The sequence below is a fragment of the Acidovorax sp. sif0632 genome (assembly GCF_019218805.1).
Classification (GTDB): Bacteria; Pseudomonadota; Gammaproteobacteria; order Burkholderiales; family Burkholderiaceae_C; genus Acidovorax; species Acidovorax facilis.
Genome location: NZ_JAHUWW010000008.1, coordinates 55,969 through 111,362, shown reverse-complemented (window position 1 = coordinate 111,362; position 55,394 = coordinate 55,969). Strand labels below are relative to the sequence as shown.

Annotated in this window: 55 protein-coding genes (2 of these 55 only partly in view); 17 read left to right on the top strand and 38 right to left on the bottom strand. The window is 66.7% G+C overall.

Annotation, left to right across the window (positions count from 1 at the left end; translation table 11 throughout):
- Nucleotides 1-865: the 3' portion of an AEC family transporter gene (locus tag KW832_RS21965; protein WP_121508398.1), read on the top strand. 89 nt of this gene lie to the left of the window's left edge; the window shows 865 of its 954 coding nt (coding positions 90-954); the start codon falls outside the window, past its left edge; its stop codon occupies nt 863-865.
- An 80-nt stretch (nt 866-945) separates the two neighbouring features.
- Here KW832_RS21965 and KW832_RS21960 read toward each other — a convergent pair whose 3' ends face one another.
- The 4 genes from KW832_RS21960 to KW832_RS21945 form a co-directional block, all read right to left on the bottom strand.
- Nucleotides 946-1,674, bottom strand: coding sequence for a hypothetical protein (locus KW832_RS21960; protein WP_218301530.1), 729 nt, complete (start codon nt 1,672-1,674; stop codon nt 946-948).
- Nucleotides 1,675-1,990: 316 nt separating this feature from the next.
- Nucleotides 1,991-2,797, bottom strand: a complete 807-nt coding sequence (locus KW832_RS21955; protein WP_218301531.1) for a hypothetical protein — start codon at nt 2,795-2,797, stop codon at nt 1,991-1,993.
- Entirely contained in the window at nt 2,798-3,208 is a 411-nt protein-coding gene (locus tag KW832_RS21950; RefSeq protein ID WP_255577900.1) for a hypothetical protein, read from the bottom strand. It abuts the gene before it with no gap.
- Nucleotides 3,209-3,362: 154 nt separating this feature from the next.
- Nucleotides 3,363-3,638 carry a cupin domain-containing protein gene (locus KW832_RS21945; protein ID WP_218301532.1) on the bottom strand — a complete coding sequence of 92 codons (276 nt, stop codon included), beginning with the start codon at nt 3,636-3,638 and terminating at the stop codon, nt 3,363-3,365.
- Nucleotides 3,639-3,761: 123 nt separating this feature from the next.
- Between KW832_RS21945 and KW832_RS21940 the strand changes: the two genes are divergently transcribed.
- Nucleotides 3,762-4,325, top strand: a complete 564-nt coding sequence (locus KW832_RS21940; protein ID WP_218301533.1) for a midcut-by-XrtH protein — start codon at nt 3,762-3,764, stop codon at nt 4,323-4,325.
- A 6-nt stretch (nt 4,326-4,331) separates the two neighbouring features.
- Here KW832_RS21940 and priA read toward each other — a convergent pair whose 3' ends face one another.
- A complete protein-coding gene (gene priA, locus KW832_RS21935) occupies nt 4,332-6,470 on the bottom strand; it encodes a primosomal protein N' (RefSeq protein ID WP_218301534.1) in 2,139 nt (712 codons plus the stop codon).
- 846 nt (nt 6,471-7,316) lie between these two features.
- Between priA and KW832_RS21930 the strand changes: the two genes are divergently transcribed.
- Entirely contained in the window at nt 7,317-7,778 is a 462-nt protein-coding gene (locus KW832_RS21930) for an NADH-quinone oxidoreductase subunit B family protein (RefSeq protein ID WP_369801366.1), read from the top strand.
- A gap of 26 nt (nt 7,779-7,804) precedes the next feature.
- On the opposite strand, the gene KW832_RS21925 is transcribed toward KW832_RS21930, so the two are convergent.
- The 3 genes from KW832_RS21925 to KW832_RS21915 all read right to left on the bottom strand — a co-directional run bounded on the left by KW832_RS21925 (nt 7,805) and on the right by KW832_RS21915 (nt 11,592).
- The gene (locus tag KW832_RS21925; RefSeq protein ID WP_255577899.1) at nt 7,805-8,683 is read right to left on the bottom strand and encodes a helix-turn-helix transcriptional regulator; all 879 of its coding nucleotides are present in this window, start codon (nt 8,681-8,683) and stop codon (nt 7,805-7,807) included.
- A gap of 58 nt (nt 8,684-8,741) precedes the next feature.
- Nucleotides 8,742-9,854, bottom strand: coding sequence for a uroporphyrinogen decarboxylase (gene hemE, locus KW832_RS21920; RefSeq protein ID WP_218301536.1), 1,113 nt, complete (start codon nt 9,852-9,854; stop codon nt 8,742-8,744).
- 154 nt (nt 9,855-10,008) lie between these two features.
- A complete protein-coding gene (locus KW832_RS21915) occupies nt 10,009-11,592 on the bottom strand; it encodes an MFS transporter (protein WP_055398942.1) in 1,584 nt (527 codons plus the stop codon).
- A gap of 227 nt (nt 11,593-11,819) precedes the next feature.
- Here KW832_RS21915 and KW832_RS21910 point away from each other — a divergent pair, with 227 nt between their 5' ends.
- Nucleotides 11,820-12,407, top strand: coding sequence for a hypothetical protein (locus KW832_RS21910; protein WP_218301537.1), 588 nt, complete (start codon nt 11,820-11,822; stop codon nt 12,405-12,407).
- 49 nt (nt 12,408-12,456) lie between these two features.
- On the opposite strand, the gene KW832_RS21905 is transcribed toward KW832_RS21910, so the two are convergent.
- The gene (locus tag KW832_RS21905; protein WP_218301538.1) at nt 12,457-13,026 is read right to left on the bottom strand and encodes a MarR family winged helix-turn-helix transcriptional regulator; all 570 of its coding nucleotides are present in this window, start codon (nt 13,024-13,026) and stop codon (nt 12,457-12,459) included.
- Nucleotides 13,027-13,143: 117 nt separating this feature from the next.
- Here KW832_RS21905 and KW832_RS21900 point away from each other — a divergent pair, with 117 nt between their 5' ends.
- The 4 genes from KW832_RS21900 (at nt 13,144) to KW832_RS21885 (ending at nt 17,469) form a co-directional block, all read left to right on the top strand.
- Nucleotides 13,144-14,097 (top strand): Bug family tripartite tricarboxylate transporter substrate binding protein, encoded by a 954-nt coding sequence (locus KW832_RS21900; RefSeq protein ID WP_218301539.1) that lies wholly within the window; start codon nt 13,144-13,146, stop codon nt 14,095-14,097.
- Nucleotides 14,094-15,422 (top strand): sulfatase, encoded by a 1,329-nt coding sequence (locus tag KW832_RS21895; RefSeq protein WP_218301540.1) that lies wholly within the window; start codon nt 14,094-14,096, stop codon nt 15,420-15,422. Before KW832_RS21900 ends, KW832_RS21895 begins: the two co-directional genes overlap by 4 nt.
- Nucleotides 15,423-15,506: 84 nt before the next feature.
- Nucleotides 15,507-16,478 carry a helix-turn-helix domain-containing protein gene (locus KW832_RS21890; RefSeq protein ID WP_218301541.1) on the top strand — a complete coding sequence of 324 codons (972 nt, stop codon included), beginning with the start codon at nt 15,507-15,509 and terminating at the stop codon, nt 16,476-16,478.
- A gap of 262 nt (nt 16,479-16,740) precedes the next feature.
- On the top strand, nt 16,741-17,469 hold the full coding sequence (locus KW832_RS21885; RefSeq protein ID WP_218301542.1) for an alpha/beta hydrolase: 729 nt from the start codon (nt 16,741-16,743) through the stop codon (nt 17,467-17,469).
- Between the two features lie 75 nt (nt 17,470-17,544).
- On the opposite strand, the gene KW832_RS21880 is transcribed toward KW832_RS21885, so the two are convergent.
- Nucleotides 17,545-18,447, bottom strand: a complete 903-nt coding sequence (locus KW832_RS21880; protein ID WP_218301543.1) for a LysR family transcriptional regulator — start codon at nt 18,445-18,447, stop codon at nt 17,545-17,547.
- A 151-nt stretch (nt 18,448-18,598) separates the two neighbouring features.
- Here KW832_RS21880 and KW832_RS21875 point away from each other — a divergent pair, with 151 nt between their 5' ends.
- Both KW832_RS21875 and KW832_RS21870 read left to right on the top strand, forming a co-directional pair.
- Nucleotides 18,599-19,579 (top strand): TerC family protein, encoded by a 981-nt coding sequence (locus tag KW832_RS21875; protein ID WP_218301544.1) that lies wholly within the window; start codon nt 18,599-18,601, stop codon nt 19,577-19,579.
- 17 nt (nt 19,580-19,596) lie between these two features.
- Nucleotides 19,597-20,139: a DUF2062 domain-containing protein gene (locus tag KW832_RS21870; RefSeq protein ID WP_218301545.1), complete on the top strand. Its 543-nt coding sequence runs from the start codon at nt 19,597-19,599 to the stop codon at nt 20,137-20,139.
- A gap of 108 nt (nt 20,140-20,247) precedes the next feature.
- On the opposite strand, the gene KW832_RS21865 is transcribed toward KW832_RS21870, so the two are convergent.
- From KW832_RS21865 to KW832_RS21850, 4 genes are all read right to left on the bottom strand, one after another.
- Nucleotides 20,248-21,216 (bottom strand): tripartite tricarboxylate transporter substrate binding protein, encoded by a 969-nt coding sequence (locus KW832_RS21865; protein WP_218301546.1) that lies wholly within the window; start codon nt 21,214-21,216, stop codon nt 20,248-20,250.
- Nucleotides 21,217-21,310: 94 nt separating this feature from the next.
- On the bottom strand, nt 21,311-21,568 hold the full coding sequence (locus KW832_RS21860) for a DUF2783 domain-containing protein (RefSeq protein WP_218301547.1): 258 nt from the start codon (nt 21,566-21,568) through the stop codon (nt 21,311-21,313).
- A gap of 26 nt (nt 21,569-21,594) precedes the next feature.
- Nucleotides 21,595-23,247, bottom strand: a complete 1,653-nt coding sequence (locus KW832_RS21855) for an FAD-dependent oxidoreductase (protein ID WP_218301548.1) — start codon at nt 23,245-23,247, stop codon at nt 21,595-21,597.
- A gap of 27 nt (nt 23,248-23,274) precedes the next feature.
- Entirely contained in the window at nt 23,275-24,234 is a 960-nt protein-coding gene (locus KW832_RS21850; protein ID WP_218301549.1) for an MBL fold metallo-hydrolase, read from the bottom strand.
- A gap of 142 nt (nt 24,235-24,376) precedes the next feature.
- Here KW832_RS21850 and KW832_RS21845 point away from each other — a divergent pair, with 142 nt between their 5' ends.
- Complete coding sequence (locus tag KW832_RS21845; RefSeq protein ID WP_218301550.1) at nt 24,377-25,189, top strand: IclR family transcriptional regulator; 813 nt, start codon at nt 24,377-24,379, stop codon at nt 25,187-25,189.
- A gap of 7 nt (nt 25,190-25,196) precedes the next feature.
- Here the strand turns inward: KW832_RS21845 and KW832_RS21840 are convergent, their stop codons facing one another.
- Nucleotides 25,197-25,790 (bottom strand): Crp/Fnr family transcriptional regulator, encoded by a 594-nt coding sequence (locus KW832_RS21840; RefSeq protein WP_218301551.1) that lies wholly within the window; start codon nt 25,788-25,790, stop codon nt 25,197-25,199.
- Nucleotides 25,791-25,880: 90 nt separating this feature from the next.
- On the opposite strand from KW832_RS21840, the gene KW832_RS21835 reads away from it, so the two are divergent.
- Nucleotides 25,881-26,336, top strand: coding sequence for an isoprenylcysteine carboxylmethyltransferase family protein (locus tag KW832_RS21835; RefSeq protein WP_218301552.1), 456 nt, complete (start codon nt 25,881-25,883; stop codon nt 26,334-26,336).
- On the opposite strand, the gene KW832_RS21830 is transcribed toward KW832_RS21835, so the two are convergent.
- The gene (locus KW832_RS21830; RefSeq protein ID WP_218301553.1) at nt 26,333-27,658 is read right to left on the bottom strand and encodes an O-acetylhomoserine aminocarboxypropyltransferase/cysteine synthase family protein; all 1,326 of its coding nucleotides are present in this window, start codon (nt 27,656-27,658) and stop codon (nt 26,333-26,335) included. The two genes, KW832_RS21835 and KW832_RS21830, sit on opposite strands and share 4 nt — an antisense overlap.
- Before the next feature lie 88 nt (nt 27,659-27,746).
- Nucleotides 27,747-28,262, bottom strand: coding sequence for a CoA-binding protein (locus KW832_RS21825; protein ID WP_218301554.1), 516 nt, complete (start codon nt 28,260-28,262; stop codon nt 27,747-27,749).
- A 105-nt stretch (nt 28,263-28,367) separates the two neighbouring features.
- On the opposite strand from KW832_RS21825, the gene KW832_RS21820 reads away from it, so the two are divergent.
- On the top strand, nt 28,368-28,718 hold the full coding sequence (locus tag KW832_RS21820; protein WP_218301555.1) for an MliC family protein: 351 nt from the start codon (nt 28,368-28,370) through the stop codon (nt 28,716-28,718).
- 9 nt (nt 28,719-28,727) lie between these two features.
- On the opposite strand, the gene KW832_RS21815 is transcribed toward KW832_RS21820, so the two are convergent.
- The 4 genes from KW832_RS21815 to KW832_RS21800 all read right to left on the bottom strand — a co-directional run bounded on the left by KW832_RS21815 (nt 28,728) and on the right by KW832_RS21800 (nt 36,496).
- Entirely contained in the window at nt 28,728-29,342 is a 615-nt protein-coding gene (locus KW832_RS21815) for a thioredoxin family protein (protein WP_218301556.1), read from the bottom strand.
- Between the two features lie 46 nt (nt 29,343-29,388).
- Nucleotides 29,389-31,638, bottom strand: coding sequence for a protein-disulfide reductase DsbD (locus KW832_RS21810; protein WP_218301557.1), 2,250 nt, complete (start codon nt 31,636-31,638; stop codon nt 29,389-29,391).
- Between the two features lie 114 nt (nt 31,639-31,752).
- Entirely contained in the window at nt 31,753-35,565 is a 3,813-nt protein-coding gene (locus tag KW832_RS21805) for a DUF748 domain-containing protein (protein ID WP_218301558.1), read from the bottom strand.
- A 178-nt stretch (nt 35,566-35,743) separates the two neighbouring features.
- Nucleotides 35,744-36,496 carry an alanyl-tRNA editing protein gene (locus tag KW832_RS21800; protein ID WP_218301559.1) on the bottom strand — a complete coding sequence of 251 codons (753 nt, stop codon included), beginning with the start codon at nt 36,494-36,496 and terminating at the stop codon, nt 35,744-35,746.
- A 112-nt stretch (nt 36,497-36,608) separates the two neighbouring features.
- On the opposite strand from KW832_RS21800, the gene KW832_RS21795 reads away from it, so the two are divergent.
- The 3 genes from KW832_RS21795 to KW832_RS21785 are packed head-to-tail and all read left to right on the top strand — an operon-like array spanning nt 36,609 to nt 38,359.
- Entirely contained in the window at nt 36,609-36,968 is a 360-nt protein-coding gene (locus KW832_RS21795) for a hypothetical protein (RefSeq protein ID WP_055398333.1), read from the top strand.
- 31 nt (nt 36,969-36,999) lie between these two features.
- Nucleotides 37,000-37,860, top strand: a complete 861-nt coding sequence (locus KW832_RS21790) for a creatininase family protein (RefSeq protein WP_218301560.1) — start codon at nt 37,000-37,002, stop codon at nt 37,858-37,860.
- A gap of 34 nt (nt 37,861-37,894) precedes the next feature.
- The gene (locus KW832_RS21785; protein ID WP_218301561.1) at nt 37,895-38,359 is read left to right on the top strand and encodes a GNAT family N-acetyltransferase; all 465 of its coding nucleotides are present in this window, start codon (nt 37,895-37,897) and stop codon (nt 38,357-38,359) included.
- Nucleotides 38,360-38,533: 174 nt separating this feature from the next.
- Here the strand turns inward: KW832_RS21785 and KW832_RS21780 are convergent, their stop codons facing one another.
- The 13 genes from KW832_RS21780 to KW832_RS21720 all read right to left on the bottom strand — a co-directional run bounded on the left by KW832_RS21780 (nt 38,534) and on the right by KW832_RS21720 (nt 48,236).
- A complete protein-coding gene (locus tag KW832_RS21780; protein ID WP_055398330.1) occupies nt 38,534-39,205 on the bottom strand; it encodes a histidine phosphatase family protein in 672 nt (223 codons plus the stop codon).
- Nucleotides 39,206-39,301: 96 nt separating this feature from the next.
- On the bottom strand, nt 39,302-40,285 hold the full coding sequence (locus KW832_RS21775; protein WP_218301562.1) for a threonine dehydratase: 984 nt from the start codon (nt 40,283-40,285) through the stop codon (nt 39,302-39,304).
- Nucleotides 40,282-40,923, bottom strand: a complete 642-nt coding sequence (locus KW832_RS21770; protein ID WP_218301563.1) for a LysE family translocator — start codon at nt 40,921-40,923, stop codon at nt 40,282-40,284. The genes KW832_RS21775 and KW832_RS21770 overlap by 4 nt, the downstream gene beginning before the upstream one ends.
- Before the next feature lie 5 nt (nt 40,924-40,928).
- On the bottom strand, nt 40,929-41,615 hold the full coding sequence (locus KW832_RS21765) for a VOC family protein (protein WP_370633169.1): 687 nt from the start codon (nt 41,613-41,615) through the stop codon (nt 40,929-40,931).
- A gap of 29 nt (nt 41,616-41,644) precedes the next feature.
- The gene (locus KW832_RS21760; RefSeq protein WP_218301564.1) at nt 41,645-42,520 is read right to left on the bottom strand and encodes a PhzF family phenazine biosynthesis protein; all 876 of its coding nucleotides are present in this window, start codon (nt 42,518-42,520) and stop codon (nt 41,645-41,647) included.
- A gap of 172 nt (nt 42,521-42,692) precedes the next feature.
- The gene (locus KW832_RS21755) at nt 42,693-43,556 is read right to left on the bottom strand and encodes a PhzF family phenazine biosynthesis protein (RefSeq protein WP_218301565.1); all 864 of its coding nucleotides are present in this window, start codon (nt 43,554-43,556) and stop codon (nt 42,693-42,695) included.
- A 14-nt stretch (nt 43,557-43,570) separates the two neighbouring features.
- Entirely contained in the window at nt 43,571-44,197 is a 627-nt protein-coding gene (locus KW832_RS21750; protein ID WP_055398324.1) for a glutathione S-transferase, read from the bottom strand.
- A gap of 168 nt (nt 44,198-44,365) precedes the next feature.
- Nucleotides 44,366-45,568 (bottom strand): PLP-dependent aminotransferase family protein, encoded by a 1,203-nt coding sequence (locus KW832_RS21745; RefSeq protein ID WP_218301566.1) that lies wholly within the window; start codon nt 45,566-45,568, stop codon nt 44,366-44,368.
- Nucleotides 45,565-45,876: a cupin domain-containing protein gene (locus KW832_RS21740; protein ID WP_370633168.1), complete on the bottom strand. Its 312-nt coding sequence runs from the start codon at nt 45,874-45,876 to the stop codon at nt 45,565-45,567. Before KW832_RS21740 ends, KW832_RS21745 begins: the two co-directional genes overlap by 4 nt.
- Before the next feature lie 32 nt (nt 45,877-45,908).
- On the bottom strand, nt 45,909-46,238 hold the full coding sequence (locus tag KW832_RS21735; RefSeq protein WP_121421313.1) for a DHCW motif cupin fold protein: 330 nt from the start codon (nt 46,236-46,238) through the stop codon (nt 45,909-45,911).
- Between the two features lie 5 nt (nt 46,239-46,243).
- On the bottom strand, nt 46,244-46,714 hold the full coding sequence (locus KW832_RS21730; protein ID WP_218301568.1) for a RidA family protein: 471 nt from the start codon (nt 46,712-46,714) through the stop codon (nt 46,244-46,246).
- Nucleotides 46,711-47,625 carry a DMT family transporter gene (locus tag KW832_RS21725; RefSeq protein ID WP_218301569.1) on the bottom strand — a complete coding sequence of 305 codons (915 nt, stop codon included), beginning with the start codon at nt 47,623-47,625 and terminating at the stop codon, nt 46,711-46,713. The genes KW832_RS21730 and KW832_RS21725 overlap by 4 nt, the downstream gene beginning before the upstream one ends.
- The gene (locus KW832_RS21720) at nt 47,622-48,236 is read right to left on the bottom strand and encodes a LysE family translocator (RefSeq protein ID WP_121421310.1); all 615 of its coding nucleotides are present in this window, start codon (nt 48,234-48,236) and stop codon (nt 47,622-47,624) included. Before KW832_RS21720 ends, KW832_RS21725 begins: the two co-directional genes overlap by 4 nt.
- A gap of 147 nt (nt 48,237-48,383) precedes the next feature.
- Here KW832_RS21720 and KW832_RS21715 point away from each other — a divergent pair, with 147 nt between their 5' ends.
- Nucleotides 48,384-49,874: a PLP-dependent aminotransferase family protein gene (locus KW832_RS21715; RefSeq protein ID WP_121421309.1), complete on the top strand. Its 1,491-nt coding sequence runs from the start codon at nt 48,384-48,386 to the stop codon at nt 49,872-49,874.
- Nucleotides 49,875-50,021: 147 nt separating this feature from the next.
- Here KW832_RS21715 and KW832_RS21710 read toward each other — a convergent pair whose 3' ends face one another.
- The 4 genes from KW832_RS21710 to flgJ form a co-directional block, all read right to left on the bottom strand.
- The gene (locus tag KW832_RS21710; RefSeq protein ID WP_121508438.1) at nt 50,022-51,257 is read right to left on the bottom strand and encodes an HDOD domain-containing protein; all 1,236 of its coding nucleotides are present in this window, start codon (nt 51,255-51,257) and stop codon (nt 50,022-50,024) included.
- A gap of 72 nt (nt 51,258-51,329) precedes the next feature.
- Nucleotides 51,330-52,583, bottom strand: coding sequence for a flagellar hook-associated protein FlgL (gene flgL, locus KW832_RS21705; RefSeq protein WP_121421307.1), 1,254 nt, complete (start codon nt 52,581-52,583; stop codon nt 51,330-51,332).
- Between the two features lie 27 nt (nt 52,584-52,610).
- Nucleotides 52,611-54,587, bottom strand: a complete 1,977-nt coding sequence (flgK, locus tag KW832_RS21700) for a flagellar hook-associated protein FlgK (protein ID WP_055398315.1) — start codon at nt 54,585-54,587, stop codon at nt 52,611-52,613.
- 175 nt (nt 54,588-54,762) lie between these two features.
- On the bottom strand, nt 54,763-55,394 hold the 3' portion of the coding sequence (flgJ, locus tag KW832_RS21695; RefSeq protein ID WP_176887176.1) for a flagellar assembly peptidoglycan hydrolase FlgJ. It continues 289 nt past the right edge of the window; 632 of the gene's 921 nt are visible here — the last part of the coding sequence; its start codon lies beyond the right edge, outside the window — the gene reads right to left on this strand; it ends in the stop codon at nt 54,763-54,765.

Genomic DNA, 55,394 nt, shown 5'->3' with positions numbered 1-55,394 from the left:
GGCCATCCCGGGGCTCAACGCCTTCGTGCTGTACTTTGCACTGCCCTGCATGCTGTACCGCTTTGGCGCGAGCACACCCATCGCCCAGCTGCTGGACCCGGCCGTGGCGGGCGTGTATGTGCTCTGTGCGCTGGTGATGGTGGGCGCCACGGTGGCGCTCACGCGCAAGGCGCACATCGGCTGGAACGACGCAGCCTTTGGCGCGCTGGTGGCCGCTTTTCCCAACACCGGCTTCATGGGCGTGCCGCTGCTGGTCGCGCTGCTGGGGGCGCAAAGCGCGGGCCCTGCCATCGTCACCATCGTGGTGGACATGGTCATCACCAGCTCGCTGTGTATTGCGCTCTCGCGCCTGGATGGTGCGGGCACCCACGGCGTGGGGGTGGCGCTGAAGAACGCCTTCAAGGGCATGGCGACCAATCCCATGCCCTGGTCGATCGCGCTGGGCGCACTGGCCTCGGCCCTGCAGTTCAAGCTGCCCGGCCCGGTCGACAAGACCATCGCCATGCTGGCCGACGCGGCCTCGCCTGTGGCGCTGTTCACCATTGGCGCCGTGCTGGCGCGTTCGCAGATGAACCAGCACGAGCAGGTGCCCGCGCGCGACTATGTGCCGGTGGCGCTGGCCAAGCTCCTGGTGCACCCGCTGCTGGTGTGGGGCGTGGGCACGGCGGGCATGGCGATGGGGGTGCCGCTCACGCCTTTTGCGCTGACGGTGCTGGTGCTGCTGGCCGCGCTGCCCAGCGCCAGCAACGTCTCGCTGCTGGCCGAAAAGTTCGGCGCCAACAATGGGCGTGTGGCGCGGATCATTCTGGTGTCCACGGCGCTGGCGTTTCTGAGCTTTTCAGCAGCGGTGGCGTTGCTGACCTGATTGCTATATTTATGATAGCTATTGGCGCTTTTCCATAAAGCGCTGGCGGCCCAAAATGCTTGAATTTTTGGCGCTGCCTTCTACCCGCGCCGCGTTCCCGGGCCGCGCCGCATCCAGGCGCCGGTCGCCAGCAGCCCCAGGCAAAGCACCACCAGCGCCCAGGGCGAGTTGACGGGGATGTTGCTGGAGGCCACTTCTTCGAGCACCAGGTCGTCGTGGTAGCCCGCCGCGTCGAAGGTGAAGAAGCTGCCGGTTTTGAGTGCGATGGTCACCTGGCTGGAGGTCGCCGTAAAGGTGCCGTCAAAGGGCTCCCACTGGAACTGGAAGACGCCGTTGAGCGCGAGGTTCGACACGTCGCGCCGGGCAATCAGCGTATCCAGCGGGCCGGGCGCCGCGTCGATGGTGGCTGCGCCCACGGCGCCGTCGTAGGCCACCACTTCCCACCAGGTGGCGTTGCCGCCGGCATTGCCCGTGACGCCCCCCGACCAGGCGCCGCGCAGCCGGTACACCCGCCCGGGCGTGACCGCCACGGTCTGGAACAGGCCCCCGTGTGCATTGCCCGCGCCACTGCCTTTTTTCTGCGCGTGGGACGTTCCGGCGCCTCCGAACGGGCACTGGGTGGGCACCCAGATATCGCAGTCGTTGCTGTGTATCCAGGTGCCGTCCCAGAAGCCCGGCGGCGCCGTCCAAGTACTCCAGCCAGCCAGGCCGGCCTCGAAGTTGCCGTTGGTGAGCAGGTTCTGGGCACGCACGGCGGTTCCCCCCGCCAGGAGGAGCAGCAAGATCAGGGCACGAACAATGGCTGTCATTGGAAGGGCTTTCTGACTATGGAGGGACAAAGCGGGAGCACGGGGCATCGGGCACGCACTGACCCCAGGGCTATCGAGCCCGTGCAGCACAGTTGGCCCGAGGTGACGCCGTGCGATGCCGCAGTATCTGGGCTCAGTCCGCGGCATGCAAGTTTTATCAGGCACCGGGGCGCCGCGCGCTGGAGGGATGATGCAGGGCGGTGGAACGCTCCATGGTGTGGGGCGGCGCATGGGTGCGTGTGCATTGGTCCGCACCGTTCACCATGGCGTGTGACAGCCCTGGGACCCGATCAGTCAAAAAAGCGCTGAAGGCGGACTAGCAAGCCCGCTGCACCGATTCAATCAGAGCCTGCCGGGCGTGGTGAAGCCCATACATGGCGCCCACCCAGATCAGCCCTTCGAAACAGAGTCGAAAGAAAAAATTTGGCCTGTGAACGCGCGTGACCATGGTGTGCAGCGCCTTGAGTGCTATCAGCAGGGGTGCCGATAACGAAACGGCATAGGCCACGGCCTTCCAGCCTTGCAGATAGGTCCCGATGGAGGTCTTCGGATGGCACACGAGGATGGCACCGTGCCGTTGCCATTCGCCGTACGCCTCGACCAGCATCATGACGTTCAGAAAGCTGAATACTGCCATCGACACCAGGCAGAGCAAAACCAGGTTGACGTCGGTAGGGTTCCAGCTGGCTTCGTCTGCCCGCTCCGCTTTCTGCTGCGGGCTTTCATCGCGGCGCATGCCTTCGGTGCTGATCACCTCCTCGGCCGCGTCCACGGCCAGGTCCAGCCAGTGGGTCCAGGTGCGCACGCGGGGTTGCTGGCCCAGTGCCGCAGCGTAAACGCACGTGTCGTCCACGCACACCTGCTGCTCGGGCGTGATGCGGTGGCCTGGCAGGTACCAGTCCTGGGACTTGTGCGGTAGCCACACGACAAAGACAGTGGTGGTGGCACGCGTTTGCTGGAAGCCCGTACCGCCGTGATCGAGCTCGATGGCCATCCAGTCATAGCCCCGGTGCTGGCTCTTGACGATCCACACGGGCCGAGGGGCTGTCAGGCCCAGCCGCACCCAAAGCGGTGCCGAAAAACTGTCGAGCAGCCCGCTGGGCGGCTTCTCTTTGACGGCCATTTACAGCTTCTCCAGGTCGGCATCGTCCTGTGCCGTGCGCCAGGCCTGAAACGCAACGGGGATGGCGACGGCGGCGCAGAGAAGCAGGTTCCACGGGCCCGGCACCCCATATACAGCGAAGCCCAACCCGACCACGCCCAGCACGATGGCCATGCGCAGCAAGGTCAGGCCGCCGCAGAACTTGAGGGCATAACCCAGGATGAGGTAAGTGACGGCCAACATCAGCGGCCACCCGAAGATGCTGTAAATCATCAGCGCGGCGAGGCCCGTGCCCTTGGTTTTGATGAACCACGAACCCCAGATCCAGTTGGTCGCGAGGGTGGCCACGGTGACGGCGATGGTCTGCCACAGCGGGGGCAGCAGGTTGTAGTAGGAACGCATCAGGGTTGGGATGGCGAGTGTGTGGAGCATGAACTGTGGCCGTGCCATGGAATGTGTCCGGCAGTGCCGTCGATGGCGCAGGATTTCAGCGCTCGGCCCGCGTGTGGCTACCCGCAGTAGCGCAGTGCGATACCGCAGTGCGCACCGGACGGTGTGCGGCACTCCATTGGCGCACCCGCAGCACTCAGGGCACCGGCTTGCGCCCCACCAGGTAGCTCACACCCATCGGCCCATAAAACTCCGAATGCGGCTCGTTCGCCTGCAGGTGAAACACCTCACCTTGCCGATACACCCGCTCAGAGGTTGCGGTGACGATGCGGATATCGCCCGCCAGCACCAGTGCCTTGGCTTCGAACGGGTGGGTATGGTTGTCCCAAAGGCCATGAGGTTCACGCTCAACGCGTACTGGCTCGGCAAAGCCTTCCTGGGCAAGAACGTGGGTGAAGTGGTCGGGGGTCATGATCGTTTCCAGAGGCCGAAAGTATTGCGCAAGCGCTGATGGTCTGCGCATGGCAATAACTTGCTTGCCGATTCAGTAATCCCTTGTAACACTTTCTGTTTTACGCAAAAAAGGGATTCCAGAATGAAGCAAGTGATGTTGGGTGCGCGGGCTAGTGTCGTCGCGATGGTGGGATTGCTCGTGGCGCAGGGCGCAGCCGCGCAATCCATGGGTAGCGTGTCCTACGCGCCCCTGGCGGCCTCGAACGTGCCCACGGTGTCTGAATGGGGGCTGATCGGAATGGCGGTTTTGGTGGCCCTGGCGGCCTATCACGCGATGCGTGCCCAGGGCGGCCGTGCGCTGAAGGCCTGGACAACGGGTCTGCTGGTTTGCGGAGTGCTCTCAGCGAGCCTCTGGAATCACCCCGCCATCGCAACTCCCCCACCGGTCGAGATCGCCTTTGACCAGGCCACAGGCGGCGTGGCCAACATTCCCCACAGCACCGAACTCTTCTTCGGGGATTTCTTTCATATCTATACCGCCCAGAACCTGACGGACCGCGCGCAGCGGGTGACCGGCGTCAGCGTCATATCCGGACTGGTTGTGCTTCCTCCCACGGGCTTCACGCCAGAATGTACTGTGGGCTTGGTGCTGCAGCCCAACGAAGTCTGTTACATCAAGGTCTACAACGACAATCTGCCCGGTTGACCGGCGTCATATCGCGAGCGGGTCCACATCCACCAGCCACCGTATCAGCCCCTTGTGCTCGGGCTGACTGCGGGTGGTTTGCAGCACTGGCTGCCACGCGGCCAGAAAGCGCTGCAGGGTGGCGCGGCTGCTGCTTTCCATGAGCATCTGGGCGCGTTCCACATTGGCCACACGCTGGATGGTCAGCGGCACGGGCGGGAACAGGATGACCGTGCCATCGGGCAGTCCTGGCAGCTGCGCGGCGTGGGCGGCGGCGGTAGCTGCTGACAGAAAACCCTGCGCCACCTCCTGCGTGCGGGCATCGGCCCGCACCAGCGCCTGGTACGAGAACGGCGGCATGGCGGCCTCCTCGCGCTCCTTGAGCTGCTGGGCGGCAAAAGCCTCGTAGTCGTGCGTGCGCAGCGCCTCGAACACGGCGTGTTTGGGGTGAAAACTCTGCACCCACATCTCGGGCTGCGTGCCATGCACCGCTTGCGCCGCCATGTAGGCCGCATCGCGCCCAGCCCGGCCTGCGGCCTGCATGAGCAGCGCAAACAGCCGCTCGGCCGCGCGGAAGTCGCTGCTGAACAGCGCGCCATCGGGCTGCACCGCAGCCACCAGCGTGATGCGCCGGAAGTCGTGCCCCTTGGCGATCATCTGCGTGCCCACCAGCACATCCACCTCACCAGAATGCACCTGCGCCAGCTGCGCCTCCAGCGCACCCTTGGCCTTGGTGGTGTCGGCGTCGATGCGGGCAATGCGCGCAGGTGTGCGGTCGGGCCGCAGCACTTCGGACAGCAGGGCGCCCAGTTGTTCTTCGAGCTGCTCGGTGCCCCGGCCCATGGGGTGGATGTCGGGGCTGCCACAGGTGGGGCAGTGGTAGGGCACGCGCACGGTGTAGCCGCAGTGGTGGCAGCGCAGGGTGCGGTCGGTCTTGTGGAAGACTTGGTGCGCGCTGCAGTGCGGGCAGTCGCTTTTCCAGCCGCAGTCCACGCAGTGCAGCACGGGGGCGTAGCCCCGGCGGTTCAGCAGCACCATGCTTTGTTCGCCGCGCGCCACGCGCTCAGTGATGGCCTGCAGCAGGGGGGCACTGAACACGGTGCGGCGGGGTTGCTGGTTCATGTCCACCCGGCGCACACGCGCCAGGGCGCCGGCACCGATGCGGCTGGGCATGTGCAGCCGCACATAGCGGCCGCCTTCGGGGTCGTCGGCCGTGGGGGGGCGGCTGGCGTACCAGCTCTCCAGCGATGGTGTGGCCGAGCCCAGAATGACCTTGGCGCCCTGCTCGCGCCCACGCCAGATGGCAAGATCGCGGGCCGAGTAGCGTGCGCCCTCTTGTTGCTTGTAGCTGGGGTCGTGCTCTTCATCGACCACGATGAGTTTCAGCCCCGGCAGGCTGGCAAACACCGCCATGCGCGTGCCCAGCACAATGCGCGCGCTGCCGCTGTGAGCGGCCAGCCAGCTTTTGAGGCGCTGGGGGTTCGTCATGCCGCTGTGCAGCGACACCACGGCACCGGGGCCGAAGCGCGGGGCAAAGCGGCCCACAAAGCGCTCTTCGAGCTGGGGAGTCAGGTTGATCTCGGGCACCATCACCAGGGCTTGCGCGGTGGGGTCGGCCTCCAGCATCTCCTGCACACAGCGCAAATACACCTCGGTCTTGCCGCTGCCCGTGCTGCCAAACAGCAGGAAAGGGCCTTTTTCAGCAGAAATTCGGGCCTTAGCGCTCTCCTGTTCTGGGGTAAGTGCTATGTTTTCAATAGCATTTGAAGCGTCGCCCCCTGCCTTGGCCGGGCGGCGCAGGCGGCGGGCGAGTTGTTCGGGGCGCAGGTCGCGCAGCTGGGGCGGCAAGGCGGCCGTAGCGACTTCGCCCAGGGCGCGCTGGTAGTAGCGCGCGGCGAATGCCACCAGGCGGCGCCAAGGCAGGTCCAGCGGCGCCACACCGTCGAGCACACCGGCAATCGGCCGCAGCGTGGCGCCGTCAGGCAACTCGCCGGTGGCCTCGTCGATATCCCACACCACGCCCAGCACCTCGCGGGTGCCCAGCGGCACGCGCACCAGCGTGCCGGGCGCGAGCGGGTGTTCACTGGCGTAGCTCAGCAGATCGCCCACGCCGCTGTGTGACGGGGTGTGCAGGGCAACCTGGACGATGGTGGAGGGGGTAGGCACGGCAGAGGGCGGGTTACAGCAGCTTGTGGAGGTCGCGTGGAGGTTTGGGGGCTAAGTGCTTGATTTGATGAGGGGGCCCAAGTAATCCCGACTTTCTGTGGATAACTTTGTTGACATCCTGTCCGGACACCCTGCCAGCCCGCATGAATGCTGGCTGCGAACAGATTGCCCGGAAATGCGGCACAGCAAAAAAATCGTTATGAATCAAGCATCTGAAGAAATTTCCCACGAATTTTTGTGCTAGGCCGTTGTGACGGACGTATGTTGCGCCGCATCACGGTTGGTGTGCATAAGTCGGACACGAGAGCTTCGTCAAGAGGACAGATGGCCCCCTTTTTGTGCTAGCGGTGTGATGTCATGTTCACGCATTTCTTCGATATGGCCTGCAAGTGCTTGATTTCACAGGGTATTTGTAAGAAATCCAAAATTTCTGTGGATAACTTTGTTGATATCCCTTGGGTTTGCCCCGCAAGCCCTTGAAAATCCGTGCTTTGGCTGGATTGCCTGTCAAAAAAGCAGGGGATTTAAATCCATATAAATCAATGACTTAGCGGTTGCGCAAAGTTTTTTTACAAGTTGCCACCTCCAGTGGCTCGGGGCCGGTGGATGCTCCAATTTTGTGCATAAGTTCGCCTTGGAAGCGGGCTCGCCGGCACCTGAAGATCTTGAACAGGTTCTAAGGATTGTCGCAGGGCCTGCTGGGGCGCTGTGCGGTGGGGCTGGTGTCGTCGCAGGTCTCCGGTGATGTAGGCCGATGTCGCTTTGCTTCAAGACGGCGTGGGCCCGCGTGGCGACGATTCGGCCATGGCTAACAACTCTTCTCCTTCCCTTGCAATAGCTCCCTCCATGGAGCGCGATGGTTTTGTGCTTGCCCGGCTGGACGATGTGGTGCAGGCCGCACGCGCCAACAGCCTGTGGTTCATGACCTTTGGCCTGGCCTGCTGTGCCGTCGAGATGATGCACGCCGCCATGGCGCGCTACGACCTGGACCAGTTCGGCATCATTCCGCGCTCCAGCCCACGCCATAGCGACCTGATGATCGTGGCCGGCACGCTGACGAACAAGATGGCGCCCGCCATCCGCAAGGTCTATGACCAGATGCCCGAGCCGCGCTATGTGGTCTCGATGGGGTCTTGCGCCAACGGCGGCGGGTACTACCACTACAGCTATTCGGTGGTGCGCGGCTGCGACCGCATCGTGCCGGTGGATGTCTATGTGCCCGGTTGCCCGCCCACGGCCGAGGCGCTGCTCTACGGCATCCTGCAGTTGCAGGCCAAGATCAAGCGCCCCCGTGTGATCCAGCGGTAAAGCGGTCGCAAAGCGCGGCGGCCCCTTCAACTGCGCCGCAGCAGCCAGTCGGCATCGTCACCCGGCTGCTGGGTGTGGGCCTTGAGTGCGGCAGGAGGGCGTTCGAAAAGGCTGCGCGCCTCGCGGCTGAAGTGTGCCTGGTCGGCGTAGCCGTGGAGCAGCGCTGCATCCAGCGCACCCGCATCGCCGTCGCGCATGGCCAGCAGGGCATGTTCGGCCCGCAGCATGCGCTCGATCTCGCCAGGCCGCAGGCCCACCAGTTGCCGTGTGCGGCGCTGCAGGTGCCGGGGCGTCCAGCCGAGCGTGGTGGCCAGGACCTGGCGTGCGCCGCGCTGCCAGTCGCGTTGCAACACCTGCAGCCAGGCGGCGTGCCGGTCTGCCACGGCGCCCCAGCGCGGGGTGAGGAAGGCCACACACAGCGCCTTGCGCGCACCATGGTCGGGCGCCGCGTGGACGGCTGCCAGGAATGGGTGCCACTCCTCGGGCAACCAGGTCACCGCGTCCGTGATGCGGTCGGTCAGCGGCGCCAGGTCCTGCCCGGTCAGCAGCCCCAGCGCGCCGGGCTGGAACGCCAGGCAGAACGAATCGCCATCGCGGGAAGAGACCGAGTGGTAAGGATGGCGGTGGGCGCCCGACAGCGTGATGGCCGGCATGGCCGCTGCCGTGGCCGTACCCGTACATTCCACGAGCTGGGCCGTGCCCCGCGTGAGCCAGATGATGCCCGGGTAGGGGCTGGGCGGCACGCGCGTGTCCGCCAGGGTGTGGGGCGGCTGGCGGCCCAGGTCGCGCCAGAAAAAGGCGCGCACGCAGTCCGCGAGCGCGCCGGGTGGGGCTTGCAGGGCCGAGGCGGGCAGCGCCTGCGGGCCGGTGGGGGACTCCGCTGGCTGCGGTACGGGCTGTTCCATTGCCATCACCTGGTCCCTGCCGGGTGCGCCGCGCGGTCTGGAGCCCTCGCCCGGGGGATCAGCCCTGGCGCTGCGCGCGCGAGTGGCTGTGCACCGCCTCTACCAGCGCCGCCACATGCTCGGGCGGTGTGAACTGGCTGATGCCGTGGCCCAGGTTGAAGATGTGGGTGGGGCCGGTGGTGCTGCGGTCGGTGTGGGGTTTGCCGAAGCTGTCGAGCACTTTGTGCACCTGTTGCACGATCTGCGCGGGCGGCGCAAACAGCACGTTGGGGTCGATGTTGCCCTGCAGCGCCTTGCCCGGGCCTCCTGGCTGGCCGCCCACGATGGCGCGGGCCTTGCCCAGGTTGGCCGTCCAGTCCAGGCCCAGCACCTCGCAGTCGATGTCCTTCATGTCTTCCAGCCAGATGCCGCCGCCCTTGGTGAAGACGATGCGCGGCACGTCGGTGCCGTCCACGCCGGTGCGCTTCAATTGCGCCAGCACGCGCGTGGTGTAGGCCAGGCTGAACTCCTGGAACGCGCCGTCGGCCAGCACGCCGCCCCAGCTGTCAAAAATCATCACGGCCTGGGCTCCGGCGTCGATCTGGGCGTTCAGGTACGCGGCCACGCTGTCGGCGTTGATGGCCAGGATGCGGTGCATCAGGTCGGAGCGGCTGTACATCAGGCTCTTGACGAGGCGGTAGTCATCGCTGCCCTTGCCTTCGACCATGTAACAGGCCAGTGTCCAGGGGCTGCCCGAAAAACCGATCAACGGCACGCGGCCGTTCAGGGCCTTGCGGATGCTGGTGACCGCGTCGAACACGTAGCGCAGCTTGTCCATGTCGGGCACGGCCAGCTCGGCCACGGCGGCTTCGTCGCGCACCACTTTGGCAAAGCGCGGGCCTTCGCCCTCGGCAAACGACAGGCCCAGGCCCATGGCGTCAGGCACGGTGAGGATGTCGCTGAACAGGATGGCCGCATCGAGCGGAAAACGCTCCAGCGGCTGCAGGGTCACTTCAGTGGCGTAGTCCACATTGGTGGCCAGGCCCATGAAGCTGCCGGCCTGGGCGCGCGTGGCCTTGTACTCCGGCAGATAGCGCCCCGCCTGGCGCATGAGCCACAGGGGCGTGTAGTCGGTGGCCTGGCGGCGGCAGGCACGCAGGAAGGTGTCGTTGGCAAGGGGGGCGAAGGTCATCCTGCGATTGTCGCAGGCCGACTGCCAGCCTCGGCACCCGGCCTGGCGGCAGAAATTGATGCGCATCAAGCCAGGGCGCACGCGGAACCGGCTTCGCCGGTCCAGGGGTGGCGTCCCCCTCCCGGGGGAACCGGCGCAGCCGCTCAGGGGGGCTTCACCGTTCTGCGATGTAGTGCGACATGCGGACAGTTTCCCCGGGCGCCAAAAACGCCCGCACTTCGGTTTCCAGCGCCTGGTCGGCCATGGTGGCGCGTGCGCGCTGGTGCAGGTAGTCGGCCCAGGATTCAACGATGAAGCGCTCCACGTACCGCGAGGGTTCACCCAGGTCCTTGTACACGCGCCAGAAGGTGGCGCCGTCGCGCCTGCGTGGGGCCTTCATGCGGCTGATGGTGTCGAGGAAGGCTGCATCGGTGCCGGGCGCAATGCGGTAGCCCACCTCCACGGCCACGGGGCCGGCCTCGGGCAGGGGCTCGGCCTCGATGAAGAGCTCATCCCACGGTGTGGCCTGTGTCACTTCGTGCAGCCCACCCATGCGCAGCGGCATGGGGCGTGCCAGCAGCAGCCCCACACCCATGAGCGCTGCGGCCACGTACAGCGTGGGAGCCAGGCCCACGATGTCGGATGCGGCGCCCCAGAATGCCGAGCCCATGGCAAACGCGCCCAGCGCGGCCACCATGTGCATGGCCACGGCGCGGGATCGCACCCACTGAGGGGCACTGGCCTGCGTGGCGGTGTTGAAGGTGGACATCGCCGACATCCACGCCGCGCCCGCAAACAGCATGGCGATGTAAACCACCCACGCCACCTTGGTCAGCGCTGCCACCAGCATGGCGGCAGCAAACACCACGCCGCCCACGCCTACGATGACCTCCATGCCAAAGCGCGCGCGCAGCCGCCCCAGCACCAGGCCCACGGCCACGGCACCCGTGCCCAGACAACCCATCAGCAGCCCGAAACCCTGCGCACCGGTGCCCAGCTGGCGCTGCGCAATCACCGGCAGCAGCGCCCACAGTGCCGAGCCTGCCGCGCTGAACGCCATCACGCGCACCAGCTGCGCCAGGATGATGCGTGAGTGCCAGGCAAAACGCAGGCCACTGAGCGTGCCGCCCCATAGGCGCTCGGCGGGCAGCTTGGACGGCGGGTGTGCCTTGGGCGGCCAGCGGCGGATGGACTCCCACATCACCAGCGTTGTGGTCACCGTGACGGCAAACACCCAGCCCGCACCCAGCTGCGCAAACACCAGCCCGGCCAGCGTGGGCCCCACGGCGCGTGCGGCGTTGTAGGCGATGCTCACGGCGGTGATGGCCTGGGGCCACTCGTCGCGCGGAACCGGGTCGATGACGGATGAGTTCCACGCAGGCGTCAGCACCGCCGTGCAGCAGCCACACACAAACACCAGAAACAGCACCGACGCAGGCCCGCCCCAGCCGCCCAGCACCAGCAGCGTGAGCAGTGCACAGGCGCCCACCTGTGCCATCAGCGCGCCCGATATCAGCCTGCGCCGGTCGGTGGTGTCGGCAAGTACACCGGCAGGCAGGGCCAGCAAAAACATGGGCAAAAACACGGCCGTCTGTACCAGCGCCGCCAGGAACGACGAGCCCGTCAGCTCCACCATGAGCCACGCAGCGGCCATGGTCTGCATGCCGCTGCCCACAAAAAAGATGCCACCGCAGATCCACAGGCCTCGGAAAGCGGGTTGGCGCAGGGGGCTCCACAAAGAGGTCGGGGGTGATGACATGGCGTGTGGGCAAAGAAAAAGGCGGACCAGAAGGAATGCACTGGAGCAGCCACGCTCACCGCTGCGACCTTTGCCAACGCGTCCCGCCGTTGGGTGCGGCCCTGTGCAGTCAATCCCCAAAACGGGGGATGACGCTGAGGTGGGCATTTGTTAGTATTTGTGCGTGTTGTAGCTATTTGTATAAAGCAGTGGCAAGCCTAGGTCAATTCACCGACGGAGGAGAGGGTATGTTGAAAAATAGCATTATTTCTTTGGGGTTTATTTGCGTGACTGGATTTGCACACGCAGATCTTAAAAATATCAGCGCGACCGGAGTTCATTCTGCAACCAATCTGGAAGCCATCGCTTGCACTATAGCTGGATACGATGGGCCGTCGTACCGTGGGACCAAAGTGCTGTATATCTTTGCCGAATCGACGGGTAATGGGCGTGATCCGATGCTCAGAGTCAGCTCGCTGAAATACAACTATGTGATGCAAAACGACGACTGGGAGGAGGAGTACTACGTCAACGGTTCAGCACGAACCCCTGTGCCGGCATCCTTGTATTCCAGCTTTATGCGGATTCCTAATCGGGCTACTGACGCGGCAGTCATTTATTTTGCAGACCCCGGGGAGGCTGTTTGTGCTTTCACCAAGGAGTATGCAAATGATGGAAACCTTTATCAGGTTCAAATTTCTTTTACCGACGTCACGGCGGCCATTACGGCGGCAGGAATCCGATCTTCAGCAAACGATGCCGCTGTGGATCCAAATGGAATGCTGCGAGCTGACTTGAACCAGCTCATGGACATTCAGGCAAATACTGAAAAATAGGAATCTGCGATTCCAGGGGGTTTGGGAAGTACCGCTGGTGGCGCTGCCGTCACCAGTCTTGGTCTGTTCGCGAGGTGTTCCGGCCCCCGCGCAACCGGTAAGTGCGCGGCACATCGGTGCGGCTTGCCACCAGGGCTTCCGCCCGTTTTTGCATATCGGCCAGCGCGTGGTCCAGGGCCTGAACCGTGCCCGTGTTCAGGCCCGCCAGCAGTTCCTGGTTAAGCGCCTTCACCTGGGGGAACAGCTGATCGTGCAGCGCCTGCCCCGCCGGGGTGAGCGATAGCACCGCTTGGCGCCGGTCGCCCGGCATCGCATCGCGGGTGAGCAGCTTTTTGGCCAGTAGCGACGTGATGGCGCGTGACGTGCGCGACCGGTCCAGCCCCAGCCGCTGGGCCAGCTCGGCCGGGGGCATGCCCGGGTGCTGCGCCAGCATCATCAGCAGCCCCCACTCGCGCCGCGTGATGCCGTAGCCCCCTTCGCACAGCCGCACCACCAAGCTGCCCGCGACGGCCAGCAGTCGGTTCAGGCGGTACATCAACAGGTCGTTGGCCGCTTCCGGATGGGTCAGGCGGTGGCCCGGCTCGGCGGGGCCTGGGGGTGCCGGGGTGGGCGCGGACATCAGGGTATTTCCGTGCAATAGTTGATTAGATCAATCGATTGTGTGGCCAATACAGTGCGCCCATCAACCTGCGCGATGGTGCAGGGCCCTGCAATTGTCCATGGAGACTTTTCGACGATGCGCAAACCCCTTTCTTCTGTACTGGCCATAGCGCTGGCCCTGGCCGCCTCCATCACGCAAGCGCAGGAAGCCCCGCTGCGCATCGTGGTGGGCTACGCCCCCGGCGGCTCTACCGACCGCGTGGCCCGCATCGTGGCTGACAAGCTGGGCAGCAAACTGGGCACGCCCGTCATCGTGGAGAACAAGACCGGCGCGGGCGGCCGGCTCTCGGCACAGGCCGTCAAAGCCGCGCCCACCCACCAGCCCACGCTGCTGCTGGCCAACCCGGCCGTGATGCTGGTGGCGCCCCTGGTGTTCCCCGATGCGGGCTACGACCCCGAGCGCGACTTCCGCCCCGTGAGCCATGTCAACAGCTACGAGTTCGGCGTGGCCGTGGGCAGCGCCGTGCCGGTGAAAGAACTGCCACACCTCATGGCCTGGCTGCGCGCCAACCCCGACAAGGCCAACTTCGGCGTGCCCGCCACCGGGAGCCTGCCGCACTTTTTTGGCCTGATGGTGGGCGACGCGGCCAAGGTGCGCGCCGAGGTGGTGGGCTACCGGGGCTCGGCGCCGCTGCTCAACGACCTGCTCGGCGGCCAGGTGCCCGTGGCGTTCGACACGTTTGACACCCTGCTGCCCCAGCACGAAGCGGGCAAGATCCGCATCCTGGCGGTGTCGGGTGCCAAGCGCAGCGCGCTGGATGGAAAGATCCCCACCTTCAAGGAAAGCGGTTTGGACCTGGCTGCGACCGGATGGAACACCTTCTTTGCGCCCATGGGCATGCCCAAAGCGCAGGCCGAGCGCCTAGCCGGTCTGATCCATGAGGTGATGAAAGACCCGGATACCCAGCGCAAGTTCGAGACCGCCAAGATGGAGCCCGTGGTGGCGACCATGGCGCAGACCGAAGCCATGCTCAAGGCCTACCGCGCGCAATGGGCGCCGGTCGTGCAGCGCTCGGGCTTCAAACCATGACCACCCGCCCGAACATCATCTTCATCGTCGCCGACGACCTCGGCTATGCCGACCTGGGCTGCTACGGCGGGCGCGACGCGGCGTTTGGCCCGGTGTCTCCGGTGCTCGACCAACTGGCGGCCAACGGTCTCAAGCTCACGCAGGGCTACTCCAATTCCCCCGTCTGCTCACCCACGCGTTTTGCGCTGATGACCGCGCGCTACCAGTACCGCCTGCGCGGCGCGGCCGAGGAACCCATCAACAGCAAAAGCCGGGGCAGCACCACGCTGGGCCTGCCGTCCGAGCACCCCACACTGCCGTCGCTGCTGCGCGCTTCGGGTTACCGCACGGCGCTGATGGGCAAATGGCACCTGGGCTACCCGCCCGCGTTCGGGCCGCTGCGCTCGGGCTACGAAGAGTTCTTCGGGCCCATGTCGGGCGGGGTGGACTACTTCACCCACTGCAGCTCCAACGGCACGCACGACCTGTACCTGGGCGAAGAAGAAAAGCAGCAGGACGGCTACCTCACCGACCTCATCACCGACCACGCGCTCGACTACGTAGCACGCATGGCGCCGGGCGCGCAGGCGGGTATGCCGTTCTTCTTGAGCCTGCACTACACCGCGCCCCACTGGCCGTGGGAGACCCGCGACGACGAGGCGCTGGCAGCGGAGGTCAAGGGCAACCTGTTCCATCTGCACGGCGGCAACATCGAGACCTACCGCCGCATGATCCACCACATGGACGAGGGCATCGGCCGCATCATGGCCGCGCTGCAGCGCCATGGCATCGATCGCGACACGCTGGTCGTTTTCACCAGCGACAACGGCGGCGAGCGCTTTTCGGACAGCTGGCCCCTGGTGGGCGGCAAGATGGACCTGACCGAAGGCGGCATCCGCGTGCCCTGGATTGCCCACTGGCCTGCGGTGATCGCCCCCGGCGGCGTGAGCGCGCAGACCTGCATGACCATGGACTGGTCGGCCACCATGCTAGACGCCGCAGGGGCCCGCGCGCATGTGGACTACCCACTGGACGGCCGCTCACTGATGTCGCTGCTGCGCGATGCCAACGTGATCGACGAGCCCCCGCTGTTCTGGCGCATGAACCACCGGGGCCAGCGCGCCATGCGCCAGGGCGTTTGGAAGTACCTGCGCGTGGATGGCAACGACTACCTGTTCAACCTGGCCGACGATGAACGCGAGCGCGCCAACCGCGCGCCTGTGGAGCCCGAACGCCTGCAGACCATGCGCGCCGCGTGGGAGGCCTGGAATGCGACCATGCCCGCCATTCCTGACGATGCCACGGTGAGCCTGGGGTACTCGGTGAAGGACATGCCGCAGCGCTGAGCATGGCGGGCAGGTCGTCAGGAGTGTGGGCGGGAGGGCTTGCCCTGTTGCCTGCCCGGCACGCTTGCCGGTAGATTGGGCGCCATGCCTGCCGCTGCCCCTGCGCCTTCGTCCAACGCTGCTCTGCGCCAGTGGACCACCGACGTGGTGGCGCCGCCTGCGCGCCTGGACTACTGGGTGGGTGCGATCTGCGAGGCGTTTCTGGAGATGGACTGCAGCTCCCGCGAGGCGCCGCTGTTTGGCGGGGAGCTGCAAAGCCTGCCGGTGGAGACGCTGTCCATCAACCGCGTGCGGGCCTCCACCCAGGATGTGTTTCGCACGCCCGAAGGCATTGCGCGCAGCCGCCAGCTGCCTTTCTACCTGATCGGCCAGGCCGAGACCGCGTGGCATGTGCGCCAGGACGGCCATGTGGCCCACCTGCGCCCGGGCGATGTGGTGCTGCTGGATTCGGCCCGGCCCTATGAACTGCACTTTCCTGAAGGCGTGCACTGTGTGTCGCTGCAGCTTCCGCGCGCCTGGGTGGGGCAGTGGCTGCAGCAGGCCGAGGCGCCCGGGCCGCGTGTGGCCTGGCGCGACCAGGGCTGGGGCCAGAGCCTGGGGGCGCTGACCGTGCAGCTGGCGCGTGACCCGTCCTCGGCGCAGGCCCTGCCGCCTGCGTTGCTGTCCGACCACCTGGGCGCGTTGTTGTGCGCTGCGCTGGAGCCGCCTCTTTCACCGGCACCCACGGCGGCGCGCAGCCTGCATGCCCATCTGTGTGCGCTGCTGCAGGCGCGCATCGACCAGCCGGGCCTCTCGGCCCCGGCGCTGGCGCAGGAGGCGGGCGTGTCGCTGCGCACCCTGCACCGGGCCTTTGCGGCGCAGGGCCACACCTTTGCGGGCACCTTGCGCGAACTGCGCCTGGCGCGTGCAGGCGAGCTGCTGCGCCGCCCCCAGCTGGCCCATGTGGCCGTGGGCGAGATTGGGCGGCGCTGCGGCTTTGCGGACCCTTCGCATTTCGCGCGCGCCTTCCAGCGCGCCATGGGCGTGTCGCCCGCGCAGTGGCGGCGCGGCGGCTGATTCCGTTTCCAAATCATCCGTGTCGTTGTTGCTTCGCCTTGCCGTGCTACAGCACTGTCTGTGGCTTCGCGCCTAGACACGAATGATTTGGAAACGGAATGAGGCCAAGCGTTGAGACGGCCGCGCTGGCCTGTTGGTGAGCGCTCTGGCACATCCAGCACAGCAGGCTGGCACGCGCGGGCCATTCCGTGCCACCGGGTGTTTCTAAGGTAGCGGCAGGGCGGATTGCCCAGTCCTGCAACACAACCCCAAGGAGACACACATGCCGGATACCTATGTCCTGGTCCATGGCGCCTGGCACACCGGTGCCGAAATGGAAGCCACCGCCACCCACCTGCGCGCGCGCGGCCACACCGTGCATTGCCCCACGCTGGCAGGCAACCGCCCCGGCGACGACCGCGCGGCCACGGGTCTCGCCGACGCGGTGGATTCGCTGGCGGCCTTCATCGAAGGCCAGGGCCTGACCGACGTGCGCCTGGTGGGCCACAGCTACGGCGGCATGGTCATCAGCCACATGCCCGCGCGTCTGCCTGGGCGCATCTGCCGTCTGGTGTACTGGAACGCCTTCGTGCCGCAGCCTGGCGAATGCCTGAATGACCTGGTGCCGCCGCATTACCGCGCGCTGTTCGACCAGGTGGCGGCCAGCAGTGGCAATGCCGTGATGCTGCCGTACCCCATCTGGCGCGAGGCCTTCATCAACGATGCCGACGAGGCCCTGGCGCAAAGCACCTACGCGCTGCTCAACCCCCATCCCTACCGCACCTTCACCGAACCGGCGCAGCTGCCCGTGCCGCTGGCCGCGCTGGAGGTGGGCAAGAGCTACCTCAACGCGCAGCAGGACACTGCGCTGCCGCACAGCCTGCCCTGGCACCCGCGCCTGTCGGAGCGGCTGGGCCTGTTCCGCCTGGTGGAGTGCCCGGGCAGCCATGAGCTGTGCTTTTCCGACCCGGCATCGGCTGCCTTGCACATCGAGCGGGCAGGGCGCGACTGAAGGGAACCAGAGCTTTTTTGCGCTGACTACAAGGCTTTTGGCCTCTTGCGCCTGCTGGGTAAGCGCTGATTGCTATCAATTCAGGAGTGATCCGCTGCTCCCCGCCTCCAGCAGCCGCGTGAGCAGCGGGTGCATCACCTTGCGGGCGCTGTAGATCAGGTGGAACTGCTCCTGCACGTCGGGTGCGGTACCCACCTGCACCAGCCCGTGGGTCTGTGCCAGGTGCTCGCCCAGCGACACCGGCGCGGGCATCACACCCATGCCGGTGGCGGCAAAGGTGCTCAGCAGCGCGCTGTCTTCAAACTCCCCAGCGATGCGCGGACGGATGCGTTCGCGTTCCAGCCAGTGGTCGATGCGCGCGCGCATGGCGGCGTGGTCGGTGGGCAGCAGCACGGGCACCACGGCCAGGCTGTGGGGGAAGTTGTTGGCCGCCGCCTCGGCCCACAGCGGCGGCGCGTACCAGGCGATGGCGCTCGTGCCCAGCAGCTGGCTGGTGGTGCGCAGGGCCGGGTTGGGCGGCGCGGCGCGGTCGGCCAGTACCGCGTCGAGCTTGTGCAGCGCCAGCTCGCCCAAGAGGGGCTGGAACTCGCCCTCGTGGCACAGCAGGCGCAGGTGGGGTTCGTCCAGCACGGGGGTCAGCAGCCGGTGCACGGCCAGCTTGGCAATGCCGTCGGAGATGCCCAGGTTCAGCCGCAGCGTCTGGCCGCTGGCGGCCTCGCGCACGCGCACGGGCAGCAGCTCGCCCAGCGCAAAGATGTGGTCGGCCTCGTGCAGCGCGGCCACGCCCGCGTCGGTGAGCACCAGGTTGCGGCCCTCGGTGCGCAGCAGGCTCACGCCCAGCGACTTTTCAAGCTCCCGCACCTGGGCGCTGATGGTCTGCATGGCCATGTCCAGCCGCTCGGCGGCGCGGGCGATACCGCCCTCCTTGGCCACCACCCAGAAGTAGAAAAGATGGCGGTAGTTGAAGCTCTGGCTCATGGGCATCCCTCTCGGATGAATCGGTTGGTTCGTAAAAACCGAACCAATACTACTGTGATCACAGGTTTTAAAGAAGTACCCCAGCCCCTACAGTCCGGGGCTTGGGCGTCCAGCGTGCCTGGGCGTGTGAGGGCATCTTTGGAGAAACTTGATGGAAACGATCGGAACGTGGTGGATGTGGGTGGGATTTGCCGTCTTCGTGGTCATCGCCATTGGCGTTGACCTGCTGGTCATGGAGCGCCAGGGGGCGCACAAGGTCACCATGGGCGAGGCAGCGCGCTGGAGTCTTTTGTGGTTCTCACTGGCGTTTGTGTTCGTGGCCATTCTGTGGTGGTATCTGGACGGAAGCCAGGGCCGTGAGATTGCCAACACCGTCTCGATGCAGTTCATCACCGGCTATCTGGTCGAAAAGAGCCTGTCGGTGGACAACATCTTTGTCTTCCTGATGCTGTTCAGCTACTTCGCGGTGCCGCCGCAGTACCAGAAGCGTGCGCTCATCATCGGCATCATCGGTGCCATCGTGCTGCGCACGCTGCTGATCCTGGCAGGCGCCTGGCTGCTGGCCACCTTCCACTGGCTGCTGTATGTGTTTGGTGCGTTCCTGGTCGTCACGGGTGTGAAGATGTGGTTTGCCGCCGGGCAGGAGCCCGACATCGCCACCAACCCGGTGCTCAAGTTCCTGAAGAAGCGCATTCGCATCACCGACCAGTTCGATGGCGAGAAGCTCTCGACCATGATCAATGGCGTCAAGCACTACACCCCGCTGTTCGTGGTGCTGATCCTGATCGGCACGACCGACATCATCTTTGCGGTGGACAGCATCCCGGCGATCTTCGCCATCACCAGCGACCCGTTCATCGTGCTCACGGCCAACATCTTCGCCATCCTGGGCCTGCGTGCGCTGTACTTCCTGCTGGCTGACCTGGCGAACCGTTTCCACTTGCTGGCCTATGGCCTGGCGCTGGTGCTCGTGTTCATCGGCGGCAAGATGCTGCTCATCGACTTTGTGAAGATCCCGATCGGCTATGCGCTGCTGGTGACGGCGTCGCTGATTGCTGGCTCGATCTTCCTGTCGCTGCGCAGCTCGGGTGAAAGCGCCCATGGCGCTCCGGCCTTGCCGCGCAAGGACTGAGTGCAGTGGTAAGCCAGATGCTTTGTTCATTGCGCCGCTGGCTGCGCGCCCTGGAGCCACGCGCCCGCGCACACCTGGACCGGGACTGGCTCATCCGCCTGCGCCCCTGGCTGGAGCGGCGCGAGCTGTTTCGCTTTCAGCGCCAGCCCCTGGCGCGCGGGGTGGCGGCGGGCTTGTTCTGTGGGCTGATCCCCGGGCCGCTGCAGATTCCGGGCACGCTGCTGGTCTGCGCCTGGCTGCGCGGCAACATCGTGGCGGGCGGGGTGGCCACGTTCTATACCAATCCGCTCACCACCGTACCGCTGTATGCACTGGCCTTCTATCTGGGCGCGTTGGTGATGCCGGGCACCCAGACTTTGCCCGCGTGGAGCAGCGTGGTGCCGGGCGGAGACTTCTCGGTGCAGGCGCTGGGCGCCTGGATGCAGGCCCTGGGCGCACCGCTACTGGTGGGCCTGCCCACGCTGGGCCTGGTGATGGCGGCGCTGGGCTATGCCACGGTGCAACTTTTGTGGCTGGCGCCCGCCCTGCAGCGCAAGCGGCGGCTGGCACGCAGCCGCTGAGCGTCCTGCGACAGGAGCGTGGCTTTTGTCAGCGCCACCGTGGAACTGGTTTTGCCAGGCCATGGGTGGCGTCCCCTCCAGGGGAAAACGGCGCAGCCGTTCAGGGAGTTAATCGAGTTTCACGCCCACCTTCGTAATGACTCGGCCCCACTTTTCCCGCTCGGCACGCGCAAAGCTGCCCATCTGGGCGGCCGTGCCGGGCATGGGTTCCACACCCAGGGCCTGCAGCCGGGCCTTGGTGCGTGTGTCGGCCAGGGCCGTCTGCAGCGCCTTGCTGAAACTCGCGGCCACATCGGCCGATGCGCCCGCGGGCACCACCAGGCCCTGCCATGCAAAACCTTCAAACCCTTGCAGGCCCTGTTCGGACATCGTGGGCACATCGGGCATGGTCGTCACGCGCTGCGGGCTGGCCACACCAATGGCCTTGACCTTGCCGCCGTTGAGAAACGGGTACACCGTGGCGCTGTCGATCCACATCGCGGGCACCTGACCACCAATCACATCCTGGATCGCCGGAGCCGCGCCGCGATACGGCACATGCGTGAGCTTGAGCCCGCTTTGCTCGCGGAACAGTTCGCCCACCAGATGGTGCGGGCTGCCCGGCCCGGCGGATGCCCAGTTCACGCCATCGGCCTGCCCCTTGGCCCAGGCCATGAATTCCTTGAGGTTCTTGGCGGGCACGTTGTTGGACACCACCAGGAACATCGGAAAGCGCACCAGCAGGCCCACGGGTTGGAAGTCCTTCTCGGCGTTGTAGGCGAGCTTGCTGAACAAGAACGGGTTGGCCGCCAGCGTGGCGAAGTCGGCCGAGAACATCAGGTTGCCAAAGTCCTTGTTGCGCGCACTGTACTCGGCCGCGATGTTGGTGCCCGCGCCGGGTTTGTTGTTGATGACGATGGGGCGGCCCAGCGTGGCCGACATGGATTCGGCAATCGTGCGCGCCACGATGTCTGAGCCGCCACCTGCCGCGTAGCCCACCACCCATTCGAGCGGTTTGGTGTCCTGGGCGTGGGCCAGGGGGAGGGTGGTGGCCAGGGCCAACCCGGCAAGGGTGGCGAGGAAGTGTTTGCGCTGCATGTGTTGTCTCCGTGGTGTTGTCAAAAAATGAAGGCAAAGCCTGGGCCCCGCACCGTCTGCGCGGTGTTGGAGCTGTGGGGTAAAAAAGGTGAGGCTAGGCCACCACCGCGTGGGTGGGCACCACCGGCGTGATCGCCGGGGTGGTGCGCCGGTCGGACGTGGGCACGGCACTGCCGCGCGCCAGTTGCAGCGCGTGCTGCAGCGTGGCCTGGTCGCCGATGTGGTTGGCCAGCAGCAGCACCAGGCGTGCGTTCATGGCGTGGCTCTCGGGCGTGGACAGGCCATGGTGCGCGGCAATCAGCGCTTCATAAAAGTCGTCGCAGGCCTGCAGGTTCGGTTGGGTGTTCAGCATGGGCATGTTCCTTGTCGTCTTGCTGGTCAGACGGCTGCGGCCGTGGCACGGGCCAGTGCGCTGCGCACAGCCGCTTCGGTGGGCGTGCGCCAGCGGGCGCACACATGCTGGTCGGGCCGCACCAGGTACACGGTGCGCGGCAGCGCATCCAGCCGCTGGGCGGCCAGCGCCTGGTGGTCGATCACGTCGATGCCGATCTGCAGCACCTTCACACCGGGCAGGTCACGCGCCCACGCAGGGGCTGGGCCAAACACCAGCAGCGTGAAGTCCGGCCCCAGCTCGCGCAGCAGCCAGGTGGGCTGGCCCTGCTTCGTTAAGGGCGCGTCCAGCAGCACGGCACCGGGCACCTGGGTGCCTGCGAAGTGATCGGTATCCGGCGTGTTCAGGGGCGACTGGTGCAGCGTGGCGGGCACCGACAGGCGGCCGCTGTTGACGATGCGCCTTGCAAACGCATGTTCGCGCGCCAGATGCAGTGCCGCGTCGCGGAACAGGCGGCTCACATCGCTCTTGGGCGTGATGAAGTCGGTGGCGCGGGTGGAGTTGCACAGGTTCTCATCGGCCGCGTATTCACGCTCGGGGCCATACGTGCCCACCAGCGCGGGGCTCGCGCGGCCCCGGAGCACCCAATCGAGCTTCCAGGCAAGGTTCTCGGCGTCCTGCACGCCGCTGTTGGCGCCGCGTGCGCCGAAGGGCGAGACGCCGTGGGCGCTGTCGCCCGCAAAGATGACGCGGCCGTGCACGAACTGGTCCATGCGCAGGCAGGCAAAGGTGTAGACGCTCGCCCAGTCCAGCTCAAACTGCGCATCCGCGCCCAGCAGCGCCTTCACGCGCGGGATGATGTTTTCGGGCTTTTTTTCTTCTTCGGGGTCGGCGTCCCAGCCCAGCTGGAAGTCGATGCGCCAGACGTTGTCGGGCTGGCGGTGCAGCAGCACGCTCTGGTTGGGATGAAAGGGTGGGTCGAACCAGAACCAGCGCTCTGTGGGGAAGTTCGCCTCATCCGCCAGCTTCACGTCGGCGATCAGGAAGCGGTCCTGAAAAATGCGCCCCTTGCTCTCCAGTCCCAGCATCTGCCGCGTGGGCGAGCGTGCGCCGTCGCAAGCCACCAGCCATTGCGCATCCATCTGGTAGGCGCCCTCGGGCGTGTCGATGCTCAGCAGCGCGCCGTCCGCGCGGCTCTCCACCGCAGTGACCTTGTTGTGCCAGCGGATGTCGATGCCCGGCAACTGCAGCGCGCGCTCCACCAGGTAGGCCTCGGCGTAGTACTGCTGCAGGTTGATGAAGGCGGGGCGCTCGTGGCCTTCTTCGGGCAGCAGGTTGAATTCGTACAGCTGCTCGTCTTTGAGGAACACCTTGCCCAGGTTCCACGACACGCCCTTGTCCACCATGCGCTGGCCCACGCCCAGGCGGTCCCAGATTTCGAGCGTGCGCTTGGCAAAGCAGATGGCGCGCGAGCCGATGGAGAGCTTGTGGTCGTTGTCCAGCACCACCACACGCTGCCCGCGCTGGGCCAGGTCGATGGCCAGCGACAGGCCCACAGGGCCCGCGCCGATGACCACGATGGGGTGCTGTGCGGGCGTGGCGCGGTCCTGGTCGGGTGAGCGCACATAGCCGAAGTCGATGGCCTGCACCTCGGCGCCGTTGGCGTGGAAGGCTTCGGTGGGAATGTCTCTGGGGTTCATGTTTTTGTCTCCTCCAACCTCGGCGGCTCAGCCTTCCAAAGCCTTCCACATTTGAATGTCACGCTCGGCGGTCCAGATGCGTGGGTCGGGGTATTGCGTGGCCTCGTCGTACGCCCGGGTCACGTCAAACGGCATGCAGTGGTTGAAGATGACCCAGTGGCCGTACTTGGGCTGCAGCTTGGCGAACGTGGCTTCGTAGACCTTGCGCAGGTCTTCGCCCTGGGCGGCGCTGGCCTTCACGCTCTCGTACAGATCGCTGATGAAGGCGCGCGTGCCCGCCAGGCCCGCCTGCACCTGCTCGGGCGTCTGCAGCGCGGCGCCCCGGCCGGGCACCAGCTTCTCGGGCTTCAGCGCCGCGATGTTGTCCAGGGTCTGCGGCCAGTCCTGGAAATACGCATCGCCCGCATACGGCGTGGCGTCGAACTCCACCAGGTCGCCGCTGAACAGGATCTTTTCCTGCGGCAGCCAGGCCACCGTGTCGCCCTTGGTGTGGCCCCGGCCCAGTTGCAGGATCTGCACCTCCAGCTTGCCCAGCCACAGGGTCATCTTCCTGTTGAAGGTCATGGTCGGCCAGGTCAGGCCGTCCGGCACGCTCTCCACATTCTGGAACAGGCGCGGAAAGCGGCCGATCTCGCTGTCCTTGTCGAACTGGCCACGCTCCACGATCAGGTCGCGCGTGTCCTCGCTGGCAATGATGTGCTCGGCACCGTAAGCGCTGGCCCCCAGCACGCGCACCGCGTGGTAGTGGGAGAGCAGCACGTACTTGATGGGCTTGTCCGTCACCTCGCGGATGCGGCGGATCACGTCCTGCGCCATCACGGGCGTGGCCTGGGTGTCGATGACCATCACCGCGTCGTCGCCAATGATGATGCCGGTGTTGGGGTCGCCCTCGGCCGTGTAGGCATAGGCGTGGTCGGAGAGCTTGTCGAAGCTCACCTTCTTCACTTCGAGGTCGGCGGCGGAGGCAAAGGTTTTGACGGTGCTCATGGTGGTAATTTGTTAATGGTGAATGCGTTTATCTAAACGGAATGTTTTGATGTTAGGCAAGAAATTCGTTCATGTCTAACGCATTTGTTTAGGTGTAAACCCGAGGGGCAGATGGATGCTGCGCTGCGTGGACAATCGCCCCATGCCCACCACGATCCCCGACCTGCCCTCCGCCGACGACGAAGACACGCCCCGCAGCCCGCGCGGCATTCAGAGCGTGGAGGTGGGCGGCCAGCTGCTAAAGGTGCTGGCACGCACCGGCCGGCGCATGGCACTCAAGGACCTGGCCCGTGCGGCCGACATGACGGCCGCCAAGGCCCACCCCTACCTGGTGAGCTTTGGCAAGCTGGGCCTGATCGAGCAGGACGCCGTGAGCGGCCACTACGGCCTGGGCCCCTTGGCCATGCAGCTGGGCCTGATCAGCCTGCAGCAGGTGGACCCGGTGCGCCTGGCCATTGCCGAGCTGCCCGCGCTGGCCCAGCGCATCGGCTACACCGTGTCGGCCTCGGTCTGGGGCGACAACGGCCCCACCATCATTCGGGTGGAAGAAGGCCCCACGGCCGTGTACGTGGCTATGCGCCACGGCACCACGGCCTCGGTGCGGCACACGGCCACGGGCAAGGTGTTTGCAGCCTTCGGCCCGCGAGAGCGCGCTGCGGCTGCGCTGGCGGCCGAAGGGTTTGCGGGGGCCCTGGATGAACCCGCGTTTGCGGCCGAACTGGAGGCGGTGCGCCAGCACCAGATCAGCGAGGTGACCGACCAGCTCCTGCCCGGCATCAGCGCGCTGGCAACGCCGGTGTTTGACGGGTTTGGGCAGCTGGTGTTGTGCCTGGCGGTGATAGGGCCCAGCGCCACGCTGCAGACGGGGCCGGGCAGTGCTGCCGCAGGCCATCTGCGCGACACCGCGCGCAGCCTGTCGCAGCGCCTGGGCGCCGCGCAGGGCACCAAACCCTGAGCCGCCGTCAGCCGCCGCGCAATATGCGCGCCTTGATGCGGCTGAGCGCCACCGGCGTCACGCGCACATAGCTGGCAATGTCGCGCTGGCGCACCTGGGCGGCGATCTGCGGGTGCTGCTGCAGAAAGCGCCGGTAGCGCTCTTCGGGCGACAGGGTGAGCAACTCCATCTCGCGCTGCTCCTTGCGCTGGCCGTACATGCGGTAGGCATTGCTCAGCGCGCGTTGCCACCCCATGTGGCGCGCGGCCAGCGCTTCCAGCGCGGCATGGTCGATCTGCTCCACCGTGCAGGGCCCGCCTTCCGCCAGGGCGGTGTAGCTGGTAACGCCGCCCGGCTGCAGTGCCGTGAGGCTGGCAAAACACATGCCGGCCGGCACAAACCCCTTGACCCAGGCGTCACCTACGGCCGTCTCGTACACCATCTTGATGAGTCCTTGGTTCACCACAAACACCCGGGGCTGCGCCTCGCCCGCGTGGAACAGCACCTCGCCCGGCCGCAGCTGCCGCACCGTGGTGGCGCGGTCCAGAGCCTCCCACTCGGGCAGCGGGGCCTGTGCCAGTTGCTCCAGCACCGTGTGGGTGGAATGAGAAAAGGTCGGCAAAAGAGGACTCCGTTAACCCAGGTTATCGCCAGCACAGCACGCCATCGGCAGACTGCGGGCCATGTCTTGATTGTGCAAGGAGAAGTTGGAATGCAACGTTTGCTGCTGCCCCCTGTGGTCTGGTTTGCGTCGGTCGGTGCGATGGTGATTTTGCAGCGCACCTGGCCCGTGGCCGTGCTGCCCGCCGATGGGCGCGTGCTGGCCTGGTGGGCGGGGGGTGTGCTGGTGCTGGCGGGCCTGGCCATGGCCCAGTGGCATGCTCGCCTGTTCAAGCGCATCGGCACCAACATCAACACCTTTGGCGAGCCCGGCACGCTCACCACAGCAGGCCTGTTTGCACACACGCGCAACCCCATGTACCTGGGCATGCTGCTGGCCCTGGCGGGTGTGGCGCTGGCGCTGGGCACTTTGTCGCCGTGGTTGCTGGTGTTGCAGTTTTTTGTGCTCGCGCAGTGCTGGTACATCCCGCTCGAAGAGCGCAAGCTGGCGGCCCGTTTTGGACGCCAGTACGAGGACTACTGCCGGGATGTGCGGCGCTGGATCTAGGCTCCTTGAGAGCGCGCCAGTGCCTGGTCAACGTCCCACAGGATGTCGTCCAGGTCTTCAATCCCCACCGACAGCCGCACCATGTCCGCGCTCACGCCAGCGCGGGCCAGCTCTTTTTCGCTCAGTTGGCGGTGGGTGGTCGATGCGGGGTGGATCACCAGCGTCTTGGCGTCGCCGATGTTGGCGAGGTGGCTCAGGAACTCGCAGGCGTCGATGAACTTCTCGCCCGCCGCAGCGCCCCCCTTCACGCCGAACGTGAGGATGCCCGAGGCGCCCGGCGCCCCGTCCACAGCACGAAACTGCTTTTGCGCCAGATCGTAGTACGGCGAATCCGCCAGACCGGGGTAGTTGACCCACGCCACCTGTGGGTGGCTCTGCAAAAACTTCGCCACGGCCAGCGCATTGCGGCAGTGCTCGCGCATGCGCAGGTGCAGCGTCTCGGCGCCCTGCAACAGTTGCCACGCGTTCATGGGCGAGAGCACGCCGCCGAAGGTGCGGTTGACCTCCATGCGCGCCTTCATGGTGTAGCCAAAGTCGCCAAAGGTCTCGTAGAACTTCACGCCGTGGTAGGCGCGGCTGGGCTCCACCATCTCGGGGAACTTGCCGTTGTCCCACGGAAACTTGCCACCCTCCACCACCACGCCGCCCATGGTGGTGCCGTGGCCGCCGATGTACTTGGTGGCGCTGTGCACCACGATGTCGGCGCCGAGCTGCAAGGGGTTGCACAGGTAGGGGCTGGCCACCGTGTTGTCGATGACGAGCGGCACGCCGTGGGCATGCGCCACCTCGGCCACGGCCGCGATGTCAAGCACGTTGACCAGCGGGTTGCCGATGGTTTCGCCATACACGGCGCGGGTGTTGGGGCGCATGGCACGGGCAAAGTTCTCGGGGTCGGCCGGGTCCACAAAGGTGGTATCTATCCCTAAGCGCGCGAAGCCCACGCCCAGCTGCCCCACCGTGCCGCCATACAGCGTGCTGGCCGCCACGATGTGGTCCCCGGTCTTCAGGATGGCCAGCAGCGCCGCCATCTGCGCGGCCATGCCGCTGGCACAGGCCAGTGCGGCACGGCCGTTTTCGAGGCTCGCAATGCGCTCCTCGAACACCGCCACCGTGGGGTTGCTGATGCGGCTGTAGACGTTGCCAAAGGTCTGCAGGTTGAACAGGCTGCTGGCGTGCTCGGCGTTGTCGAACACAAAGCTCGTCGTCTGGTGGATGGGCGTGGCGCGTGCGCCAGTCACGGGGTCGGGCTGGGCGCCGGCGTGGATGGCGCGGGTGCCAAAGCCGAACTCGCGGTCGGCGCCATTGGAGGGGGCTGAGGACATGGGATTTTGAGGAAATTGGCTGCTAGCGCTTTATGGATAAGCGCTAATAGCTATGAATTTAATAGCTTTGAGCTTGGCTGCGAATTGGCTAGTAAGGCAGCTGCCGCAGGCGCTTGGCGCTGATGACCCGTGTGTTCACGCCCATCCAGCCCAGGCCGCCAAACAGCCGCGCGTGCTCGATCTTCACGCAGCGGTTTTCGATCACCTGCAGCCCGGCGGCCTCGGCGCGTTGCCTGGCCGCTTCGTTGAACACCCCCAGTTGCAGCCACAGGTACTTTGCGCCGATGGCGATGGCTTCATCGGCCAGCGGCGGGATGTCCTCACTTTTGCGAAAGCAGTCCACCATGTCGATCTTCTGCCCCTGCGCCGCCAGCGCGGCAGCGGCTTCGGTCACGCTGGCGTAGGCGGTTTCGCCCAGGATCTGCCCGCCCTCGCGCGCGACGAGCGGATTCACCGGCACGATGCGGTAGCCATGTGCCTGCATGTACTTGGCCGCGAAATAGCTGGGTCTGTGCCATTGGGGCGACAGTCCCACCACCGCAAGGGTGCGGCAGTGCGTCAGAATATCGCGCAGGGTGCTGATGGTGTCGGGCGTGCGTTTCATACATGGCAGTGTATGGGGGCGAACCGCTGCGGCGCCAGACCCCCGCGTTGTCCACCCACACTGCCATCAACACGGTGGCACCGACCCAGAATCCGAGGAGATCCCGTGCAGAACCCACCACGCGCCCGCCGCACCACTGGCCTTGTCGCCACGGCTGTTGTCTTGTCCACCTTTGCCCTGAGCGCCTGCACACCGCCCCGTGCCCCCGATGTGCCCAAGGTCCAGCGCGTCACGATCTACGCCTGTGACCGTGGCCCCATGATGGTGGTGCACTGGCCCGCCCAGCCCGATGGCCCTGCGTTGCTGGAAATGAATGGCCGCACCGTGCCGCTGCAGCCTGAGCGCGTGGCGTCGGGTTTTGGATACGGCGATGGCGGCACCTACATCCGTGGCAAGGGCAACACCATGTACTTCCACAGTCCGCGCGCTCTGCGGGTGAACTGCGTGGCGCGCTGAAGTTCTTTTTCAGCTGGCCGATTTGTACTTGATGCTGCAGCCGTAAGGCTGCGTCGTGGCCGCCGAAATCGGCTTGCCAGCCAGCGTTTCTGCCAGCCCCACCTTCACATAGTTGGTGGCCTTCTCGATGTCAGCCGGGCGCGCCGAAGGGATGCTGTCGATACCGCCTGCATACGCCAGCACGCCCTGCGGGTTGACGATGTACAGGTGTGGCGTGGTGCGGGCGCCGTAGCTCTTGCCCACGGTGCCTTCCTCGTCCATCAGCAGGGCGGTGGGGGTGGCCTTGCGCTCCTGCTTCCAGGCCATCAGCTTGGCGGGTTCCAGGTAGTCGCTGCTGGCTTTTTCGGTGGAGTTGATGGACAGCCACACCACGCCTTGGCCGGTGGCGTCTTTCTGCGTGGCGGGCATGTTGCCGCTGTCGTAGTGCTTGCGCACGAAGGGGCAGCCGGGGTTGGTCCACTCCAGCACCACGTGTTTGCCTTTGAAGTCCGACAGGCGCATGGTTTTGCCCGACGTGTCCTTGAGCGTGAAGTCGGGTGCGGGCTGGCCCACGGTGGCGGCGGCCTGGGCGCCCAGGGCAACCAGGGCGGCGGTGGCGATCAACGTACGGCGAAGCAGCTTCATGGCAGGGTCTCCTGAAGGGTTGGCGGGTGGTCGAAAGCAGGGGGGGCTACAGCTGGGCGATGGTGGCGCGCACCTCGTCCACGCTGAGCACCTCGGTCAGCACCACCGGCGGTTTGCCGGGGCGGTAGAACACGTACACCGGCACACCGCTGCGGCCCAGTGACGCCAGGGCGGCGGTGATGGCGGGGTCGCGGCGCGTCCAGTCAGCACGCAGCAGGGCGACGTTCTTGGTCTGCAGGTCGGCCAGCACATCGGCGTTGGCCAGCGTGGTCTTCTTGTTGTACTGGCAGGTCACACACCAGGCGGCGGTGAAGTCCACAAACACGGGGCGACCCGTGGCCACGATCTGCTCGGCCGCGCCGGGTGCCCAGGGCTGCCAGCCGGTGGCCGAGGCCTGCGTGGACGGTGTGGCGGCCTGCGCGGTAGGAATGTGCGTGATGTGGGGCGCAAAGGCCCAGACCAGCAAGGACATGGCCGCGATGGACACCGTGGCCATCCACACGCGCGCACGCCCGGCCAGCGACAGGGCCCACACCACCAGCGACAGGCCCACCAGCAGGATCAGCAGCGCCCCCGCGCCATCGATGCCGCTTTGCTGGCCCAGCACCCACACCAGCCAGACGACAGTGGCCAGCATGGGGAAGGCCATGAGCTTGCGGAAGGTGTCCATCCACGCGCCGGGGCGTGGCAGGGCGCGCGCCACGGCGGGCACAAAGCTGGCCGCCAGATACGGCAGCGCCAGCCCCAGGCCCAGCGCCGCAAACACGGCCAGCGCCTGGGGCGCGGGCAGCGTGGCGGTCAGGCCCAGGGATGCGCCCATGAACGGCGCCGTGCACGGCGAGGCCACGGCCACGGCCAGCACGCCGGTGAGAAAACTGTCGGCCACCGGGTGGCGGGCCTGCAGGCTGGCCACCGAGGACGGCAGGAAATGCCCGAACTCGAACACGCCCGCGAGGTTCAGCGCGATCAGCGTGAACAGCGCCGCCAGCGATGCCACCACGGCGGGGGACTGCAGCTGAAAGCCCCAGCCCACTGCCTCGCCCGCCGCGCGCAGGCCCAGCATGAGCGCGCCGAGCAGCATGAACGACAGCACCACGCCCGCCGTGTAGGCGATGCCGCTCACGCGGTGCGCGCGCCGGTCTTGCGCATGCTGGGTAAAGCCCACCACCTTGATCGCCAGCACCGGAAACACGCAGGGCATGAGGTTGAGGATGAGGCCCCCGAGCAAGGCGCCCAGCAGCGCAGCGGTGAGGGTGAGGGAAGAGGCACCCGAGCCCGCAGCCGAGGTTGCAGCGCCGCCTGCCTGCGCCGCGTTGGCCTTGAGCGCGGCCTCCAGCGCGGGCGATACGGCCGCCATGGATGCAACCGGCGGCCAGGTGCCCAGCACCTTCAGCTCTGCGCGGTAGCCGGTGCGCGTGTCGGGGCCAGTGGCATGTGCGGGCGACTGCTCGGCCAGCACCACGGGCATCAGGCTGGGGCTGGCGCTGCGCTGGGCAGACAGGGGAATCTGCGCGGTCCACACGCTGCCGTTCCAGGCCTGCTTCCACTGCGCGGCGTTGTCGATGACTTCGGCGGTTTCGGGGAACAGGTCCAGTGTCTTGCCACGCAGCGCCACGGGCAGGCCCTGAACGCTCACGTTCAGCAGGTTGCCGTCGGCAATCTGCGCCTGGCTGTCCGGCACGATGCCGTTGGTGCCTGCCAGCACGGGTTGGGGCTGGGCCTTGGCGGCCGCCTCAAAGGCAGCGCCGTTGAGCGCCGTGGTGCTCTGGATGGGCAACTGCAGCGTGAATTCGCCTTCTTCGGGAATGCACTCCTTGCGGCACACCAGCCAGGAGGCGCGCAGCTTGATCGTTGCGTCCTTGGCCAACGGGCTGGGGGCAAAACTGCTGGCCACGGTGACGGGTACGGGCAGCAGCACCGTGCCTTCGTAGCCATAGTTGGCCAGCGTGCCGATGGGGATCTTCTTGGGCAGGGGCCAGGCGATCTCGCCCGCGTCCAGACCGGCTGGCAGCGTCCAGGCCAGGTCGGTGGGCAGGCCAGAATCGCCAGGGTTCTTCCAGTAGGTGTGCCACTCGGGCTGGTGGGTGATCGAGAGGCCCAGCCACAGCGGCTGGCCGGGCGCCACGCCCTGGGGCGCATGGGCCAGCAACTCGGCCCGCACATAGGGCGTGGTGACCACGCTGGTGCCCTGTCCGCTGGTTTTGGGGCTAAATTGGGCGTTTGCGCCCGTCCATAAAGCGCTTGCAGCTATCAAAAACAGAGTAACTGCGAGGCGGTAAAGCGGGCGTGAAGGCATGGTGCAGTGTGGGAGCTGGCAGGGCGGGTTTGGTTCCGGCGCCCCTGTGCTCTGCCTGCGGGGCGATCAGACTGGCGGAGGGGGATTCCCCGGAACCTTCCGCCAGCCAGGCGCCTATTGTGTCGCCAGGCTCAAATCCGCACGCGGGGTCCACTTTTCGGGCTGTTTGCCAGCCTTGGGGGCCGCTACGAACAACCGCTCTACTGGCAGCTTCTGCGCCACCAGATAGGCGCGGATCGCCTGGCCGCGCTGCGTGGCCAGTTCGGCGGCCATGGCCTCGGTGGCGGGCTGGTTGGCCAGCAGCAGGGCTTCCATCTCGGGCACCGTGAGCTCCTTGGTCAGGCCGACCAGGTTGCGCGGCTTGGGGATGTCGGCGCGGCGGTACACCTCCTTGAGCAGGGCGGGGTATTCGGCGGCCGATACGGGGGCGGTATCGCCCGGATTGGCGCGGCGTTTTTCGGCCAACACCCGTTGTTGCAGGCTCTCGCGCCGCAGGCCTTCGCGCTCGTCCTGCAGGCTGGCCGTTCCGGTCACGGTGATCTTGAGCGCCGGGCGATCAGCCAGCGCCTTGGCCACCTTGTCCAGGTTCTGCTGCGCCTCGGGCGTGAGCGTGGCGCTGCCGGGGGCAAAGGGCACGTGGCTCATCTCGTCGCCACCGCCGAAGGCGCTGGCCAGCAGGCTGAAGGGCGAGGTCAGCGCCTTGCCGATGAGGTTGACGATGATCTTGAAGATCACCGGGCCAATGCGGAACTGCGGGTCGTTGAGCGAGCCGCTGATGGGCAGGTCCAGGTCGATCACGCCCTGGCGGTCGGCCAGCAGGGCCACGGCCAGCTTCACGGGCAGGCTGTTGGGCGCGCCCTCCACGGGCTCGCCAAAGGTCAGCTGGTTGAGCACTAGCCGGTTGCTGGCGGTGAGCTGGCCATTGGGCAGCACCTTGTAGTTCACGTCCACGCTGAGCTTGCCGCGCTCGATGCCATGGCCCGCGTATTTGACGGAATAGGGCGTGAGCGGGGGCAGCTCCAGGTCGCGCACCTTGCCCACGATGTCGAGGGCCAGCGGTTTGGCCAGCGGGTTGAGCTTGCCGGTCACTTCGAGCGACGCCGAGCCCTCGGCGCGGCCGCGCAGCTCCAGGTCGGCCAGCACGGGCTCGCCACCCGAGGCTTCGGACGAGAACGCGCTGAGCTTGCCGGTCAGCTCCGACAGGTCGGCCGAGTAGTTGGGCTTGATGAAGAAGTCCGAGAACAGCACCTTGCCGTTGACCAGGCTCACGGGGCCAAAGACCACCACAGGGGCCAGCGGGTCGGCCTGGGCCACCGCAGCAGTGGCAGGGGCGGTGGGCGTTTCCGATACGGCTGAGGCCGGGGCTGATGCCGTGGGGGCGGCCGTGCTGGCCGCAACGCTGGCCGCGTTGGCCGCCCGTGCCTCGGCCGGAGTCTTGGCAATGTCGCTCAGGTTGATGCGGCCGGCCTCGTTGATGGTGACCCGGGCAAAAAAGTCCACCAGGCTGGTCTCCTTGACCTCCACGCGCGGCGCGGTGCCGGGGGCGGTGGCCACGGCCAGGCCGCGCAGGTTCAGGCTCTTCCAGGCCAGCAGTTCCTCACCCACCTGGGCCTCGGTCTTGGGGGTGAAGGCGGCGGTGCTGTTGGCCTGCAGGTCTTCCACCACGGCATCACCGTTCAGACGCAGACTGACTCCTTTGTCAGTCTGCGCCAGGGCCACCTGGCCCCGGTAGCCCACATCGGCGCGCAGCAGTTCTACCGACAGCTGGCTGGCCAGGTAGCCGTCGAGTGCGTGCAGCGGCAGGCGGGTGGCGTCGAGCTTGCCCTGGGTGGTCAGCGGCTGCAGGGCCAGCGTGCCCTGGTAGTCGAGCTTGCCCGGCGCGGCCTTGCTGCCCTTGCCCGGTGCGGCGGCGCGGGCGGTGAGCGTGAAAGCTTCGGGCTTGCTGCCGTCGCTGGCCAGGTTGCGGGCGGTGATGCCCAGGGCCGTCACCTCCAGCGCCACGGGGCGCGGCTGGGCGTTGTCGGCCAGCGAGACGGTGCCGCCTTGCAGCGAGAAATCGGCCACGCGCAGCTTCCAGGGCGCGGCGTTGCTGGCGGGGGTTGGGTCGGTCGTTGCGCTGCCTTGCGCGGCGGGTGCCGCCTTGAGCCAGCGCTCGAACATCCAGCGCCCGTCCGCGCCCCGCTCCACCGCCAGTTGCGGCTGGCTGATGGCCAGGCGCTCCAGCGTGGCGGCGCGTGCGTCCAGGGGCACTTCGGCCCCGGCAATGTCGAGCTTGCCCAGGCTGGCCAGGGTGGTCTTGCCCTGCTTGACGGCCAGTTGCTCCAGCGCTAGGGGGCCTGCCTTGAGGGTGACGCCGGTGGCGCCTGCCTGCGCGGCCTGTGGCGTGGGCGCTTGCCACAGCACACCCACATCTCCGCTGAGCTGGCCGGTCACCGTGGGCTCTAGCGTTTGGGCCAGGTAGGGCGCGGCCAGCTGCAGCGCCAGCGCGTTCACGGTGGCGTTGACCTGGGCCTTCTGGTCCGTGGCTTCGCCGGTGAAGCTGAGTGTGCTGCCCTGCAGGTTGAGCCCGCCCTTGAAGGTAAAGGGTCTGGCGAAGGGGAAGGCGACGTCGGCCGCATCCAGCGTGACCTCTGTGGCCTGCAGGGCCGCTGCGGGGCGCGTGGTCTGGTCGGCCCAGCGCAGGGTGCCGCCGCGCACTGCGGCGGTGGCGACTTCCACGACCCAGGCGGGTGCGGCCTTGGCCTTGGCTTTGCTGGAGGAAGTGGGCGAGGCAGAGGCCGATGCTGCGCTGGCGCTGGCCAGTGGCGAAGACGCCGGTTCAGCAGATGCAGGTGCCGCAGGTGCGGGGGTCTTGCCCTTGACCGCCGATGGCGGCGGTGCAGGCGGTGCCAGTTGCGCCAGGTTGATCTGGCCTGCCGCATCGCGCGTGGCGGTGACCACGGGCGCGGTCAGCTCCACATGCTGCAGTCGCACCACCTGGTCCAGCGGGCGCACATCGGCCATGTCGACTTTCAGGCGCTCATAGCTCAGAAGGTCGGCGCCCTGGCGGTCTGCGATGCGTACGCCGCTGGCTTGCACGGTGCCGGTCAGCTTCACGGCCATGCGCGGGTGCTGCTCAAAGGCCACCTTCACATCCGCATCCAGCGTGGCGCCCAACACCTTGACGGGCAGGTTGGCTGGCAAATAGCCCAGGTAGGGCGCGAGGTCCAGCCCGTCCAGCCGAATCTGCGCGTCAGCCTGGCCGGTCTGCGCAAACGGCGTGCCCTGGGCGGACGAGTCAAACCGGCTGCCATTGAGCGTGAACGCCAGGTGGGGCTCGACCTTCACCTCGCGTTGCGACGGCAAGGTGCTGATGAAAGGCACCTTGAGGGCCAGATCGCGCACCTCGTGGGTTTTATCCACGGCGGTGTCCGAGAAGTCGATGCTGCCACCCGTCAGTGCCAGGTTGTACAGCGCCACCCGTGCGGGGCCTTTGTCGGGCTCGGGTTCGGTGGTGGGAGCGGTGACCTTGGCGATGATGTCGTCCACGTCATAGCGGCCGTCGCCCAGGTGGGTGATGCGCAGCACCGGGTTTTCGATGGTGAAGGCGTCCACCACGGGCGCCAGGCGCAGCAGCGACTGCAACTCCCCATCGGCATAGACGCGGCCAATGGTCAGCTGTGGGGGCGCGCCGTTGGCACCCGCCACGGCCACGTCGCGCAGCGCGAATTCCAGGCTCCAGGGCTCAAAGTCGATGCCCCCCACGGTGACGGTGCGGCCCAGTTGTTCGGACGCAATGCGCTCCAGCGGCCCCTTGACCAGCGGCGGAATGGCCAGCCAGGTGACCAGCCACAACACGATCAACGCCGCCAGCGCGCGGACGGCGGGGCGGAACCAGCGGTGCTGGCGCAGGGAGGCAAACGAGACGGAGCGCAGGGAGATCGGCATGGCGGCAGGCAAAAGTGAGCGCCGCAGCCCCAGGACGCCGGGTGCAAGAAGTCCAAAAAAGGCCGCGCGCGCGGGCCGCTATTGTCCCCGTTGTGGGTCTGGCGGGGTAAGCCATTGCAACCGGGGGCTGCGGCGGCTCAAGATTGTTGACATTTGAGGAGCGTGCTCGTCGCTGCGCTCACTGAGCAAAGCCCAGTACCACCCGTCGAGTCGTTGCGCTCTTTTTCTCGATTTTGGTCACCACGATGGCGCCGATCTCCGACGTGTTGGCCACATGCGTGCCGCCGCAGGGCTGCAGGTCGATCAGCGGCGCGTTGTCTTCGCCACCGATGCGGATGGTGCGGATGCGCCCGGTGCCGCGCGGGGGCTGCACGCTCATGCTTTTGACCAGCGCGGGGTTGGCGTCCAGTTCTTCGTCGCTGATCGATGCCACGGTGAGCGGGTGCGCAGCGGCCACCAGGGTGGCGATGGCGGCGGTGAGCTGCTCCTTGTCCAGCGGGTCGGTCATCGCAAAGTCCAGCCGCGCGTAGTCGGGCGTGATGGAGCAGCCGTTGACCAGCTGCGGCACTACATGGCACAGCAGGTGGCTGGTGGTGTGCAGCCGCATCATGCGGTGGCGGCGCTCCCAGTCGATGCGTGCGGTAACGGCGGTGCCGGGCGCGAGCTGCGCCACGCGGTCTTCCTGCCCGGGGGCGGGGATGTGCACGATGTCGCTGGTGGGGTTTCCTTCGGCGTCCTTGCCCTTGCGGGTGTCGGCGATGGCGATCTCGGTGCCGTCGGCCAGCACCAGCACGCCACTGTCACCCGCCTGGCCGCCGCCCAGGGGGTAGAACACGGTCTGGTCCAGCACGATGCCGACATCGGTGACGGCGGTGATGTGGGCGCTGCATTCGCGCAGGTAGGCGTCTTGGCGGAAGAGGTCTTGGGTCATGCGGTGATGGTAGCGGGATGGGCGGCGGCGCGCGGCGGTGGGGCGGGCGCTATGCTGGGCTGCAGGGGTTTCTGCCACGCATCATTCCGCGCCGCTCCACCTTCGGTTTTTCATGAACACGCCCTTGCCCTCATCGCCACAGTCGTCTTCTTCGGCCCCGCTTTCGCGCAGGGCGGTGTGGGTCTCGCGCACGCTGGACGTGCTGTTGCTGGGGCTGTGCGTGGCATTGGGGGGCCTGTCCTATTACACCTTCTCGCTGTACTGCGAGAGCTTTGGCTGCCTGGGCGTGGGGCTGTTGTGGATGCTGTGGGCCGGGCTGGCAGCGGTGGGCTGGGTGGTGGCTCTGGTGGTACGCGCCTGGCAGCGCCGCCGTGGCCTGGGCAGCTGGGCCAGTGGGTTGGCATCCACCGCTCTGCTGGTGATGGGCGTGGCACACCTGCTGGTCTGGCTGGGCAAGATGGCGCTGAAGTGACGCGGCCCGGAACAGGCCCTAACATCGCGGCATGACCGCTGCCGCCGCGCCCCAATCTGCACCACTCTCCTTGTCCTCGCGCTTCTGGGCCGACCTGTCCACCCGCGACTTTGCCGCGCTGCAGCGCAGCGGCCGGGCCGATCAGGTCGTGGCGGTGTTGCCCGTGGCCGCCGTCGAGCAGCATGGCCCGCACCTGCCGCTGTCGGTGGACGCCACGCTACTGCAGGGCGTGATCGACGCTGCATTGCCGCAACTGCCTGCCGACCTGCCCGTGCTGTTTTTACCGTCACAGAACGTGGGCCTGAGCCCGGAGCACATCCGCTTTCCGGGCACGCTCACCCTCTCGCCCGCCACGGTGATTGCACTGTGGACCGAGATCGGGGAATGTGTGGCCCGTGCAGGCGTCAAGAAGCTGCTGCTGTTCAACGGGCACGGTGGCCAGGTGAGCGTGATGGACATCGTGGCGCGCGAGCTGCGCACGCGCTGCGACCTGATCGTCTACAGCGCCAGCTGGTTCAGCCTGCCGCTGCCCGAGGCGGTGGCGGGCCAGTTCAGCGCCCAGGAGCACCGCTTTGGCATCCACGCGGGCGAGATCGAGACCTCGATGATGCTGCACTTGGCACCCGGCACGGTGCACATGGAGCATGCGCGGGATTTCCGCTCCACGTCGCAGGACCGGTCGGAGCGCTACGCCATTCTGGGCAACGGCAAAAGCGCCAAGCTGGGCTGGCAGATGCAGGACTACCACCCGGCCGGTGCAGTGGGCAATGCGGCTGGAGCCACGGCCGACAAAGGGCAGGCGGTGGTGGACGCTGCGGCAGGGCAATTGGTGGCGCTGCTGGAGGAGCTGGTGCGCCTGCCGTTGCAGACTGTGCGCCCCGAGACCGAATGAGCGCATTTGCGCAACCCCTCCCGTCCGTCCCCGCATGACCACGATCCGGCGCGCCATCTTCCCCGACGATCTCACCGCAGTCACCGCGATCTTTCGCGAGTACGTCCAGAGTCCGACCGCCAATCTCGATTTTCAGGACTATGAGCAGGAGTTCGCGGAGCTGCCCGGCAAGTACGCGGAGCCCGATGGCGGTGTCCTGCTGGCCGTCGTCGAGGGCCGTGTGGTGGGTTGCGCGGCCCTGCGCCGCGTGGAGGACGGCACCTGCGAGTTGAAGCGCGTGTATGTGCGGCCTGTGGCCCGGGGGATGGATCTGGGGCGGAAGCTGGTCGAGGAGATGCTGCGCGTCGCGAGGGAGGCCGGCTACCGGCGCATGTGCCTGGACGTGCTTCCCGAATTTGTCGCGGCCCAAAGGCTCTATGAATCCTTGGGCTTTGTCACGGCTGAGCCCGTGAGCTTCAACCCGGTGCCGGGAACCCGGTTTCTGGCGCTGGATTTGTAGAGGGGCGGTAAGGTTACCCAACACGGATTCCGGTGTGGGAGCGGCCTGGAGTCGCGGTGCTGCTGCCGGGCGCAGTGGGGCCAGGAATGTCAGTTTGCTATAAATTGCATAGCTTTTGGCGCTTGTCCAATAGGCGCTAGAAGCCAAAAACACCCAGAATTCCGACCGCAGGCGTCAAGCATGCGTCACCCATCCCGCATGCTCCAGCTCGTTCAGGTGCGGCAGCGTGTTGAACGTCTGCAGCATCAGCCGCTTGGGCGAGATCGAGAACTCCGTCACCGCGCTGTTGCGGATGCGCATGTTCAGCGCAATGGTCACCTCGGGTGCGGTGCCCAGCACCTCGCCCACGGCCGTGGAAATGGGGCCGCCACTGCTTACCAGCAGCACGTTGTGGCCCGCGTGGTGGTGGCGCACATGGTCGAGCGCAGCGCGCACGCCGGCTGAAAATTCGTTCCACGTCGGCATGCCCTGCGGGCTGATGACGCCCGCCATCCACTGCGCCAGCGCGTCGCACAGGATGCGAAAGTGCGCGCGGTACAACTCGGGCGTATCGGCTTTGCCCAGCGGCTGGGGGTGGATGGCCGCGATGAGTGCATGGCTGTCGTATTCGTTGAGGCCCGGCAATTGAAGCACTTGGGGCATGGCCTGCAAGCCTTCGGCAATGCCTTCCAGCGTTTGCGTGTGGCGGCGCAGCGTGCCGGTGATGACGGCGTCGAACGCCATACCCCGCGCTCGCCAGTATTCGCCCAGGCGCACGGCCTGTTCGCGCCCGCGCGCGCTGAGCACGTCATAGTCATCTGCGCCAAACGAGGCCTGGCCGTGGCGCACGAGGTAGAGGGTTCCCATGCGGCGGATTGTGGCCAGAACAGGGCCCTGGCGCTTGTCACACAAGCGACCAATGCTACTGAATGAATAGCATGGTAGCTTGTGTGTGCAACGGGATCAGCCTGCCAGAACGCTGCTGAACATCGGCGCGTCCACGTTGCCGCCTGTCAACGCCAGGCCCACATGCAAGCCCTGGAGCTGGTCGCGTTCCTGCAGCGCTGCCGCCAGCGCCGCAGCGCCTGCACCCTCGGCCACGTTGTGCGTGTCAGTGAACAAGGCGCGCATGGCGGCGGCCACTTCGGTATCGCTTACCTGCACGATATGGTCGATGTGCGGGGCCATCACGGCCAGGGCTTCGGGGTCGGCCACGCGGCAGGCCATGCCGTCGGCGAGCTGGGTGGTGACGGGCGCCTCGACCACGCGGCCGGCGGCCAGCGAATCGGCGTACGTGGTGGCGTGGCTGCTCACAACGCCGACCACGCGCACCGAGTGCTGCAGGGCCAGCTTGGCCGCGATGGCCGAGCACGCACCCGAGCCTTGGCCGATGGGCACATACACCACGTCGAGCTGAGGCACGGCGCGCAAGAACTCCCACCAATACGTGCTCACGCCGCGCAGCAGGTCGGGGTGGAAGCTGGGCACCATGTGGGCGCCGCGCTGGGCCGCGAGCTGGATGGCGTGTTCGCGCGCTTCTTGGAAGTCGTCGCCGTGTTCGATGAGCGTGACGCCCAGTGCGCGCATGGCAGCGTTTTTCTCGACCGAATTGCCGCGTGGCACGACGATGGTGCAGGCCACGCCGTGGCGGCGCGCGGCCCAGCCCATGCTTTGGCCGTGGTTGCCGCGTGTGGCGCTGATCACTTCCATGGGCAGCGAGCCGTGTTGTGCGAGCTGGTCAAAGTAGGTCAGCCCGCCGCGGATCTTGAAGGCGCCCACGGGCGTGTGGTTCTCGTGCTTGAGCCAGCAATCGGTGCCCAGGCGCTGGCTGAGCAGGCCCCAGCGGTACTGGGGCGTGGCGGCGAAGTCGCGGTACACCACCTCGGCAGCGGCTTCGATGTCGGCCAGGGTGGGCAGCAGGGCGGTGGGGTCGAGGCGGGTGTTCATGCGGCGGCTTTCTTTTCAGTCAACAGTTTGAGGGCGAGCAGACCGAGGACGGTGCCCATGAAATAGCGCTGGGCGCGCATCCATGCAGCATTGCGGTTGAGGAACAGCGCCACGCGCGCGGCACCCAGCACCAGCAGCGCGTTCACGGCGGCACTGGTGCTGATCTGCACCGCGCCCAGCGTCAGGCTTTGTTGCAGCAGCTGGCCGCGCTCGGGGTGCAGAAACTGGGGGAAGAACGACAGGTAGAACATGGCCACCTTGGGGTTCAGGAGGTTGGTCATGAAGCCCATCAGGAACAGCGTGCGCGGGCTGTCGTGCGGCAGGTTGCGCGCCTCGAAGGGAGAAGCGCCGCCGGGTTTGACGGCCTGCCAGGCCATCCACAGCAGGTAGGCGGCACCGGCGTAGCGGATGGCGTCAAACGCCAGTGGCACGGCGGCGAGCAGCGCTGTGAGGCCCAGCGCCGCTGCCAGCAGGTGCACGACAAAACCCAGCACCACTCCGGTCAGCGAGACAAGCCCGGCGCGCGGCCCCTGGGTGAGGCTGCGCGAAACGCAATACACCATGTTGGGGCCCGGCGTGAGCACCAGTACCAGCGCGGCGAGTGTGAAGAGCAGCAGTTCCTGTACAGAGAAAAGCATGGCGGTTACTCCTGAGGGGTGAACGACGAGAGGGTGACCGGACCCCGTGGCGTGCTGAGCTGCGCGGTGAGCCGGGGCGTGTCGCCGGGTGTGATGGCGACGCAGTTTGCTACCCCCACCGCTTCGCACGCGGCCTGCAGTGTGGCGGCCTGCGGATGCTGCAGCGTTAGCCGCTGCAGTTGCACGCCGCTGCCGGGCAGGTTGTCGCACGGGTGCACCGCGCCCCACTGGATGAGGGTGGGCAGGCAGCCGTCCATGAGGCGCAGGCCGTCGTCGCGCACGGTGATCTGCCATTGCAGCAGGCCGTTTGGCGTGGGCCGGCTGGCGGTGACGATGGCGCCGCGCTCGATGTCGAGCGCCCCCAGCGCGGCACACCGCTCGGCCACGTCGGGCACGGAGGCCACCCAGTGGATGAGCTGCGGGCCGTGCGCTGCCACCTGCTGCTGCAGAGCCGCATCGTCCATGTCAAACCAGCGCCTTGCGACCGCTGGTATTGCGGGAGATGCTCCTGTGTTGATAGCAATGATCTCCAGATAGACGCGCGAATGCGCCGGGCTGGAGACGTTGATGATGCGGTTGTGTGTGCCCATCAGCGGGTGTTCACCGCCCGCCGTGGGGGTGATGCCCAGCGTGCGCTCGCACCACGCCACGCCGCTGGCAAGGTCCGTAGCCAACATAACCAGGTGGTCCACGCAGGGTGGGTGCTGGGGGATGGCCGTGGTCACAGCAGCACCTCACCCGACACGCAGGTGACCGAGCTGCCGCCCACCCAGATGGTGTCGCCGTCCTGCTGCACGTACACCCGCCCGGCGCGCCCCAGGCAGGTGCCTTGGGCGGCCACATACTGCGTGGGGGCCATCCCGGCGCCGATGAGCCACTGCGCCAGCGCGGCATTCAGGCTGCCGGTGACGGGGTCTTCGGCCAGGCCGTTGTTGCCGGGGAAAAAAGCGCGCACCTCGAAGGCGACGGCTTCTGCGTCCGTGCTGCCGATGACACCCACTTTTCCGCGCGGTCCCACCACGCCCACATCGAGTTGGCCGAGGATGCTGGCGTCGGGCTTGAGCGCCAGCACCTGCTCAGCCGAGCGCAGCATCACCCCGCGCCAGTTGGGGCCGTTGTCGCACCAGGCGTGGTGCAGGATGTCGCTGCGGTCTATCCCCAGGCCCCTGGCAATCAAGGCCACGTCGTCTTCCGCCAGCGGGCCGCTTTTGATCAACGCAGGCGCGGCAAAAGCCAGGCGGTCGCCATCCTGGCGCAGCGTGACCAGGCCCACGCCACATTCCTGCACCACCTTGCCTGCTACCTGGGGCTTGCCACCGGCCTGCAGCCAGGCGTGGCAGCTGCCCAGCGTGGGGTGGCCGGCAAACGGTAGCTCGCGCCCGGGGCAGAAGATGCGCACGCGGTAGTCGGCACCGGCGGCGCGGCCTTCGGGAGTGGGTGGCAACAAGAAGGTGGCTTCGGACAGGTTGGTCCAGTTCGTGAATTCCTGCATGGTCTCGGTGGACAGGCCCGTGCCATCGAGCACCACGGCCAGCGGGTTGCCCCGGTAGGCCTGGGCGGTGAAAACATCGACTTGTTGGAAGGGGCGCTGTTGCATGGTGGTCCTTGGTAGAAAAATCGGTGATGCGGCCAGTGAGGTGACGGTGGAGGCACGCCGGGGGCTTACCGGGTGTGTTGCCCGGTGTTTTTGGTGTGGATTCGGTAGGCCCCGTCAGGAGCCCGCAGGCGTGAAGTTCAGCCGCTGGGGCGCGGCACGGAAACCATCAAATTCATAGCAGCACCGTGCCCTCGATGCAGGTGACTGCACGCCCGCCCACCCAGATCTGGTGATCGTCGTCCTGGCGGATGTGCACGCGGCCGGCGCGGCCCAGGCATTCACCCTGGGCGACCAGATAGCTGCGTGGCGCCAGGCCATCGGCGACCAGCCACTCGGCCAAGCTGGCGTTCAAGGTGCCGGTGACCGGGTCTTCGGGGTTGCCCATGGGGGCGGCAAAGGCGCGCACCACCACGCCGGGCTGGGCGGTGTCGCTGGCGGTGGGGCCGACATGGATCACGCCCACGTCCTGCCCCAGGTCTTTCAGGCGCGCGTGGTCCGGCCGCAGGCCCAGCACGGTGTCTGCGCTGTCGAGCAGCAGGCCCAGCCACACTGGGCCGTTGTCCAGCAGTTGTGCCCCCAGGATCTGCGGGGGGCGCAGGCCCAGCGCGCTCGCAATCAGCGGCACCAGGGCCGGGCTGGGCGCGCTGCGCTTCAGGGGCGGGGCGGCAAAGGCCAGGGTGCCATCGGCCTGCGCAATACGCACCAAACCCAGCGCGCACTCCTGGATCACCATGCCCTGCTGGCGTGGCGTGTTGCCCGCCTGCAGCCACGCGTGGCAGGTGCCCAGCGTGGGGTGTCCCGCAAAGGGCAGTTCGCCATTGGGGCTGAAGATGCGCAGGCGGTAGTCGGCACCCGCGGCGCGCCCGGCCTCGGTGGCGGGCAGCAGAAAGGTGGTTTCCGACAGGTTGGTCCACGCCGCAAAGCGGCGCATGTCGCTGTCGCTCAGGCCCTCGGCATCCAGCACCACGGCGACCGGGTTGCCAAAACCCGGGCGATCGCTGAACACATCGATTTGCTTGAAGGGACGCTGGTGCATGGGGGGCTCCGGGATCACGACAGGGGCTGGTCCAGCACCCCGCGTGCGCCGGGCCGGGTGCTGACCGTGTTGTACCACCGCTCCAGGTGAGGGCGCGCCACACGTTCTTGTGGCAGGCCCCACCAGCGGTGGATCTCGCAGGCCACAGGGATGTCCGCCATGGTGAACCGGTCGCCCGCCATGAAGGGCTGGCGCGCCAGATGCGCATCCAGCAGTCCCATCAGAGGCTCCGTGGCCGCCACGGATGCTGCAATCAGCCCGTCGTCCCGCTGGGCCGCTGGGGTGCGTATCCACTGCACAAAGGCATCGCGCCCGGCCGGGTTCAGGGTGGTCTGCTGCCAGTCCATCCACTGCTCGGCCACAAAGCGCTCACGCAAGGTTTCAGGGTACAGCTCGCCCGGCGAGTGCCGCGCGCACAAGTAGCGCACGATGGGGTTGGATTCCCACAACACGGTGCTGGTCTCGTCGTCTTCCATCAGCGGCACCAGGCCATTGGGATTGCGCTGCAGATAGTCGGCCTCGCGCACCAGCCCGAACTGGCCGCCCGCGTCGGTGCGCTGCACCGTGATGCCGAGTTCTTGCGCAGCCCACACCACCTTGCGCACGTTGATGGACGACAGGCGCCCCCAGAGCCTCAGCATGTTGAATCAACTTTCATGTGCGTTGAACGAACTGTGATGTATGAAGCGGGCGTGGCCCGGCCAGCGGCCGCCGCGCAAGGGCCGCCCCGCCGCGCTGGCGGCGTCCCCCTTCCGCATCGCACAGCGATGTCAGAGAAGGGGAAGGCGCGCAGCGCCACAGGGGGTTGTTCACTTGTTATCGCGGATGGCCGCTGCCAGCGCAGCAATGCCGGTGGCAATCTGCTCTACCGTCGATGTGACGAACGACAGACGCAGTGTGCGCGGGTCGGCGTTGTCGGCATAAAACGCCGCGCCGGGCACGAAGGCCACGTTGCGCTCCACCGCCTTGGGCAGCAGTTCGACGGCACTCATGCCTTCGGGCAAGCGCACCCACAGGAACATGCCGCCATCGGGGCGGTTCCACTGCACACCGAGGCCCTGCATTTCCTTGTCGAGCGCGGCCAGCATGGCCTCGCACTGCTGCTTGTACAGCGCGCGGATGGTGGGCACATGGCGGTCCAGGAAATTGCCCTTCATCACCTCGGCCACCAGGCGCTGGTTGTAGCCGGGCGTGTGCAGGTCGGCGGCCTGCTTGGCCTGCAGCAGCTTGGGGTAAACCGCCTTGGGCGCCACCACAAAACCCAGGCGCAGGCCGGGTGCCAGCACCTTGGAGAACGAGCCCATGTAGATGCAGCCTTCAGGGTTGCGGGCCGTCAGCGGCGCGGGTGGCGGGTTGTCAAACCACAGGTCACCGTAGGGGTTGTCTTCTACCAGCGGCAGATTCAGTTCAGCGGCAGCCTGCACCAGGGCGACGCGGCGTGCTTCGCTCATGGTGCGGCCCGTGGGGTTCTGGAAGTTGGGCAGCACGTACAAAAAGCGCGCCTTGTTGGCACCCGTGCCCACCTTGGCCTTCAGGTCGTCGATGAGCACACCTTCGTCATCGCTGGCCACGGACACCACGGCAGGCTCCATGGGCGTGAAGGCCTGCAGCGCGCCCAGGTAGGTGGGTGTTTCCACCAGCACGCGGCTGTCGGTGTCGATCAGCACCTTGGCGATCAGGTCCAGCGCCTGCTGCGAGCCGGTGGTGATGAGCACCTGGTCGGCATCCACATCCCAGGGCAGGAAGTCCGCGATGGCCTGGCGCAGCGGGGCATACCCTTCGCTGGCGGCGTATTGCAGGGCGGCGGGGCCGTCATTGGCCAGCACGGCGGCCGAGGCTTCGGCAAAGGCCGAGACCGGGAAGGTCTTGGGCGAGGGCAGGCCGCCCGCCAGGCTGATGATGCCGGGCTTTTCCGTGACCTTGAGGATTTCGCGGATGACCGAAGGGTTCATGCGCTCGGCGCGGCGCGCCAGGGTCCAGGTGCTGGTCTGTGGAAGGTCGTTCAGTTTCACTCTCGTTCTCCTCCGGGCGGTCCCCAAAAGACTACCCATGTTGCAAAGTCGTCAGAAAAATTCTCAAAGCGGTGATGCTGTCCCGCAGGTACAAAAAAGGCATCTCCGGCCGCGAAGTGGTGGCGGGCTTCACCTTGCACGAATTCTCCGCTCCCACGCTGGACGAAATACAACTCGTCCTGCGCGTGCGGCTGCTGCGGGTCGTGGCCGCGTGGCGCATACAGCTCCGTGCGCATGCTGCCGTGGCGCAAGAGTTCCACGAACCGCTCGCCGGCCGGGCCAGGTAGCTGCTGCAATGCGTGTTCCACGGAGTATTTCACAGGAGTTCCCATCTTCCTGGTCAGTCCACGATGAACAGGGTTGCCCCTTGGGGTGAGCTGGAACGGTGGGGCTCGGCGTTGTCCGCCACCTGGTAGCTCAAGCCCGGCGTCAGCGTGAAACGGCGGCCGTCGGCCAGCTCGGTGTGCAATTCTCCGCTGAGGCACAGCAGCACATGGCCCTTGACACACCAGTGGTCCGAAACGTATCCGGCCGTGTACTCCACCATGCGAACGCGCATGTCGCCGAATTGCTGCGTGCGCCAGAAGGCCTGGCCTGCCTGTGCGCTTTTTTCTTCGCGGGGAATGCTGGACCAGTCGGTGGTGGCAAACGGGATGTTGTGTATCTGCATGGCTGTCAGTCTTTCACGGAAACCACCGCTTCAATCTCCACCGCGAAGCCACGCGGCAGGGAGCCTACGCCCACGGCAGAGCGCGCATGCCGCCCCGCGTCGCCGAACACCTCGACCAGCAGGTCCGAGCAGCCGTTGATGACCTCGGTGTGCTGCATGAAGTCGGGGGTGGCGTTGACCATGCCCAGCACCTTGACCACGCGGCGCACCCGCGAGAGGTCGCCCAGTGCAGCCTTCATCGTCGCGATCAGGTGCAGTCCCACCTCGCGGGCATGGTCCCTGGCTTCAGTGGCGCTGATTTCGCGCCCTACCTTGGGCACGGTGGCCATGTCTTCGCGGGCGGGAGCGCCCTTGCCCGACAGGTACAGCGTGTTGCCGTCGAGGACATAGGCGTCGAAGTTGCCACGGGGTGCGGTCACGGCGGGCAACACCAGGCCCAGCTGCTGCAGGCGTTGTTCCGGGTCGATGGAGGTCATGCGGCGGCTCCTTGGTGAACGGGCATCTTCTTGCCCACAAATACGGTGGCGATCACGGCCAGTGCAAACACCACCGTGACGGTATCCAGCCGCTCTCCAAGCAGCGGCACGGCGAAGAGCAGGCTCAGGAAGGGCTGGATCAGCTGGATCTGGCTCACGCGCACGGCGCCCAGTGCCAGCGCCCGGTACCAGGCGAAGAAGCCGATCCACATCGAGAACAGCGCCACGTAGATAAAACCCAGCCAGCTCATGCCGCCAATGGCCGAGGGCACGGCCGGTGCAAACCACCAGGCGATGGGAATGGTCAGCGGCAGGGAGCACACCAGTACCCAGCAGATAACCTGCTCGGCCCCCAGGCGTGGCGTGAGGCGGGCGCCGCCGATGTAGCCGAACGCGCCCGTGGTCATGGCAATGAGCAGGTAGATGTTGGCTGCACCCAGGTAGATGCCACCGGCCCGCCACACCATGAAGCCCAGCACCAGGCTGCTGCCCAGCACCGCACAGGCCCAGAATCCGGCGGAGGGCCTTTGCCGATACCACAGCGCGCCGAGCAAGGCGGTGGACAGTGGTAGCAAGGCGGTGACCACGGCCCCGTGTGTGCTGGGCACATGGCGCAGCGCCAGAGCCAGAAACAGCGGAAACCCCACGATCACGCCAAAGGCCGTGATGGCCAGCAGCGGCCATTCTGCTTTCTGCGGCGGGTTGAGGCGCCCGCGCGCATGCTGCAGCCACAGATAGGCGATGGACAGCAGCCCTGCCACGGCAGCGCGGCCGAATGTGACGAACCAGGGCGACAGCTGCGGCGCGTCGGTGGGCCCCACGGCGAGGCGGGTCATCGGCAGGGTGGCCGCAAACAGGGTGACGCCCACAAGCCCCCAGACCAGCGCCTCGCGTTCTTGTGCGTTGTTCATAGCGCGAGCATCCAAAGGGCAGTGGCAACGAGCACCAGGGCCAGTGCGCGGTTGAACCAGAGCAGGCGCTGGCCCTGCGCCAGCCACTGGCGCAGCAGCGAGCCGATGAGCGCGTAGGCAAAGTTGCTGGTGAACGCAAACACCATCATCACCCCGCAGATGATGGCCAGGCGCTCGCCCGGATTGGTCGAGGGCTGGCCTGCGGCGTTGACCACCCAGCCCGCGCTGAGCGTGAGCGCCAGCATCCAGGCCTTGATGTTCACGAACTGCAGGCCCACGCCCTGCCAGAAGGTCACGTTCAGGCGCGTGGTGTCGATCTCGGTCATCTTGCCTGCCCTGCTGAGCTTCCAGGCCAGCCAGAGCATGTAGGCCACGCCCAGCAGCGTTACAGCCCAGCGCAGCGCGGGCACTCCGGTGATCAGGGCGCCCAGGCCCAGGCCGCTGCCCAGCATGAGCAGCGTCCAGCCTGTGGGCACCGCAAAGCAAAAGCGCAGAGCGCGCTTGAGGCCCAGGTTCGCGGCCAGCGCAGTGGACAAGGTGGTGTTGGGCCCCGGCGAAAAACTCATCGCGGTGCAGAACAGCAGCAGGGCAGTCAGTTCGGGGGCGGTCATGGGCAGGTGGGTCCGGGCTTTATGGCGGGTGGCTTGTCAGCGCCTGGGCTTCAATGTAATCTTCGATGTCAGTACACAACCAGTACAGTTAAGCAGCGCAGTTCGTGATCTGTATTGGCCGCGATAACAGTACACAAGGACACCGCCATGCTGATGAAAACCACCACCCAGTCGCTGACCGAGCAGCTGTCGGCGCGTTTTGGCGAGCGCATCCGCAACCGGCTGCTGGCACCCGGCGCGCGCCTGCCTTCGGTGCGGCAGTGCGCGCAGCAGCATGGCGTGAGCCCTTCCACTGTGGTGGCGGCGTACGACCAATTGCTGGCGCAGGGGCTGGTGGAGGCGCGCAAAAATCGGGGCTTCTTTGTGCGCGAGATGGCCAACGGGTTGCTGGACAGGGGCGCTGAGGACGACGACGCGGGCGCCCAGGAGGTCGAGCGTGCCATGGGCAACTGGAGCACCGCGCACTGGTTTGCCGCGCGGGGCGCCGGGCGCGGTGCAGCGCGGGGGGCGCCGCCCGTCAACGCCACGGCATTGATCCGGGGCATGTTCCACAAGATCAGCGACAAGCCGCAGCCCGGCATGGGCGTGTTTCCGCCTGCCTGGCTGGAGTCCACCTTCATGCCCGCCGCTGTGCGCAAGGTGACCAGCACACGCGCGTTGAATGATTTTTCGCTGCAGTACGGCGAGCCTCTGGGCGACACGGGGCTGCGCCGGGTGCTGTCCAAGAAGCTGGCCACGCTGAATGTGCATGCGGCCCCCGAAAACATCATCACCACCGTGGGTGCCACGCACGCGCTCGACATCGTGAGCCGCACGCTGCTGCGCCCGGGCGACCCGGTGATGGTGGAGGAACCCGGCTGGGCGGTGGAGTTTGCGCGCTTGTCTGCTTTGGGCATGCACATCCTGCCGGTGCCGCGCCGTGCCGACGGGCCAGACCTGGAGGTCATGGCGAAGTACTGCGAGGTGCACCAGCCCAAGCTTTACGTGAGCGTGAGCGTGTTCCACAACCCCACGGGCTACTGCCTGTCTCCGGGCAGCGCGCATCGCATCCTGCAGCTGGCCAACCAGTACAACTTCCATGTGGTGGAGGACGATACCTACAGCCACATCGCGCCCGAGCACGCCACGCGCCTCACGGCGCTCGATGGGCTGCAGCGCACCATCTACGTGAGCGGCTTTGCCAAGATCCTCGCGCCCAACTGGCGCATCGGTTTCATGGCCGCACCGCCCGCGCTGGTGGAGCAATTGCTGGACACCAAACTGCTGGCCACGCTGACCACGCCCGCGCTGCTGGAAAAAGCCCTGGCCCTGTGCATCGAACAGGGCCAACTGCGCCGCCACGCCGAGCGCATCCGCACGCGGCTCGACGCTGCGCGTGCACGCAGCGTGAAGCTGGCGCTGGGCGCGGGCTGCACCTTTGCGGCCGAGCCCGTGGGCCTGTTTGGCTGGGTGGAGACGGGGGTGGACACCGACGCGCTGTCGCAGCGCATGCTCGACGAGGGCTACCTGCTGGCACCGGGCGCGCTGTTCCATGCAGAGCGCCAACCCAGCACCCTCATGCGCATCAACTTTGCGACCACGCAGGAGGCGGAGTTCTGGAAGACTTTTGCGCGGGTGCGCGATGAGCAGGCACGGTGAGCCGACCCACTGCCTTTGAGCCCATGTCCCAGACTGGCGCTGTCGGCAAATACTGGCGCGGCCCCAGCCAGTGCCACCGTGGAACCGGCTTTGCCGGGCCACCGGTGGCGTCCCCCTTGGGGGAAGACGCGCAGCGGCTCAGGGGGGCTATCTTCGCTCTACTTCCAGGTCGGCCAGCACCCGCAGCAGCGCGCGGTTGACCTCTTCCAGGTCCAGCTCGAACGTCTCGCAAAGATTGCGAATGGCACTGGCGTCGTCCGTCTCCAGCGCGCATGCCATCTGCAGGCCACCGGTGTAGGGGCCGGTGCGCAGCACCGTGGCGTCATAGATGCGCTCAGACAAGGGCAGACGGCGCAGGATGGTGCCAAGCGGCTCCCCCAGCAGGTCGTCGATCTGCGACAGCAGACCACACAGGTAGATCTCGCGGCGCAGATCGTTCTCCACGCCCGCGTCGAGCAGCTGTGCGGTGAGTTGGGCGCGCATCACCATGGCCTCGCGCACCGGCTGCATGTTGGGGTCGGTGCTGGCATGGGGCAGCTGGTCGGACAGCCAGCGCTTGATGGAGCCGTAGCCCATCATCACCAGGCCCCGGCGCAGCGAATCGATGCCGGTGCGCAGGCCCAGGGCCGCAGAGTTGGTGTACACCATGAAGCGGTACGCCAGGATCGGGTCCTGGCCCATGATGTCTTCAAAGGTTTCCAGCGACTGCTCTGCGTCGATGGCCTTCATGAGCTTGAAGATCACCGCGTGCGATGGTTGCTGGGGATGGTGGCGCAGGCTGTAGAGCACGTCTTCGGTGGGCCAGCCGGCCAGTGCCAGGGCGTTGTGCTGGTCCAGGCAATGCTCCATGAGCGCGCGGCTGGCAATGTTCTCGTACATCTGCCCGGCCAGCACCGGGCTGGTGGTGCGCGCGGGCTGCGTGGGGGTGCCGCCAGGGCGGGCGGCGGGGGCCGCCTTCAGGGCCGCCACGGCGTCTTCGGGGCGCAGGGTGAGCAGGCTGTTGTCAAAGCACTGGGCAATGTCGGGCTCGGGCAGCCGACCCAGCTCGCCGCGCCACACGAGCTTCAGGCCCCGCTGGTGGGCGGCCTTGACCAGCGCATAGATGGTGGAGTCGGACAACCAGTTGCCGCGCACCTCGATCCAGGGCGCGCCACGTGGCGCGTGCTCCAGCATGTTGGACAACAGCTGGTGGCTTTGGGGGGACAGCAGAATCGGGGGAGAACTGGCAGACCACAACTCCTGCAGCGTGCGCAGCAGGTGGGCGGTATCGACCAGGGCCGAGGCCTCGCTGTGCACATAAAGCTGGATGGCCGCGAGCTTGCGGGCGCGGTTCCACAAAGGGCGGTAACCCAGAATCAGGCTGCCAAGGACAGATTGGACCATGTGCTCTTAGGCGGTTGTCTCGTCGTTGGGGCCTGTCCCCGCCCGGGGCTGTGCAGCGTGGGCAGGCCCGCTTTAACTGATGAAATTGAACAGGGACAGCTTCTGAACCTGCGCATAGGACTTGAGTGCTGCCTCGTACCCCACCTGCTGGTTCTGGAAGTCTGAAATTCCCTGGATCATATCGAGATCCTCGGCCCGCGAGCGGTCGCCTTCGAGCTGGATGGAGCGCTTTTCCTGGTCGCCCGTGATGCGGTCCGCTCGGTTGAGCAGCTCGCCCGCATAGCCGCGCATGTTGTGCAGGCGTTCCAGGCCAATGTCCATGTTGCCCAGGGCCTGCCCCACTGCCTGCGCCGCTGCATTGCTGTCGGGGGCGCTGCGGATGTCGCGGATCGCGTTGTCCAGGGTGCTGAACATGCTCGGGCTGGGCTGCAGGGTAATGGTGTCCCCGGTGGCAGGGTTGCCCTTGATGTCGAAGCTCAGGCCCGGGATGCTGGTGATGGCGATGGTCACTGGCTTGTCGGTGGGATAGTCGGGCACCACCACGGCCGGTGACACGGCGCCTGTGGTGGTGTTGGTGAGCGTGTAGGTGGCGGTGGTGGTGCCGGGTGTGGCACCCGGGCCGACCGCGCTGAAAGTGATGGTGTAGTTGTCGCCGGTTACCAGGCTCGGGTCCACGGGGGTGACCGCCGTGGTGTTGAGGAAGCGGCTGGAGGGAATGGCGCTGACACCTGCGGTGTAGACACCATCGCGCTGCGGGTCGAACATGAAGGCGGCTTCGCCATCCAGGGTGTTGGGAATCGACACGCCACTGCTGGCTGTCTGGCCAGGCAGTCCTTCAAAGCTGTAGTCGGGGCTGCTGCTCAGGGGGCCGAGGAACGGCGCGAGCGCGCTGCCCAGGGCGCTGAGCAGGGGAACGCCGTTGGTGTCCTTGCGGTTGGCCACTTCCAGCAGCTGCTCGCGCAGGCCTTGCAGCTGGTTGGCGATGGTGTTGCGGTCGTTGGGGGTCAGGGCCGCACTGCCGGCGTTCACCACCAGTTCGCGGAAGTTCTGCACCAGGTCCACTGCGTCGCCCAGGGCGGACTCGGCCTGCGCGATGGCGTTGCGCTGCGTTTCCAGGGCGCGCTGCTCGGTCTGGATGCGCGCCAGCCGGTTGATGGCGCGTTCGGCCTGCGCGGCCGACACGGGGTCATCGCTGGCCCGCACCACGCGTTTGCCCGAGGTCAGGTTCTCCTGCAGGTTCGACAGGTTGGTCTGGCGCGTGCCCAGGTTGCGCAGCGCGTTGTCATACATGTTGGCCGTGCCAAGGCGGTAGATGCTGTTACTCATGTCGAACTCCTAACTCCTGTCCCGCCGTCAGCGGCCGAGGCCCTGCAGCAGCGAGTCAAAGATGTTTTGCGCAATCTGGATCATTTTGGACGATGCCTGGTACGCCTGCTGGTATTGGATCAGCCTTGCAGCCTCCTCGTCCAGGTTCACGCCCGAAATCGCCGTACGGTCCCGTTCCAGGTTGGCCGCGATGGTGGTGGACAGCTCGGCCGCGAACAGCGCGCTCTGGGTGCGGGTGCCCACCTGGGCCATGGCCCCTGCGTAGCCGTCGGATAGTGTGGATTCGTCGAACATCTTCACGTCCCGCAGGCCCATGAGTGCACTCGCGTTGCCCGCGTTGCGCGTGAAGATGTCGCCGTACTGCGGGTCCGATGCATTGCCGATCACGACGGTGTCGCCCGTGTTGGGGCTGCCCTGCAGCTTGATCTCCCAACCGTTGATCGAGATGGGTGCACCCGGCGTGTAGGGCTGCGCAGCGGCAATGGTGGTGGGGGGCGCAGTGCCCCGGTCCAGCACGTCGTACGTGGTGGGCGGGCCGGCCGTGAACTGCAGCTGGATACCGCCCAGGATGGGGGGCAACGCCGCCGGGTTGGCGTTGGGCGGCAGAACCAGCCCCGGCGGATTGGGCAGGCCCGTGGCTTTGAGGCCCGCCAGCTGCAGCGTGCCGCCGTTGGAGGTGCCCATGGCCGCGTTGATGGGGTTGGCCGCAGCCAGATCACGCGGTGAGTACACCAGCGACTGGATGTTGGCCGCCGCCGTGCTGAACGGCTTGAACAACATGCGCTCGCCGGGGTTGCCGGGCGTGGTCAGGTTGAAGTTCAGGCCGTCGATCTGCAGCGTGGCCAGGTTGGCCGCGTCGGTGAACGGGGTGGACGTGCCGTCCGACAAGCGCACCACCTGCCCGGCCGTGCCGGTGGTAAAGCGGATTTCGTAGTCCGACGCCGCGAACTCCGTGGGGCCGGTGAAGGACACCGTGCCCACGCCCGCGCCGTTGGTGTGGCCCGGCATGCTGGCGGGCAGGGCGAACAGGTCCTTGCCCAGCGCACCGTCCAGCGTCAGGCCCAGGTTGTGCTGGTCGTTCATCGTCATGCCGATGGCCATGGCCATGCGGCCCAGCAGGTTGCGCCCTTCGGCCAGATCGTTGTTGTTAAAACGCAGCAGGCCCGACATCGACCCGCCGCCGAGCACGTTCTCGTCCATCTCCACGGCTGGCGCACCGGGCCGGTTGAAGAACAGCTTGATCTGGCCGCTGCCGGGGAAGGCCGTCGCGTCATCGATGGACAGGCTGGTGGCCGTGGTGCCCAGCACCAGCGGCTGGCTGCCCGCCACAAACAGGCCCACGGTGCCATCGTCGGCCGGGATCTGCGTGGTCTGCACATACTGGTTGATGTCGCGGATGATCTGGTCGCGCTGGTCCAGCAGGTCGTTCGGAGTCTGGCCATTGCCCTTGGCGCGCGCGATCTGCTCGTTCACGCTGGCCATCTGCCCGGCCAGGCTGTTGACGGCGGTGATGCTGCTTTGCAGCTGTTCGGTTACGGTGTACTGGATCTCGTTGATGCGGTCGGCGGCCGCACGCATGCGCGAGGCGGTTTCGTCCATGCGCGTGAGCACCACGGTGCGCGCAGTGATGTCCGTGGGGGCGCTCACCACGTCCGAGAACGCATTCATCATGTCATTGATGGCTGCACCCAGGCCCGCCGTGCCGCCGCTGAAGACCTCCTGCAGCTGGCGCAGGCGCTCGGCCCGCACGATGTCGGACGACTGCACCGAGCCCGCCGTGGCCGACTGGCGCGTGAGCAGCTCGCTCTGGTTGCGCAGGATGGTCTGTACATCCACGCCCTGGCCGATGTAGCCGCCGCCCGTGAACTGGCCCTGCACGGTCTGCAGCACCACGGTCTGGCGCGAATAGCCGGGCGTGTTGACGTTGGCAATGTTGTGGCCCGCCGTCTGCAGCGCCACCTGGTTGGCCAACAGGGCGCGGGCGCCGACGTTGAGCAAGCTCATGACTCACCTCGCATTTCAGTGATCCCCAGCGCTGCCTTCACCCCCAGCGCGTGTGACTGGCGCGGCCCTAGCCAGTGCCCCCGCGCAAGGGCCGCCCCGCCGCGCTGGGGGCGTCCCCCTCCCGCGAAGCGAGAGAGGGGGAAGGCGCGAAGCGACTCAGGGGGTGTTTGCATGGTCAAGCCTGCGCGCGCAGCGTGCGCAGCACGCTATTGATGGCACCGCCGAGCTTTTTGGCGTACTCGGGGTCGGTGGCGTAGCCCGCCTTTTGCAGCGCCGAGGCATAGGCCATGGCCGAGCCGGACTGGGCGACGGATTCGGCCTTCTCGTAGCGCGGGCTGTCCTTGATGAGCTTTGCGTAGTCCCGGAACGAATCCTCGTACGAGTCGTAGGCGCGGAACTTCGCCGTCACCTTCTGGGCCTTGCCGTTGATGTATTCGGTGGTGGTGATCTCGGCCACCTTGCCTGTCCAGCCCTTGCCGGCCTTGATGCCGAACAGGTTGAACGAGTTGGAGCCGTCCTTGTGCTTGATCTCGCTCTTGCCCCAGCCGGTTTCGTGACCAGCCTGGCCCAGCATGAAGCTGGCGGGAATGCCACTCTCCTGGGCCACGCGCTCGGCGGTGCCCGAGAGGTGCTGCACAAAACCATCGCGGCCCTTGGGCGCGGGTCCAGTGGCCTCGGCCGGTGTGCCGGTGGCCGAGGACGCTGCGCGGGGCAGCGCCTGCGGCAGGCTCAGTGTGGAGGGCACGGAGAAATTCGCGTCGGCCCCGCCCATCTGCCGCGAGAGCTGGCGTGCAATCGCTTCAGACA

Coding starts and splice junctions, on each gene's coding strand:
- KW832_RS21735 (WP_121421313.1), bottom strand. CDS start 46,238: ATGCAGATACACAACATCCCGTTTGCCACCACCGACTGGTCCAGCATT.
- KW832_RS21775 (WP_218301562.1), bottom strand. CDS start 40,285: ATGAACACCCGCCTCGACCCCACCGCCCTGCTGCCCACCCTGGCCGAC.
- KW832_RS21950 (WP_255577900.1), bottom strand. CDS start 3,208: ATGCTCCACACACTCGCCATCCCAACCCTGATGCGTTCCTACTACAAC.
- KW832_RS21780 (WP_055398330.1), bottom strand. CDS start 39,205: ATGGGAACCCTCTACCTCGTGCGCCACGGCCAGGCCTCGTTTGGCGCA.
- flgL (WP_121421307.1), bottom strand. CDS start 52,583: ATGAGTAACAGCATCTACCGCCTTGGCACGGCCAACATGTATGACAAC.
- KW832_RS21795 (WP_055398333.1), top strand. CDS start 36,609: ATGAACACGCCCTTGCCCTCATCGCCACAGTCGTCTTCTTCGGCCCCG.
- KW832_RS21900 (WP_218301539.1), top strand. CDS start 13,144: ATGCGCAAACCCCTTTCTTCTGTACTGGCCATAGCGCTGGCCCTGGCC.
- KW832_RS21905 (WP_218301538.1), bottom strand. CDS start 13,026: ATGTCCGCGCCCACCCCGGCACCCCCAGGCCCCGCCGAGCCGGGCCAC.
- KW832_RS21750 (WP_055398324.1), bottom strand. CDS start 44,197: ATGCTGAGGCTCTGGGGGCGCCTGTCGTCCATCAACGTGCGCAAGGTG.
- KW832_RS21725 (WP_218301569.1), bottom strand. CDS start 47,625: ATGAACAACGCACAAGAACGCGAGGCGCTGGTCTGGGGGCTTGTGGGC.
- KW832_RS21755 (WP_218301565.1), bottom strand. CDS start 43,556: ATGCACCAGCGTCCCTTCAAGCAAATCGATGTGTTCAGCGATCGCCCG.
- KW832_RS21710 (WP_121508438.1), bottom strand. CDS start 51,257: ATGGTCCAATCTGTCCTTGGCAGCCTGATTCTGGGTTACCGCCCTTTG.
- KW832_RS21715 (WP_121421309.1), top strand. CDS start 48,384: ATGCTGATGAAAACCACCACCCAGTCGCTGACCGAGCAGCTGTCGGCG.
- KW832_RS21865 (WP_218301546.1), bottom strand. CDS start 21,216: ATGCAGCGCAAACACTTCCTCGCCACCCTTGCCGGGTTGGCCCTGGCC.
- KW832_RS21850 (WP_218301549.1), bottom strand. CDS start 24,234: ATGAGCACCGTCAAAACCTTTGCCTCCGCCGCCGACCTCGAAGTGAAG.
- KW832_RS21915 (WP_055398942.1), bottom strand. CDS start 11,592: ATGTCATCACCCCCGACCTCTTTGTGGAGCCCCCTGCGCCAACCCGCT.
- KW832_RS21960 (WP_218301530.1), bottom strand. CDS start 1,674: ATGACAGCCATTGTTCGTGCCCTGATCTTGCTGCTCCTCCTGGCGGGG.
- KW832_RS21760 (WP_218301564.1), bottom strand. CDS start 42,520: ATGCAACAGCGCCCCTTCCAACAAGTCGATGTTTTCACCGCCCAGGCC.
- KW832_RS21855 (WP_218301548.1), bottom strand. CDS start 23,247: ATGAACCCCAGAGACATTCCCACCGAAGCCTTCCACGCCAACGGCGCC.
- KW832_RS21770 (WP_218301563.1), bottom strand. CDS start 40,923: ATGCTTTTCTCTGTACAGGAACTGCTGCTCTTCACACTCGCCGCGCTG.
- KW832_RS21870 (WP_218301545.1), top strand. CDS start 19,597: ATGCTTTGTTCATTGCGCCGCTGGCTGCGCGCCCTGGAGCCACGCGCC.
- KW832_RS21805 (WP_218301558.1), bottom strand. CDS start 35,565: ATGCCGATCTCCCTGCGCTCCGTCTCGTTTGCCTCCCTGCGCCAGCAC.
- KW832_RS21810 (WP_218301557.1), bottom strand. CDS start 31,638: ATGCCTTCACGCCCGCTTTACCGCCTCGCAGTTACTCTGTTTTTGATA.
- KW832_RS21880 (WP_218301543.1), bottom strand. CDS start 18,447: ATGAGCCAGAGCTTCAACTACCGCCATCTTTTCTACTTCTGGGTGGTG.
- KW832_RS21895 (WP_218301540.1), top strand. CDS start 14,094: ATGACCACCCGCCCGAACATCATCTTCATCGTCGCCGACGACCTCGGC.
- KW832_RS21860 (WP_218301547.1), bottom strand. CDS start 21,568: ATGCTGAACACCCAACCGAACCTGCAGGCCTGCGACGACTTTTATGAA.
- KW832_RS21800 (WP_218301559.1), bottom strand. CDS start 36,496: ATGACCCAAGACCTCTTCCGCCAAGACGCCTACCTGCGCGAATGCAGC.
- flgK (WP_055398315.1), bottom strand. CDS start 54,587: ATGAGCTTGCTCAACGTCGGCGCCCGCGCCCTGTTGGCCAACCAGGTG.
- KW832_RS21940 (WP_218301533.1), top strand. CDS start 3,762: ATGAAGCAAGTGATGTTGGGTGCGCGGGCTAGTGTCGTCGCGATGGTG.
- KW832_RS21825 (WP_218301554.1), bottom strand. CDS start 28,262: ATGAAACGCACGCCCGACACCATCAGCACCCTGCGCGATATTCTGACG.
- KW832_RS21845 (WP_218301550.1), top strand. CDS start 24,377: ATGCCCACCACGATCCCCGACCTGCCCTCCGCCGACGACGAAGACACG.
- KW832_RS21815 (WP_218301556.1), bottom strand. CDS start 29,342: ATGAAGCTGCTTCGCCGTACGTTGATCGCCACCGCCGCCCTGGTTGCC.
- KW832_RS21835 (WP_218301552.1), top strand. CDS start 25,881: ATGCAACGTTTGCTGCTGCCCCCTGTGGTCTGGTTTGCGTCGGTCGGT.
- KW832_RS21925 (WP_255577899.1), bottom strand. CDS start 8,683: ATGGAACAGCCCGTACCGCAGCCAGCGGAGTCCCCCACCGGCCCGCAG.
- KW832_RS21730 (WP_218301568.1), bottom strand. CDS start 46,714: ATGACCTCCATCGACCCGGAACAACGCCTGCAGCAGCTGGGCCTGGTG.
- KW832_RS21910 (WP_218301537.1), top strand. CDS start 11,820: ATGTTGAAAAATAGCATTATTTCTTTGGGGTTTATTTGCGTGACTGGA.
- KW832_RS21830 (WP_218301553.1), bottom strand. CDS start 27,658: ATGTCCTCAGCCCCCTCCAATGGCGCCGACCGCGAGTTCGGCTTTGGC.
- KW832_RS21720 (WP_121421310.1), bottom strand. CDS start 48,236: ATGACCGCCCCCGAACTGACTGCCCTGCTGCTGTTCTGCACCGCGATG.
- KW832_RS21930 (WP_369801366.1), top strand. CDS start 7,317: ATGGAGCGCGATGGTTTTGTGCTTGCCCGGCTGGACGATGTGGTGCAG.
- KW832_RS21945 (WP_218301532.1), bottom strand. CDS start 3,638: ATGACCCCCGACCACTTCACCCACGTTCTTGCCCAGGAAGGCTTTGCC.
- KW832_RS21790 (WP_218301560.1), top strand. CDS start 37,000: ATGACCGCTGCCGCCGCGCCCCAATCTGCACCACTCTCCTTGTCCTCG.
- KW832_RS21890 (WP_218301541.1), top strand. CDS start 15,507: ATGCCTGCCGCTGCCCCTGCGCCTTCGTCCAACGCTGCTCTGCGCCAG.
- KW832_RS21885 (WP_218301542.1), top strand. CDS start 16,741: ATGCCGGATACCTATGTCCTGGTCCATGGCGCCTGGCACACCGGTGCC.
- hemE (WP_218301536.1), bottom strand. CDS start 9,854: ATGACCTTCGCCCCCCTTGCCAACGACACCTTCCTGCGTGCCTGCCGC.
- KW832_RS21955 (WP_218301531.1), bottom strand. CDS start 2,797: ATGGCCGTCAAAGAGAAGCCGCCCAGCGGGCTGCTCGACAGTTTTTCG.
- KW832_RS21875 (WP_218301544.1), top strand. CDS start 18,599: ATGGAAACGATCGGAACGTGGTGGATGTGGGTGGGATTTGCCGTCTTC.
- KW832_RS21785 (WP_218301561.1), top strand. CDS start 37,895: ATGACCACGATCCGGCGCGCCATCTTCCCCGACGATCTCACCGCAGTC.